The organism is Helicobacter anseris, assembly GCF_003364335.1.
GTDB classification, from domain to species: domain Bacteria; phylum Campylobacterota; class Campylobacteria; order Campylobacterales; family Helicobacteraceae; genus Helicobacter_H; species Helicobacter_H anseris.
The window spans coordinates 1-57,671 of the sequence record NZ_NXLX01000009.1; the positions used below are offsets into that span (position 1 = coordinate 1).

Below are 57,671 nucleotides of genomic sequence, written 5' to 3' on the forward strand. Positions count from 1 at the left end.
GTCTTTAAACGCCCGTTTCAATTTAGGAAACAGAATAATACAAATTTTATACTTAAAGTTTGCTTAAGAGATGAGAAAAAAATGAAAAATGTGGTGATTTGTAAAATAAGAGCTAATTTTAGCGTTGATAAAGCTCTGGATAAAATGTTTTCCATCTCTTATGAAACCAAAACCAACTTGATGGATTTTCTCTAATTTTATCTTCAATGATTTTAGCTTGCAATTGCGTAGTCTCCAATATGTCTTGTTGCATATCTGAAGTATGTGGGGTTTTGATAGCTGGATAAATACACAAAGTATATTTTGAATAATCTTCATTAAAATCTATAAGAATTGGCACCAAGTAAGCATCAAATCTTCTTGACAAGATTGCTGTAATAGAAGTTTGTGTAGCCTTTTTATTAAAAAAGCTAATCTCCACACCCTCACTTAATGATATATTTTGATCCACCAAAATACCAGTTCCAACAATATCTGTTGAATAAATTTTAAGCAATTGCTTAAAAGCCCCCTTCTTATCAATTAGCCTTACTCCAAAAGTTTCTCTGCGCTTTATAATCATCTTATTGATAAAATCAAAGTTTGTTAATCTTCCCAAAGAAAACATTTTATAGTTTTTATAATTCTCTAATTCTTGTTGCATTTGCAATGGTATTGCCGTTCCTAAAGATTCCCAATAACCATAATGAGCAGACACTAAAACTACACTTTTGTCTTCTCTCAATAGATCAAATAAATTTTCTTTGTCATGAAACTCAAATCGACTCAGATATTTTTTCTTGTTTAAATAAGGCACTCTAATGCTTTCAAGAATTACAAAAACAAAATTTTGATAACACCGCTCAATAATTTTATTTTTTTGCTCTGTAGTATAAGAATCTCTAAACACAAAATCTAAATTTGCCTTGGCATTAAAATATCTTCTTTTATCAAATCTTCTTAACAAAAATGCAACAGCTTTTATAATCCTAAAAAAAAGACCATGTGGTATCTTTGCCAAAAAGATTCCAATCATGACAATAAATCCCTCTAAAAATAAATGAAGTAGTTTCATAATATATCCTCTATGTATTTGCAAATTTGTTGTGGAGAAATTTTATTGATAGAAAAATCATTTTTATCATAAGTGGCTTTAGGATTTCCACTTAAGGCGATATTTTTATCTCCCAAAAGCTTAAAACGCTCTAGTGGCGTATTTCCATAAAGTGTAATTGATGGTTTCTGCATTGCCCAAGCAAGATGTGTAATCCCCGTATCTCCACCAACTACCAAATCTACAGAATCTATCAAAGCTTTAATGGTTTGCAAATCTAATTGTGAAATTATCTTAATTTCAATGCAATCCTTCAATCCATCAAAAATTTCTTGAGCTTTGGAAAAGTCTCTATGAACAAGCAATAAGATACTAATATCTCCATTACTAAGCCCTCTCCCCAACTGTATAAAATTTTTGGAACTATAAGTTTTGCTAGGCATTGAAGCTTCTAAAATAAATAAAATATTTTTTTTATCAGGAGATAAATATTGAAGAATCTTATGTTTATCTTGTGTATTATAAGTAAAAATTTGCTTTCTTTTTTTTAAGGCGAAAGATAAAAAATCATCAAAACTCATCGAAGGTTTTAAGGCTTCAAACAAAACCTTTGCATTGCGTCTAACAATTGAATCTTGATAGGGTATTTCCACTTTATGTGTGTAAAAAAAACTTGCAAATGGTTCTTTTATGGAATTTCTATCAAAACCTACATAATATCTACTTTTTAAAATCCTACCAATAATGGCTGATTTTATCAATCCTTGCATATCAATGACAGCATCATAAGACAAACATCTCAATTCCTGATACTCTTTTAATATTGCTTTTATATTAAAATTTTTTAAATGGCGTTTAAGAGGTAAAATTCTTAGCGTGACTCTATCTTGAGGTTTTAATATTGTAGCAAAACGCTCATCAACAAACCAATCAATCTCTATATCAGCAAACAACTCAGTCAAACAAGACACTAGACTTGCACTAACAATTATATCACCTAACGCAGAAAGCCTAATAATTGCAATCTTCATTATTCCCCAAAAACAATAGAAAGATCCTTAGGTCTTGCTAACCTTGAAATCTTTTCTAAAATAATAAAGTTATCAGAAATACCTGAAATCACTAGTCGTTTTTGTTGATACGAAAAATCTATAGAGTTATCATAAAAACTTCCCAAAATTTTAGCAATGCTTAATATGTAGCTCAAAATTTGTAAAGTATAAATATCAAAAGAATACATCTTATAATCTTGCAAATCAGAATCCTTGGGATTTTTTTTCTCAGAAAATGCAATCAAAAGAGAAATAAAAATTCTCTCATAATGAGAAAAACCATAACTTAAAGCATATTTAACAAGATAAGCACTATGCTTATTTTCATGATAAAAGTCTATACAAGAACCAATATGAACCATCAATCCGGCCATAAGAAGCAATCTCTTATCACTATCTTTTAATTTAAAATCAGAACTTAATAAATCAAAAAGTCTAAGTGTGATTTTTTTTAAATTTTTATTTTCTTGGTGAAAACTAAAAGTATCATGCAAATATTGCAAAGAGGGATTGATACCATTTGGTATTACATAATGATGCGAGCGTAACAAATCCACTAAAAAAGCCCCTTCTCTAATACCAACTCCGCAAGTTGTGATGTTTTTTGTCTTGAAGCGCTCAATTAACATCGATAAAATCAAAAAACCACCTTGAATATTATCCATTCTCTCTTCAGCAATACCCATCTCTTCAAGTTTTTCTTCTTTTGATTTTATTATTTTTGCCATTAAGTCTATATGTTTTTTAACATCAATTTCAAAACCATGTATCAAGTCAAAGGGGTAATTAGTTTGCTTCATTATAAGCTTTGCAAGTGCCCTAATAGTTCCACCTACGCCAAAAATATTAGAATGCACAAAAGAATCTGGCAAAGCATTAAAGGCATCTTGTATGAAATTTTTTGCTTCCTTTAAATCTAGCTTTTTGTCAAAAAAAAGCTCTTTTAATCTAATGGTTCCTAGATTCAAAGATACCATATCCTTAATTCTTCCATTTTCAATCAATGCGCATTCTGTGCTTCCCCCTCCAATATCCACCATAATACCATCACGACTATGAGACAAATTCGCGCAAGCAACTGCACCAAAAAACGCCTCTTTTTTACCATCAATAATTTTGATTTTTACTCCACATTCTTTATCTACTCTTTTGATAAAATCCTTGGAATTTGGCGCATCTCTCAAAGCACTCGTAGCAATGCAAAAGATTTTTCTGCTTTTATATGCTTGTGAAATTTTTTTAAATTCTCTTAGAGCACTAATAGCTCGTTGCATAGGTCTTTCTTGTAAAAAACCTCCAAGCTCATAGCACCCCTCTGAAATACGCACTCTAGATTTAAGTTCATAAAGCAAAGAAAAGCCAAAACGGCTAGTTTTTTTAAAAATAGCCATACGAACAGAGTTTGAACCAATGTCAATAACTGTTGTTATTTTGGCCATCACTCACCTTGGTTTATCTGTTCAAACTTATACTTTAACTCCTCAATACTTTCCACATTATCTGGATCTGGGATAATTGCATCAACAGGACAAACTGCAACACAGCTTGGTTCATCATAATAACCTACACATTCTGTGCAAAGATCAGGATCAATCATATAAATTGGATCACTTCCTTCAATCGCGCCATTTGGACATTCTTCTCTACAAGCATCGCAAGCAATACATTCTTCATTGATTAACAAAGACATTATCATCTCCTAAGAAAAATAAAATCTCTCTTTTATCAAAAAAAATATTAAAAAATACTTAAATTATGATTATTGATGACATTTCCCTATTAAATCAAAATGCCTTTTTAATTCTTCATCTTGTCTTATTTTATCCTTTGGAATTGAAGAAAAAATATTTTGAGCTTGGATACAATCTCCCATCTTATAATATCCCCAAGCTAAAGAATCAATATAAGCAATAGAGTTTGGGGCAATTTTTAAGGCATTTTTTATTAAAGCGATACCTTTTTGAATATTAAATCCATGTTCAACAAGTGTATAACCCAAAAAATTATAAAAAAAAGCATCTTCATTGTTTGGATTCTCTTTATTTACTTGACGCTGCATATCTCTATCATCAATAGCCTTGCTCAAATCAGCAATGATTTTATCTAATTCCTCTTTTTGAAAGCTACTTTTAGATTGATAAGCATAAATTGCACTCCAAGCCAAAAACTTTGCTTCATGATTTTCATCATAAATCCTTCTTGCCTGATAGGAAGCTTCTTTAAATTTATTTTGTGCAATATACAAATCAAGTAATAATTGTTTGTCAAATGGAAAACTTTTAGCAATCTCTTCTGCTTGTAAAAATTTTTTTTGATTTATCAAGACCTGTAAATAATACTTTGCATTTTCCATTGTTGGCTTTTCTTGATAGTGATTCTTAAAAATATCGAACGCTTTCTCATTTGCTCCAAATTGATTAAAAATTTCTATGGATTTTAAGCATAAATCTTCACTACACCAATTTTCTTTTAAAGCCTTTTGCAATGTATCCACAACAGATTCGTTTTGATTTTTTGAAAGATAGATTGCAAGAATCTTTTTTAGGGCTTCTTCATCTTTTGAAAAATCATAATACTTTTGCAAAAGTGCTAAAGCTTTATCAAACTGCTTTTGATTCAAATACAAAGTTCCTAAGATATTATCTACTAGGGGAGTATCTTCTTGTTGTTTGATATTTTCCAATAAAACAATAGCTTTTTGTATTTCGCCAGATTTTATATAGCTATCTGCGACAATTTTACTTGTCAATAAATCTTTGAAATCCTTTGTATCATTACGATAAATAAGAGCATATTGAAAAGCTGTGCTTAGATCACCGCCAGAAGCACTAGCAATAGCAATTTGTCTTGCAACTGCACTAGATTTAGTTTCATTATAAAGTTTCTGATAAATCTGCTTTGCATCACTATATTTGCCTTGTGCTAGAAAATCTCCCCCGATAGCAAACTGCAAATCCTCTTGCTGTGTTGCAAATGCATATAAAAACAATAAACTAAAACTACATATCTTTCTTATCAAGCTCTATCCCTGGACACATTTTTAATAATAATTCATAATCTTCGCTTGTAGTATCCCTAAAACCATCCCAGAATGGAAATGTTCTACATTGTTTGGGCCTAACATCATAAATGCTACATTTTTTTGTCTCTTTATCAAAAAATATACAAGCATATTCATTATTATAAGGTTTTTCGATTAAGGAAAATTTGTATCCGACCTTTTTAACATATTTTTGTGTAAATTCATTAAATGGGAGTTTTAAAAAAGCACTAATTTGCTCCATCTCAGTAATAGAGCAAAATATATAACCACTCTCACCAGTGCAACACTTCCCTCCACAAGTGTTGCACGCAGTAGCATTAAAGGTAAAATTAAAATTATTCAATTTTAGAAATTATAGAGCAATGTTACTACAGTTCTATTGAGTTTCATATCCCCAAAGAGCTGTGAGTATGTCAAATTTACACTAAACTCTTTTGTAAATTGATAAGTAACCTGAGGAGATACCTCAAACATTGTGGCATCTTTTGTTCTATTGCTCAATGGATTTTCCTTTGTACCAGTTTTACCAACAACAGCATATCCTCTATTATCAGCAGAATCTATCTTTGCACTACCTCTACTCATATAAGGCATTCTATTATTCCCTCCTACATATACCAAATCTAATCCAAATTTCCATTGATTGAGCTTATAGGTATGTGTAGTATAGGCTATCATAATATCAGTATTTTTTATACCTCCTGTGCCAGTCCAACCAAATCCTGCTTGACCTCCAGCCACTACAGAATTCCATAATTGTCCTCCAACACTAAAAGCACCTTTGCCATCTAGCATAGCACCATAACCCTCACCAAAACTTCCAGCATATCCAATATTCCCACTATAATCTGCAATTTCGTATGCTACTTGTAAATTATACAATCCTCTTGTTTTTGCATAATCCACTCCTGTGCCAAGAGCAGGAATACCCTTTGTAAAATAATCCTTAAGCTTTGCATCATCACCTGATCTAAAATTTGGATTATCATTCATAATTGTGCTTGCTACCTGACCTAAAAACTTCAATTTTCCATCTCCAATAGCAAGAGAATATCCAGCATCTGCAAAAAGCATCATATCAAAGAGCTTATCTCCGTAAGCATAATAAAGCGTAGCACTCAAATCTTTCAATCCCACAGCTTCAAAGTTACCTTTTGCTCCAAGGATTACAAGCTCATTACCAATACTAGAGCCACCATTTCCAGCACCAGTTTGTAGCATAATATTATCTGTTGCCCAAGAATCATAAGCAGAAGCATAAAATTCCATACCTGCCACACTTTTATTCGTAGCCATAATCCCAATACCTCTATCCCCCCATCCAGAAGTGTTGTTTAATGGAGTAATAATTTGCATAGCACCTACTCTTACCATAGTTTTTGCATCTTCAAATTTCTTTGTCATATATAAATTGCTGATATTAAAAAAATCAAGCGCACTAGTCCCCTTAAAAGCTCTACTTCCACCTATAGCATCATCAGAAGCATTACCATCTGGAGCAGCAGAACCCCTTGCAAAAAAGATACCACTTGTAAAACTAAAACCAGCTACTTCTCCTGAAGTAATATTTGGCCTAAAAAAGAGTTGGTATCCCTTACCAAAACCATCTTCACCTTCTGTAAAGATATATTTGCCTCTCGCATAACCATCTATTGTAGCGTTCTCAACAAAATCTTTCAAATTTCCAGCATTCAGACTCAAAATACCAGCACTTAACATTAACATTATTTTTTTCATAATTTCTCCTTTCTGTTTAATGAGTTCATACTTTATTTTGGTAGTAGGATTTTCACTCTTTTTTTATTAAAAAAAACTTAAAAACAAAAAAGTAAAGAAAAAATTTACAAAACGTTAATTATTGTAACAATCTATAAGTATTCTTCTTGTTTTTTAGATGAAAGGACACAAAAAACCCCTCTGTTTGCTTCTGAATAACAAAAGGGATATTTACTCTTAAATTCATTGGGGAATCTTTTAAGGCGTTGAAAAATGCCTGAATTGCGTGTAGGTCTTTTGACTTAGCCTGAACTTCAAAATCAATCTCGATAAAATTTCTCTCTACATTTTCTTTGCTTTTTTGATTGATGATAGCAACTTCATCAAAAAAGTTTAATAAAAAATCTTGAATTTTTTGACTTGTTACATCAACTTCTAATGTTTTTAAAAACTTATCATTTTTTTGTTTTAATAGCGAAAAACCACCTTGTGCCAAATTAAAGTTTTTTAAAACCGCATTATAAACAACCTTTTGCTTATTCTCCTCGATAATTGCTATCTTATAATCTCTTATATAAGGAATGATTAAGTAATTAAAAAAGAGTATTAAAAGCAGACAATAAAAAGAAAAAAATAAAAGGTTTTTGATAACAAGCTCAGGATCTAAATCCTCATACCACTTTCTCTTAAATTTTACTTTATCATCCATATTATTCAACCTCTTGAATATTTCTTATAAAAGACTGCTCTGTATGAGATTCTGATACAAATTCATAGCCCCCATTAGAAAGCATAAAAAAGCTAACTTTGCTTTCACCAAAAATAGCCTTTAGTGGATCTTGCAATAAATACCTAAATACTTCTTTAGATGGTGTATTTCCTTTAATCACGAGGGATTGATCCTTGATTTCTATAAGGCTTATAGTAATTTGATCAGGAATAAGGTTTAAGAGATTATCAATCGCATCTTTAACAAGCATATTATCCGTAATATCATCTTTGATTACAAGCAGTTCATATTCCAAACGCTTTTGATTGGATTGCACCTTTTGTATTTGCTGATAGTAAAAATCTTGTTTTTGAACCATATCTTTGCTATTTTTTGTGGATTGCTCTGTTTGAATCTTTAAGTTAATAGAGAAAGCTCCTATCAAAAATACACTCAAGAAAATATAAAACCACCATATTTTTACAATCTTGCTAAAAATGCGTTTAGGCTGGACGGCAGTAAAACTATATTTCATTATCTGCCTCTAAATTCTCTTTGAGTTAAAGACAGTAATTCTTCTTGTAAGAAAAATTGTTGTCTTGAAACTTCAAGCATTGTAATATCTTGGATACAAGCAACCATTTCAGAGGTCATATCAAAGCTATCTAAACACACTACCTCTTCGACAAATCCTTCATCATAAAATTCATTAGCATAAAATTCATTTAAAGAACTTTGAATGACATTTGCAATAACAGAAGCTTTTGCAATATCATCAACCGTTTGGCTTACATTTTTAATCTGCTCTATCTCCTGATCTTCCTCTTCTTCCTCTTGTATAAAGCCCAAATCTAAATTTTCAAATTCCTCTAAAGAATATTGATCTTTGTCTTGGGTGTTTTGATTCTCTAAAGTGCCTAGTGTGCTACTTCTACTTACTTGTTCTATCTCCCCTTCTATCATAAAATATCCACCAAAATACGCATTATTTTTATTGGCTACAAAAAGCGCAATATTGCTTTTTTCACACAGAACATATAATCGCAATTTATCATCTATTTTATTTTGTATAGAAAAAAACATCAAGACAAATGGGGAAAAAACATAATCTACACCACCAAAACGAGAAAAATACTTTTGCATCTCTAATATTTCAGTTTTTTTGATATATGCACACCAATCCTTAAATTTCAAAATTCTACATTCTGTTGGTTCAATACCTATTTTATGTAATTCATCAATTTTTTTTGTGTTAAAAATACCTTGATTATATGTCTTTGAAATAACGCCAATATAAGAAAAGGGGAAACGCCTTTTATAATTTTTAATAAACTTAATCATCTCAATGGGTAATTCATCATCAAGAATTCTAAATTCTCTATCAAACTCCTCTACAACCTTGCTTTCCTTTAGTCGCAAAACCTTGATATAGCAAATATTGCTATCAATGTTAATAGCCATAAAGACATTTGAAAAAAAGGGTCTGATAATCTTACTTAGCCCAAACATTTAAATCCTAGCAGTGTTATAAGTGTTTTTAGTGTAGATTCTATCATAAAGCTTGCATTTTTTCATAGATTTCTCTTTTTGCCTCATCAATACTCAAAGTCTTATCTAATAAAAAAGGTTCTGATAAAAAAAAGTCTATTCTGCTAAAAGGTTTTGGAATTTGAAACTTATCCCAAGTTTTAAGCTCCCAAAAACTATGATTATGAACGCGAAAAAAACTTAATGGAATCTGGGTTTTCTGACCCATAGCAACAACCCCATCTGCAATGCTATGATAAGGACCTCTTGGTCCATCAGGAGTAATCCCCATATCCCATCCTTCTTTTAAATTTTTAAAAGAATCTAGTAAAACCCTCATTCCCCCTCTATCTACTCCATTGTAATTTGTAGAACCTCTAACAGCCCTAAACTCAAAGCAAGCACAAATTCTAGAAATCAACTCGCCATGAAAATGCTTACTTGCAATAATAAAAATTTTTGGCTTTTTACGCAATTTTAGATACGCAAATGGCAACATCAAAAACTCGCCGTGCCAAAAGGTAGCAATACAATTTGTATGTTGCAATTCCTCTGAAATATAAAATCTTTTTTTACAACTCCAATAAATAAGCCACATAAAAAACCACATTAAACGCGGTAAAAAAAATAAGACAATCTGACGCTTAAGAGAAAATTTCATCAAACACTTTGACCAATCAAACTGCCACCATTTGTAGCAATAATCTTAACTCTTACCATACTCCCTAATGATAAAAACTCATTTTCTATTCTTACCAATCTACCATTATCACTTCTGCCTTCTGAAAACACTTCATTTTGGCTTTGCTTATGATTTTCTATCAAAACAATATGCTCCTTTCCAAGCTCTTTTTGAGAATCTTCTTTTAAAATTTCTTTATGGCGATTTTGTAAAATAGCTAATCTTTGTGAGGCAACATTTTGAGGAACCTCTAAATCTTTACTCCAAGTTGCAGATTCTGTATGAGGACGGGGAGAATATACAAAACTATAAAGTGTATCAAAACGCACTTGCTCTAATACATCTAAAGTATCTTGAAAATCAGAATCTTCTTCTGTTGGGAATCCCACGATGATATCTGTGCTAATCCCAACATTTGGAACAAGACTTTTTAATTTTTCAATACGATTTAAATACCATTCTTTCGTATAGCCCCTACGCATTGCCTTTAAGACTTTGCTAGATCCACTCTGTAATGGAATATGAATTGACTTACACACCTTTGGATTACTGGCAAATTCTTCTAAAAACTCATCATTCATATGCAAAGGATGAGGAGAGGTAAAACGAATACGCTCTAAACCATCAATCTTTGCCATTTGATTTAAAAGTTGTGTAAAATTTATTTCTGGATGAGGAGAGGTAAAACGCACGCCATAGTTATTTACATTTTGTCCTAATAGCATAATCTCTTTGACACCATTATCAACCAATTTTCTTGCTTCATTTAAAAGCAATTCTAAAGGAATAGATATCTCCTTACCTCTTGTGTGAGGGACAATACAATAAGCACACTTTTTATCACAACCAATTGAAATATTTAGCAGTGCTTTTACCCCTGTATTTCTGGCAATATCATACACATAAGCACTATCATCATAATCAATAGAAACTTCCACTGCCTTAGGCTTATGTATCACCTCTGTGATTTTTGAAACATTTCTTGCCCCTAATACAAAATCTACTTGGGGTGCTTTCTTGATAATCTGCTCTCCCATATGACTAGCGGTGCAACCACAAATTCCAATCTTAGCATTGGGTTTTTTCAATTTTGCAAATTGACCAATTTCAGAAAAAAGTTTTCTTTCTGGCTTCTCTCTCACGCTGCAAGTATTGATTAAAATCAAATCAGCTTCTTTTGGAGAATCTGTAAGCTCATACCCCTCTTTTTTTTGCAATTCAGATATCATATGCTCGCTATCGCGAGTATTCATCGCACAACCTAATGTTTCAATATAAAGTTTCATTATTCTAAAGCTTAAATGATATGCAATTCAAAAATAAATTCTTTTTCATCAAGTCCAAAAGAAATCTTATTAAGTTTTGCCGAACGCTTCTTATCTAAAAAAGCTTTCATAACCTTTTGCAAATCCTTTTCCTTATTTTCTCTATCAAGATAAAAAAACTTCTCACCAACAGCTTGTTCCATCATTTCATCTAAACTAATATTTTGAGGCTGAGAGTCTTTATTTGTCAATGCAAGCTTTAATTCCATAATTCCACTCCAATAAAATAAATTTATTAAACTAAAAACGCAATTATATCTTTAAACATTAAAAATTAGCAATGTTTAATGTTTTTGGTATAATTAGCACACTCCTAAATTTAACTTCGATGAAATGAAAAAATCAGATTTTTCAAAAGCAAGCATAAATACAGGTGTTAAAAACTAAATAAAAAAGGTAACTCTATAGCTATGGAAAAGATACTAGACATTATCGAAATTCTTTCTTATGAAAAAGGGATTCCCAATGATGTTGTATTAGACATCGTAAAAAATCTTATCATCAAAACTGCAAAACAAGAGATTGGTGAGGATATTGATTATAGTGTAGAAGAGAATCTTAAAGATAGATCCTTAAAACTTATCCATAATTTACAGATTTGCAATGATGATGATATTGCCCTAAAGCAAGGATTATGCAATTTCATCAGCCTTAGTGAGGCAAAAAAAATAGATTCCACACTTAGTGTAGGTGATTTAATAAAATCTGAGCTCACCTTAGAAAATATGAGTCGCAGTGCCGTCAATAGAATTTTTCAAGATTTAGAATTCCATCTACAACGCACCATTGAAGATCAGCTTTTTAAAGGCTTTAAAGAAAAAGTTGGAAAATTGGTAAGTGGGGTTGTTTTAGAAGTAGATTCTCAAGAGACTACTTTTATTGAAATCAATGATATCAGAGCCTTTTTACCAATCAAAAGTCGTATAAAAGGTGAAAAATTTAAAATAGGAGATAGCGTAAAAGCTATTTTAAAAAATGTAAAAATGGATAGAAATGGTATTCATATAGAGCTTTCCAGAACAACTCCAAAAATGCTTGAAGAGCTTTTAAAACTCGAAGTTCCTGAAATTAAAGATGGTGAGGTTAGTATTTTTAAAACAGCTAGAATACCAGGAGATAGGGCAAAGATTGCAGTATTTTCTTCAAATCCAAAAGTTGATCCCATTGGCTCTACTGTCGGCGTAAAGGGTGTAAGAATCAATGCTGTAGGCAAACAACTCTGTGGTGAAAATATTGATTGTATTGAATATTCTGAAGTGCCTGAAATATTCCTTACAAGAGCCCTAGCTCCGGCAAATATTATTAGTGTTCAAATTAAAAAAGAAACTTCAAAAGCCATTGTAAAAATTATGTCTGATCAAAAAAGCAAAGCGATTGGAAGAAATGGGGTTAATATTCGCCTTGCCTCGATGTTAACTGGTTATGAAATTGAAATTGAAGAAATAGATTCTATAGAATCTCAAGAAAATTCTAATGTATCAAAACTTGGGCTTGATGCATTAGAATCCTTATTTAAATCCTAATTAGCGTTTTAATCCATTCACTGTTTGCAACATTGCATCTGCAGTTTGAATGGATTTAGAGTTTGCCTCATATGCTCTCTGCCCTGTAATAAGATCTGTCATTTCTTCTACTAATCTTACATTACTGAGTTCTAAAAACCCTTGTCTGAGAGAACCCATTCCATTTGTTCCTGCAATACCTACTATAGCCTCTCCTGAAGCATTTGTATTGATATAAAGATTATCTCCTAAACTATGCAATCCAGCAGGATTGATAAAGTTTGCTAATTCAATCTGCCCCAATACATTGCTAGCACCTTGATTTCCTTGCACTACACTTACTGTTCCATCATTACCGATATTGATTTGTGTTGCATCTTGAGGCACTGTAATTTGAGGCAACAACAAATAACCTTCTGAGGTAACCACATTTCCATTATCATCTAATTTAAAATTTCCACTTCTAGTATATGCAATCGTCCCATCAGGCAATTGAATCTGAAAAAAACCTTTTCCAGTTATAGCAACATCAAGATTGTTTTCTGTTTCCTTTGGACTTCCTTGAGAAAACATTTTAGTAATAGCACCAGCTCTTACACCCAATCCTACCTCAATACCAGTTGGAGAAATCGTATTTTCACTAGTCGCTGTACCTGCGTATTGCATACTTTGATAGAATAAATCATTAAATTCTGCCCGCTGTTTTTTATAACCAGCAGTATTCACATTGGCAATATTGTTTGAAGTGGTATCTATTTGTAACTGCTGACCCAACATACCAGTAGTCGCAGAGTATAAAGAACGCATCATGCTCTATCCTTAGAATCTAAATTTTATTAGAACAAAGCAAAAATAATTCCAAAACTAACTAAAAATGAAAATTTGAGAATTTAGTTTTTCAACTTTTATAGGAATATCATAAAGTGTGCTTAATTTTTCTTGTGTCATAACAGTTTGCACATCTCCGCTATAGAGATTTTTTCCATCCTTGATCATATAGACTCTATCTGCGTATTTACACACTATATTTGGATCATGGATATTTATAAGCGCACAAAGTTTGTATTCTTTAATTTTTTTTATCAAAATATCAAAAAAAATCCTCTGATTCTTTAAATCAAGCCATGCCGTAGGTTCATCTAGAAGTAATACCTTGCTTTTTTGCAATAAAGCCCTAGCGAGCAAAACCATCTGTTTTTGTCCTCCGCTAAGGCTTTGTAAGGAATATTTCTCAAAATCCAAAATCCCCAAATCTTTTAAAATATCTCTGGCATGTTGCAACACCTGTTTATTTGGATTTTCATACCATTTAAATTCATTATTTGCACCAAAAGAAATAAAATCCAAAACATTATAATCAAATGCACACTCAAATTTTTGAGGCACAAAAGCAATGATTTTAGAACGCTCTAAAGAAGAGAGTGTTTGTATGTTGATGGTATTAAAAAATATTTCCCCCTTAAAAATATCCAATCCTCCTATAACAGATTCCATCAATGTGCTCTTTCCACTTCCATTTAAGGCGAGCATCGCGGTTAGTTCAGATGGATACAACTCTAAACTAATATCTTTTAATATTTCATTGCCAGATCTCTTAACACTTAGATTACAAATCTTAAGACTATTCATCTAGTATTTTCTCAAAAACAAAAAAGTTAAAAACAATGGGGCTCCAACAATTGCACTCAAAGCCCCAACAGGCAAATCATTACTACTAATATTTTTTGCCAAAAAATCCATAAACAACAAAACTATAGCTCCAAGCAACATACTTGTAGGAAGCAGGGTTCTCATATTAGATCCAACAAATACTCTAGCAAAATGTGGAACAATCAAACCTATCCAACCTATTGTCCCACTTACACTCACCACAATACCACAAATAAAACTAATAAGAACAATGCAACAAATTTTCAAAATATTGGGATTTACCCCTAAACTTAAAGCCTCCAAATCACTCAAAGCAAGAATATTGATTTTAAAACGCAATAAAAAAAGGGGAATAAAACCTATTAGTCCTGCAAAAAATACCAAAAATACATCATTCCATGTGGCCAAAGAGAGACTTCCTAATAACCATATAACAATTGCTTGAGCCTTGTCTGGAGCAACAAAATATTTTATTAAACCAGAAAAAGCACTTAAAAAAGAAGAAAAAATTACACCAATCAAGATGAGAGAAATTGAAGAATTTTTAGAAAACCGTGCAAAAAACAATATCAAAAAAGCTGAAATTATTGCACCAAGAAATGCAAAACCTCCAACCCAATAACCGCTAAAAAATCCTATGCACAATGCACAACCAAAAGCAGCTCCTGAAGAAATTCCTAGCAAAAAAGGATCTACTAACGGATTTCTAAAAATATTTTGCATTATAGCGCCACATCCAGATAAACTTGCACCAACAAGCAAGGCTAGCAAAACCCTAGGTAAGCGTATTTCATATAAAATCATTCCCTCTGCACTAAGTTTTGCTCCATTAAAAAAATGCAAGAATAAATTCTTTATTGCAGCAATATAAGAAAAACTAGAAGTATCAAAAAGCAAAATAACAAAACAACAGAAAAATAAAAAAATCCCTAAAAATTTTTGCATTAAGACATCAATTTTTCTAAGCTTTGCTGAGGAGAGTTCTGATTGTGTAATATTTTATGCACTTCATCTGCAATGGGGGTATAGATATTTTTTTCTCTCGCAATCTTAACAATTGCATCAGCTGTTTTTACCCCTTCTGCCACCTCTCCTAATTCTTGTAAGATTATCTCAATTTTTTTTCCCTGAGCAAGTCCAAGACCAACTCTATAATTTCTAGAAAGATTTGAGCTTGCACTCAAAAATAAATCACCCGCTCCAGATAACCCTAAAAAAGTCTGCATCTTTGCACCAAAAAATTCTCCAAAACGACTCATCTCAATCAAACCTCTTGAGAGAAGGGAGGCTCTTGCATTATTTCCCAACTCTAATCCATCACAGATTCCACTTGCAATGGCAATAACATTTTTATAAGCACCAGCAACCTCACCACCTATAATATCATCCTTAATATAAGCCTTGATGAAATTTGGAAAACAATCTGCAAACATCTTTGCCACACAATGATTTTGAGCATGTATAGCAAGTGCACAAGGGAGCGATTGCATCACCTCTTTTGCAAACGATGGCCCTGACAAAAAACATAAATTCTCTTGATTTAAAAAATCATAGGCAATGTCACTTACAAAGGCTCCGCTATTAGATTCTATTCCCTTGCATGCAAAAAGCATTCTAATATCTTTTTTTAACTGGTGATTCTCAAACCATTTTCTTAATGCTGAAGTTGTAATTGCATTCACAAATAAATCACTCTGTAACGAATCCTTAAAATCTACTTGTTTTATAGGATATTGCGTCTTTATTGTCTTAAGGAAATCTGTAAGATTTTGTCTAGAAACGATAAATACTTCACTCTTAAAACTTAATGCATAAGCCAATGCTCTACCCCAGGCACCGCCACCAAAAATAGTAATTTGCACTCTATTCCCCTTGAATCAAAAAGAAAATTTTTAAGTAATTTTAATATAAAAGCTTAAAAAATTACTCTTTTGGATTTTCTAAAAATTCTTTAAAAGCCTGTATTTCTTTCTCCTGATCTTGAATGATAGCTTTTGCAATTTGAATTATCTCTGGATTTTTACTCCATTCTAAAATCTGCCTAGAAGCAATAATTGCACCTTGATGATGTGGAATCATGGAGGCAATAAAATCCTTATTCACATCACCACTCTCTTTAACTTTTTGCATCGCTTCTTCCATTAGGTGCATATCTTGTTTAGCCTTTTTTGCAAATTGTTTATAATTTTTTGTCTTTGTCTTTTTTAAATCTTTCAAAACAAGTTTAAAATGTGTAATTTCTTTTTCTTGACTTTGTATAATCGCTGTTGCAAATTCAATAACCTTAGGATTCTGAGAATATTTTAACAATACCTTTGATGAAAGAATTGCACCTTGATGATGTGGAATCATATTTTCCAAAAAGTCAATTTCTGCATTACCACTCTCTATCCATTTCTCACACATCATCGGCAGATGCATCAAATCCATTACTTCTTTTGATGGATTATCCATCAATTGCTCCTTTACACTCAAATCACAATGCTTAATATGGTGATTGTGATGTGATATTTCTCCTGCGAAACAAAAACCAATTACCATTAAAAACAAGAAAAATTTTTTCATCTTTTACTCCTAAAAACAATAATTTTGTATTGTATTTAGTGCTTATAAATCATCAAATAATAATTTATTATTTTGCTACAATCACATATATTTTTTATAGTTAAGGAGGCAAGATGAATGAACTTGCACATCTTGCCATTATTATGGATGGGAATGGGCGCTGGGCACAAGCTCAAAATAAAGCAAGAATCGAGGGACATAAAGCTGGTGCTAAAATAGTTAGAGATATTACCATATGGTGTGCTAAAAATACTATTGAATATCTCACCTTATATGCATTTTCTACAGAAAATTGGAAGCGTCCAAAAGCAGAAGTTAATTTTCTAATGAAACTTTTATTAAAATATCTTAAATCAGAAAAAAAAACCTATCTTGACAATAATATACGCTTTAAAGCAATTGGGGATATATCCTTGTTTAACAATCCATTAAAAGAAATGATTTTGGATTTAGAGGAATGCACTAAGAACAATACCAATCTTACTCAAATTCTTGCACTAAATTACGGGAGCAGAGATGAAATACTTAGATGTTTTCAAAAAATATTTCATAAATATACAGCTGAAACAATTTTAGAAAAAATTATACAAGAAAATCTAGATACTGCTGGGATTCCTGATGTAGATTTGCTTATACGAACTGGGGGAGAGCAGAGAATCTCAAATTTTCTACTTTGGCAAATTAGCTATGCAGAATTACACTTTACTCAAACTTTTTGGCCTGATTTTAATACACAAGAACTTGAAAGTATTATTACAAACTTTAAACAAAGAAACCGTCGTTTTGGTGGATTATAATCCCTATCCCCCCCCCCCAAGAGAGCTGTTGGAATTTGAGAAAAATTTATAATCTCAATAAAATGTCATCTGAAACAAATATTTCTAACTAAACTTCATTTTCTGCAAGTTTTTTTAGGGCTTTTTGGCAATTATTGCATCACCTTTTGTGCCAAATAGAAGCTATTGATTTGTTTAAGTTTTTCATTAATTACCTCCAAAGTTTGCCAATAAGAATGCTTTATACTCTTTTAAATACCTATCTATTTGTGGATTCTTAACCACATCATTGCAAATAAAGGTGGGTAAAGCTTGCATTCCTAAAAATTGATGCGCTTTATGTAAGTGTAAATACACCCCATCCACCCCTACTCCTTCAAAAAAATCATCTTTATTTATAAAAGCCTCAATAGGGGCATTCCATGTAAGACTAAAAAGATATTTTTTGTTCTGCAACAATCCTCCCTTTCCATAATTTTTTGTAGGATGCAAATGACTTCTACCGTCATTTTGATAAAAAACACCATAACCTGCTGTAAATACTTCATCAATATATTTTTTCACAATCCAAGGCTCTCCCATCCACCAACCTGGCATTTGATAAATTATCACATCGCTTTTTAAAATCTTTTGTACTTCTTCTTGGATATCATATCCCTTGTCAATAAATGTTTGTTTTATTTCACAATCTAGTTGTTTTAGAGTTTCATATGCACACTCATGCAATGTCTGATTGAGCTTTCCTTGAGAATTTCCAAAAGATTTTGCACCATTTATGAGTAAAATATTTTTCATAATTTCATCCTTCTTTTTTAAAAACACTATAATAACTAAACGGTTATTTAAATACAATACAGAAAATAAAGTAAGATACTATACTAAAGGAAAGTTATATGAAAAATTTAAAATGTGATTTTAAAAATTGTGGTTTTAACTATACTTTGTCTCTCATATCTGGAAAATATAAAATGAACATTCTTTATTGTCTATATAAGGAAGAAATTATAAGATACAATAAACTTCATAAGATTTTATCGCCCATATCATTTAAAACCTTAACTAATACACTAAAAGAATTAGAAACTGATAAATTAATTTTACGCAAAGAATATTCACAAATTCCCCCAAAAGTAGAATATTCACTTTCTCCTAGAGGAAAAACTCTCATTCCCATTTTGAATGCTTTGTGTCATTGGGGAGAGGAAAATAAACTCTAATTTTCAAGAAATAAAAAACACTCTTGATAACCTGTAAAAATTAAAATAATCTTATTGCAAATTATCAAGATAATTCGACAAGGAATCAACAATTCACCTTCTTGCTTTTCCTGCGATAATAAATCTCAGAGCATTAAGTTTGATAAATCCTGCAGCGTCTTTTTGATTATAAACACTATCTTCTTCAAAAGTGCTATAAGCAGCATTAAATAAAGAATTTTTAGATTCTCTTCCTAAAATAGTAATATTACCCTTATACAGCTCTAATCTTACAATTCCCTCGACCCTCTCTTGTGTCTTATCAATTAAAGCCTGCAATGCTTCTCTCTCTAGGGAAAACCAATAACCATTGTAAATAAGACTTGCGTATTTTGGCATGATTTCATCTTTTAGGTGTGCAGCTTCTCTATCAAGGCATAAAGATTCTATGGCTCTATGTGCCTTAAGATAGATGCTACCTCCTGGAGTTTCATAGCACCCTCTAGATTTCATACCCACATAACGATTTTCAACAAGATCCAATCTTCCAATACCATGCTTACATCCCAACTCATTTAATTTTTCCCAAAAATTTGCTGGACTTAAAGATACTCCATTGATTGCAATTCCATCACCTTTTTTAAATTCAATAGTAATAATCTCAGGAGTATTTGGAGCATCTTTTGGAGAAATTGTCCATCGCCACATATCTTCCTCTGGAGCCACATTTGGATCCTCAAGCATTTGACCCTCATAAGAAATATGCAATAAGTTTGCGTCCATAGAATAAGGAGATTTATTTTTCTTTTTTTCTATCTCAATACCTGCTTCTTGGGCATATGCTAATAATTTTTCCCTGCTATTTAAATCCCATTCTCTCCAAGGAGCAATTACCTTAATATTTGGATTTAATGCATATGCTCCAAGCTCAAATCGCACCTGATCATTACCCTTGCCAGTTGCACCATGTGCAATTGCATCTGCACCAGTCATCTCTGCAATCTCTACAAGTCTTTTTGCAATAAGTGGTCGTGCAATACTTGTTCCTAAGAGATATTCACCCTCATAAATTGTATTTGCTCGAAACATTGGAAAAACAAAATCTTTTATAAACTCTTCTCTCAAATCCTCAATAAAAATATTTTCTGGTTTAATACCCAATTTTTCAGCTTTTTTTCGAGCTGGTTCTACTTCTTCACCTTGTCCGATATCTGCAGTAAAAGTTACAACTTCGCATTTATAAACATCACCTAACCATTTTAGAATAACACTTGTATCCAATCCTCCAGAATAAGCCAAAACCACCTTTTTTATCATTTTACAACCTTGTGTATTTTTTTAAATTTTGATTTTATCATAAGCTAAAAAAGTTGTGTTAGAATCTCAATAAAAATTACAATAAAAACACCATGAAACTTTTTGCTTTATTAAAAAATTATCATTTTACTATTTTTACAATAAGCCTTTATTTAGTAATGGTTTGTCACAATTTGTTTTGGCAAACCATTACAACCAATCCAAATGTTACCCCGCATCCATCCTATTTTCTCTTATTTATTATTGGTGCTTTTCTTACTTTTTTATATGCTTTAATACTAGAACTTATTACCTTTTCTCTTAATGCTCGTCTTATGCTAATAGTCATTACTCTAATAACCACCATAAGCTCTTATTATATGAATCATTTTCATATCAGCATAAATCCTATGATTATTGAAAGCCTTTTTAAAACAAATTTAAATGAAGCAAAAGATTTTATAAATCTTAGTATGATTTTTAAAATCTTGCTTCTACTGACTATCCCCTTAATTATGATATTTCTGATAGATACAAAAAACAAAAGTCTTTTTATCAAAACAAAATTTTTATTATTATTTTTTTATCTTCTGATTCTCATTGCAATATGGGTATGTCAGGGAAAAAATATCACATTCATTTTCAAATCCTATAAACCTACTATCGATATGCTAAATCCTATTGCACCTATAAGATCTACAATACGTTATTTTTCAAATATTATCAACACACCAAAAACTTATACTTTTGTTGGTGCTGATGCAAAAATTACTCCAAATGATAAACCTAAAATATTTGCCTTAATCATAGGAGAATCTGCACGAGCAAAGAATTTTGAGTTTAATAATTATCATAAACCTACCAATCCTTTTACAAAAAATCTTGATATTTTGAATTTTAAAGATTTTTATTCATGTGGTGTTATCACAGCTATCAGCATCCCTTGTATGCTTACAGATCTTACGCACCAAACCTACACCTCAAGAAATCTTAGTCTCTTTCGCAACAACCTTCTTGATATTGCTCAAAATACAGGTTATGATGTATGGTGGATTAGCAATAATGGTGGGGAATGCATGGGAAAAGTGTGCAGAAATATTAAAAATATCTCTTATTACAATCAGCAACATCTTGATACTGATATGCTACAAGAAATTAATACTATTATTAGTAATACAAAAAATAATACTTTTTTGATTATCAATTTGCATGGAAGCCATGGGGCAAAATATTTTGAACGCTATCCAAAAGATTTTGAGTTTTTCCATCCAGTATGCAAGGATGAAAATTTGCAAAATTGCACCCAAGAATCTTTGCAAAATGCTTATGATAATTCACTAAGATATACAGATTATTTTATCAGTCAAGTGATTTCTTTTCTTAAAGAATCCTCATTAGATTCTGGACTTTGGTATGTGAGCGATCATGGGGAAAGCTTGGGGGAATATGGGCAATTTATGCATGGTGGTCTGCCATACAACCTTGCTCCAAAAGATCAAAAACATATTCCCTCTTATATTTGGCTCAATAAGGAGTTGAAAACTCAATTTTATGACAAGATTCAAAAACAAACGCACACACATTTAACTCATGATACTATTTTTCATACAATCTTGCATTTCTTAAATATTGAGACAAAAGATTACAACAAGCAACTTGACATCATTGAGATGAAAAAATAATTTTTATGATAAAATCTAAACTTTTTATTTTACTAAGCATGAGGTAACTTATACAATGGACACACAACAAGAGTTTCACAGAATTATGAAAGATCGTCATCTTATGATGATTGCATTTGGTGGCGTTATAGGGACAGGGTTATTTGTAGCTACTGGTGAAAATCTTCATAATGCTGGGGCTCTTGGCACACTATTATCCTATTGCATTGGGGCAATTATTGTTTATACTGTTATGCTTAGCCTTGGGGAACTTAGCTCTAATTTTCCAAACACTTCAAGCTTTGGTGATTATGCACACCGCTTTATTAGTCCTAGCACAGGATATGTAGTTACTTGGCTTTATTGGCTTACTTGGGTAGCGGCACTTGGTGGAGAATTCACAGCCGTTGGACTTTTAATGCAAAAGTGGTTTCCTAGTGTAGATGTTTGGATTTGGGCAAGTATTTTTGGAATTATTATTTTTGCTCTAAATATTTGGACAGTAAAAATTTTTGCCGAAGGAGAGTTCTTATTTTCTTTTATCAAAGTGGCTGCAGTAATTGTTTTTCTTATTCTTGGTGGTGGAGTTATTTTATTTAATCTTTTTGACTTAGGCGTTAGCAAAACATTTGAAAATTATTATCAAGATGGTTGGTTTCCAAATGGTGCATCTGCAATTTTAATGACAATCTTAGCGGTTAATTTTGCATTCTCTGGAACAGAGGTTATTGGAGTAGCAGTAGGAGAAACAAAAAATCCTCAAATTGCAATGCCTAGAGCCATAAATGCAACGCTTTGGCGATTGGTTGTCTTTTTTATAGGCACTGTTTTTATTATTGCCACCCTTTTGCCACATAATGATGCAAGAATGGCAACAAGCCCATTTGTAGCGGTTTTAGAAAAAATTGGTATCCCCTATGCTGGAGATATTATGAATTTTGTGATTATTGTTGCTATTTTTTCTGTAAGCAATTCTGGATTATATGCATCTTCAAGAATGCTTTGGAGTCTAGGAAATCAGAAAAAACTTCCTGCTTTTTTTGGAAAAGTCAATAAAAGGGGCATACCTATCAATGCAGTTATCTTTTCTATGATTGGATCACTAAGTGCGCTTAGCTCTCTAGTATTTGCTCCTGAAATAGTTTTTGCTACCCTCATTGGCGTTTCTGGTTTTACCTCAATTCTTACTTGGATGTCTGTAAGTCTTGCTCAATATAATTTTAGAAAAACATGCACAAAAGAAATGCTACAGAAACTACCATATAAAACACCTTTTATGCCATTTACTCCTCTTATTGCACTTTTTTTATGTAGCGCCTCTATCATTGGATGCTGTTTTGATACAACACAACAAATTGCTATTATTTCCACTATCATTTTTATAGCAATCTGTTATGCGGTTTATTTCTTACAAAATAAATATCAAACAAAGAAAAGTTCAGAAGGATAATTTTTTCCCTGCTTGCGCAAATCAATATATGCACGTATTCTTGGAAATTCACTTTTTTGTAAATTTGAAAGCCTTTGCTCTACTTGAGCAACCATCTCCAAGTCACATAAAACATACAGAAAGCTTAACTCTGCCTTATCATCTAGGAGTGTTAGATTCTCAAAAAATTTCAACCATCCATCAGGACCATAAAACCCCTTTAATCCTTTAGCAAGTTCAACATAATCCAAAGAGTCAAAATTTGCCTTTTTAGTAGCTTGTATCATACTTTTATCATCTAACATGGTTTGAAGTTTTTTGCAAGATTCTACAGCAGCAAAAACCATTGATTTATCTAAAAAAAGGCTAGTTTCTAAAATTCTTACAATTTCTTTAAAATTACACTTATCTAAAATACTAAAAAAAACTCTACTTCTAGTCTCTTGACTAAAATCACCATCCACTAAAACACTAAACCCAAACTTATAATCTTTTTTAACTCTATTTACAACATTCTGGACATAAAAAATATTATCTGTAGCAAGTTGATATTTCTTCAAATCTTGTTCATAACCTAATTCTACTTGGTTAAAAACCTCAAACATTTGATCAAGCTTGTTAATTCCACTATTTTGACTAGGAATCTTTGGAATCAAAGAAAATCTTCTTAAGATTCTTGAGAGCATCAAGAAAGAATTATTTTTATAGACGGCTGGGGTGTAATTATTTTTACAAGCCTGCTCTAAAATCTGTGTAGTTAATTTTTGTAAATCTTTTTGCTGATGAAAAAAACTAATCCTTCCAATTAACCAATCTATCACAAAAAACAAGAACCCCAAAACAAAAAGCATCCCAACAAAAATACCCAACAAAACAACAAAAGGCAAAACAAATTGTTTTCCATCTTGTGTAGAAAGGGATAGTGAAAAATCTTCTGGCAGAATACTATATGCCCCCAAACCTATAAGTAAGCTTATAATAGCAATTACAATAACATAGTATTTTAACTTCATTTATTCTCCTTGTTTCTTTTCTCTCTTTCATAAATTTCACGACATTTTATACAAAATTTCGCATGAGGTTTTATTTTTAATCGCTCAATATCAATCATTTCATCACACATTTCACAAATTCCATAAACATTATCTGTGATTTTTTTTAATGCTTTTATAATCTCTTTAACTTCTTTATCATTTTTTTGAATCAGTAAAGAATTTAGGTTGTTTTGCAAATTTGCAGAAACAATATCAGTCGTATCATTTAATCCCATTTTGCACAACTCATCAATGCTACTATTATTTACATCAATACAAACCAAAATCTCTTCAAGTCTATTTTCTAATATCTTTTTTAATTTACTTTTTTCATTCTTTTCTATCATTTGAATAACTCCTTATTTATGATAGGGATGATGATTTAAAATGCTTAATCCTCTATAAAATTGTTCGCATAAAATTATCTTTGCAACTTTATGTGCAAAAGTTAAAGGACTTAAACTCAAAGTTTTGCCTTGACTTAAAAAATCCTCATCAAAACCATAAGCCCCTCCGATAAAAAAATTCACCACATTCTCTTGTAAAATCTTAGAAAAACCAAAACTATCCACCATTTTTCCATCAGGATGCAAAATTACATTCCTACCCTGTTTTAAATAACTAGACAATGCTCTAGTATAAGAAGCTCTAGCTTCTTTTTGGGATTTCTTTTGTGCTTGCAAAATATCTGCATTGAATATATTAAAAATTCTTAGCTCTGCACCAAATTGCCTGCAAAGTTTTTGATAATGCACAACAAGCTCTTCTTCCTGTTGATTTTTAGCTATACAATATAGGTTGATTCTCATTACATGGCACCAGCATACCTATAATATCACTTAATGTCTTTTTAATATCCTTACGAGCAACTACCATATCAATCAATCCATGTTCTAGCAAAAATTCTGCTGTTTGGAATCCTTCTGGCAAATCAGCACCAATTGTTTGTTTTATCACCCTTGCTCCAGCAAAACCTATCATTGCACCAGGCTCTGCAATTATCAAATCTCCTAAAAATGCAAATGAAGCGCTTACTCCACCAAAAGTAGGATCCGTAAGCAAAGAAATAAAAGGCAATCTAGCTTCAGATAACTTATTGAGAGCTGCTGAGGTTTTTGCCATTTGCATTAAAGAAAAAGTAGATTCTTGCATTCTTGCACCACCACTTGTTGAAACAATGATTAAGGCTTGTTTATTTTGTATAGCTCTATCAATAGCCCTTACAATCTTTTCCCCCTCAACAGATCCTAAACTACCGCCCATAAATGCAAAATCAAACACCACAAGTTGCACCAAAACATTATTTATTCTTGCCTGCCCTGCTATAACAGAACTAGGTCTTCCTGTCTTACTTTGATGTTTTTGAATTCTTTGCTTATAACTCTCCTTATCTACAAAATGCAAAGGATCAACTGGTGCTAAGTCTTTATCAAATTCTAAAAAACTATCTGCATCACACAAAATATCAATGCGATCTTGTGCTGAGATTCTAAAGTGATAGCCACATTTAGGACAAACAAACATTTGAGAATGAACCTCTTTGTAATACATCAAAGCACCACAACCATCACACTTCATCCAATACGCAGAGGCATCTTTTGATACTTTTTTTTCATCTTTTCTAAGATTCTTTAAGAAATCTGTAAAACCCATTTATTTTCCTTACTACTTTTTCAAGTTTTTAAATCATATCAAATCTTTGCTTAGTTTATATTAAAGCAATGTTTTACATCATCACAGAGTTTTTATAAAATTAAAGTTTTAGTGTTATAATTTTTTAAAAATATCCTTGGAGACCTCATTTGCAAGGCTATATCATACACATTACTCCACAAAAAAATGAAGATATCATCCTATCAATTCTAACGCCTCAAAAAATAAAAAAACTCTATCGTTTTTATGGAGCTAGACATAGCATTTTGCAACTTGGTAAAAAAATTGATTTTGAAGTTGAAAATAATGGAATCTTTATGCCAAAGCTCCGCAATATTACTGCATTGAACTTCTCTTGGGAAAGAGATTTGCAAAGACTACAAATTTGGCAACGTTATATCCAATTGTTATTTAAACATTTTGAAGGTATTGAAGCAATAGATAATTTTTATTTCAGTATGCTTGAAACTGGCTCTGCAAAACTCACTCTTCAAAACCCATACAGAGTTATCCTAGAAATGTATGCTTCTTTATTAAAATATGAGGGCAGAATCCCTTCCTTTGATATGTGCTTTCTATGTGCTCATCCATTGCAAGAACAAATTGCCCTTACAAGATCTTTTCTCCCAACCCATACAAATTGCATACCTTCTACCAATAGTTTTCTTATAAAGAACATACAATACTTTTTGACCCAATGCTCTACAATTTATTTGGAAGATAAAGAAATACATCATTTATGGCAAATATTACTTCAAGGAATTTAAAATGAACCCAAATACCCTACTTGCATCCCATATCATTAAAACTCTAGCAACTAAGCAACTTAAAATATGCACAGTAGAAAGTTTTACCGGAGGATTGATAAGCTATCATCTTAGCTCTATTGCCAATGCCTCACAAGTTTTTTTAGGAGGCATAGTGAGTTACAGCAATGAGGCAAAAAGCAATCTCTTATCTATTCCTATGCAAACTATAATAAACTATAATCCGGCTAGCATAGAGGTTTTAGAATCTATGCTAGAAGGTGGTATAAGAAATTTTCATAGCGATCTTGTCATAGCTAGCACTGGGATAGCTGGCCCTAGTGGCGCTATGAAAAACAAACCTCTTGGCACTATCTATCTTGGCATATTGCACAAAAATGGGAAGAAAAAACTCTTAAACTTACGCTTAAAAGGGAATCGCAATTTAATACAAAATCAAGCTGTTATGATAATTTTTAAAAATACTCTAGATTTTTTAAAATCTTTTTAAAAACATCTTGACATTTTTTCTCAAAAAAAATATAATTTCGCTTCCTAGTTGAAGAAAATCACTTTGTATAAATAGTCTTCTGTTTTTTAGAGACCCGTTAGCTCAGCTGGTAGAGCAATTCCCTTTTAAGGAATGGGCCGTTGGTTCGAATCCAACACGGGTCACCATTTTGGTAAAAGTGGCCCCTTCATCTAGCGGTTAGGATACCACCCTTTCACGGTGGCTACAGGGGTTCGAGTCCCCTAGGGGTCACCACTTTTACTTTTAAGCCTTCATTATTTCTAGGTCGCTTAGCTCAGTTGGTAGAGCGCTACCCTTACAAGGTAGATGTCACAAGTTCGAGTCTTGTAGCGACCACCACTCTTATGGAGCGGTAGTTCAGCTGGTTAGAATACCTGCCTGTCACGCAGGGGGTCGCGGGTTCGAGCCCCGTCCGCTCCGCCATCAAGATAAAATCAATCTCATCTATAAAATGACCCCTTCATCTAGTGGCCAAGGATACTGCCCTTTCTAGGTAGTCACGGAAGTTCAAATCTTTCAGGGGTCGCCATCAATATCAATCATTTATAATAATATATGGAACACCGGTAACACCAGCTTGTATAATTATCTCACTCAAACTCTCTATGGTTTTAGTATCTATTTTTTCATTTACTACAAAGCCAGAATCAAATACACTTTTTAAAAAATCTATCTTTTCATTTTGATTTTTCAATCTTGTAATATCTTTATAAACTTTTGCAGCCTTTTGTAAAGAATCTGCACCTAGTAACCCGCAAAAAAGTATTTTTACTTCCTTATAATCTTTTAACATTTCCTCTATCTTAAGTATCTCTTGCTTGCAATATCTACAATTTGCATCAAGAACAAGATACACACTTGCTTTTTTTGCATCTCCATTCAATGTAATCCACATATTAGCATTAACTTTTTGCATAAGTAGCATATCTGTATGTTTTTTATTATGCTCCATTGCTTTTTTATAAACACTTCTCATAATATCTTGATAAGTTTGATTTGAAAGAATCAAAGGTTCAGAAATACCCATTACATTATGCCCATCATTTGTCACAAAAACTGGTATTTGTATCCCATTGATTTGTTCTATTATCGCAATTCCTAAACCACTATTTAACTTCTCAACTAAAATTACCTTTACATCTATATCTTCATCCTTAAAAGTTTTTATAATATTTTCTTTTATATCATAGGCCTGCAAAATACAAAACATCATACAAAATAGTATTTTTTTCATTTTTTATCCCTTAATAAATCTTGAGTTTGCATAACTTGCACAATTTCTTTAAAAATTGGTGCTGCTGTCTGGCTTCCATAATAATCTTCTTTACCATGAGAGCCAAAAGCTACTACACCTATGACATAACTCTTATTTCCAGATTTTACAAAACCAAAAAATGAACCATTATAAATCCCATCAGCATATCCTCCTCCTTTTTTAACTATTCTTGCAGTTCCAGTCTTTCCACCAACAATAAGTCCATCAACTTTTGCTTTTTTTCCAGTTCCCTCATCAACGATTTTTATCAAAATCTCTTGTATTTTCCTTGAACTCAATGCAGAAATAGCACGTTTTTTCTCAAACTCAGGAATTTCTACATTACCATTTGAATCAACCATCTTTTTTACTAAATGTGGAACAACAAGATAACCGCCATTGCAAAAAGCTCCATAAGCCCTTAAAAGTTGCATAAAAGTAACGCTTAACCCATAACCATAAGAAGCACTTGCTTTATAAATTTCTCCTGAAAGCTTCTTTGGATTTGGTATGACTCCACTTTTTTCATAAGGCAAATCAATTCCTGTTGGCTCTGAAATACCAAAACTCTTTAATCCATCAAAAAACTCTTGACCACTTAATTTTTTAGTAAGTTTTACCATTCCAACATTGCTAGAACGTATTAAAACATCTTGAATTACAGAATTTTTCGCAGGAAATGTATCATCCTTGATTGTATATTTGCCAAGTTGATAATATCCCTTATTTAAGTCGATTGGTTCTAATGGATTAATAAGCTTTTTTTCAAATAAAATAGAAAAAACTATTGGCTTAATCGTGCTTCCTGGTTCAAAAGATTTTTCAACAATGCTAGCATTTAAAGCACTATTAGATACAATATTTTTAGGATCAAAACGATTTGAACTAGCAATAGCCAAAATAGAACCATCACTAGGATCCATAATTCCAGCAACAATTTCTTGTGCATTATGTTTTGCGTTAAATTCATCAAGCAATGCTTCTATTTTTTTTTGTAATCTCAAATTTACAGTCAAATAAATATCTGAGCCATCTTTTCTTTCTTGCATTAAAGTTTTTTTATCATAAATAATATTAAAGCCTATATCTCTTTTTCCTCCAAATAAACCATCTTGTTTAGGCTCTAAGGCTAAATCATAATATTTCTCAAGTCCCTTGATTCCACTTGGTTTTGTCAAAGCACCACTTTCTCTTTTTTGCACATAACCTAAAACCGGTTCTAAAGAATCATTATAAGAATAAACTCTACTGACACCACTCACCTCAACACTTAATCCCATTTTTTGAAAAAATCTACCACTAGAATCAATATACTCTCTAAAAACATTAAGAAGAAGTAATTTTGTATTAAGCTGTTTAATATTTTTTGCAACATCTGAAGTGAGATTGTAAGATAAGACAATATATCCTTTCTTTTTTATCTTTTCTTCAATCTCTTGAATGTCCGTACCACTATAAATTGCAAAAAGTCTAATAAATAAATTCTTTTTATCTGGGTGAATAGAATTGGTATTCACTGCTACTTTATAGAGTTTTTTACTAGATGCTAAAGTAAAATCATCGTTACTAAAAATATCCCCTCTCACTGCGATATCTGACTTAATTGTAGAGAGTGAAATACTTTTATTTGTATTAAAAAATACCTTATACACAATAACAAAAGCAAATATAGAAATCAGTATTGAAAGAAAAAAAAGGGTAATAAATATCCTAGGTGTTCGAAAATTCTTAAAATCTTTATGAACTTCCATAGGATTAAACTAAATCTGAGTTCTTAGTATCTCTTTATATGCACTAATAGCCTTATTTCTAACTTCCAACATCAATTTCATACTAGTTTCTGCCTTTCCAATCGCAATTGCAGCTTGATGCAAATCCTTTACCTGACCTGTTGCCATATCAGCCAAAGCCTTATCAGAGGTTTCTTGCGCTTGGTTTAATTCATCAATAGACTTCTTTAATAATTTTGAGAATTCACCACTCTCAGCACCCCTAAGGTTACCAGCGGAAGAATTCTGAGCCACTGAAGTTAATTTTAAAGAATTATTTGTTTTTAAAGTTTCCATTTTACTCTCATATCAAAAAATTAAGCTTGCAACATCATAATTGCATTATTAGCCATATTTTTGGCACTTTGAAAAGCTGCAACATTGGCTTGATATGCTCTAGTTGCTTCTACTAAATCGGCCATTTCTACAACAGGATTAACATTTGGATACGCAACATATCCTTGTGCATTAGCATCAGGATGACTAGGGTCATACTTCATCAAAGGCTCTCTATCATCCCGAACAACCTTATCTACATAAACGCTCATTATAGCAGGTTTTGGCAATTTAGCAAAATCTCCTTCATCTAAGGGATCCTCGTATTCTGCAAGATTATTATTATTTGCTAATTGCTTATTCAAAGCCTCATTAAAATCAAAAGCACGGAATACTACCTCTTGTCTTCTATATGGTCCACCCTCTGCTGTTCTTGTAGTATTTGCATTTGCAATATTGCTTGAAATAATATTCGTGCGGAATCTTTGTGCAGATAAACCATATCCACTAATATCAAAACTTGATAAAAAAGCCATCTCTTAATCCTTTTATAAATTTCTTCCAGAATCTACGGCATAGGCAAAAATCCCCTTATGCTTTTTTAATGCACTAGTCAATGCTTGATACATCACACTATTTTTGCCCATCTCACTAGTCTCCACATCCAAATCAACACTATTCCCATCATTTCTTGCCAAATGACCATCTCTGAAAAAGAATGTTGCCTGATTTAAATCTGATGCCCTACCTTGCAGATGCTTTTTTGATGTCTGTGCCATTTGCAATTCTAAAGATTCTTTATGGTTAAAAACTTTATCTTTTTCTTGTGCTAAAAAACTTTCAAAATCAATATCTTTTGGTCTATAAAAAGGTGTATCCACATTTGCAATATTGCTTGCAATTAAATCTTGTCGCAATGAACGATAATCCAATGCTTTATAAACCAAAGGATAGGCTTGTGAGGTTTCAAACATCATATTCAAAGCAAGGCTCCTTAATTAAAATAACATTTATTTACAAGCAATTCTTATTCCAAAAAAATAATAATTTACCCTATTTAGAAAATCATAATCTTTTTGGTAAAATCCCTAATCCCAAAATATTTTTAGTTTCTCAAGGTTTTTTATGCCAGATATCAAACTCTTTATTTATACCACTATGCTTATTACTGTTGGCACAATCATGAGCTACTCCCTCTCAACCTACCCTACTATACTCTATCATTATGATTCTTTACATTTTTTCTCAAGAGAATTTGGAGTAGCCTTTGCTGGTATTTTAATCATGTGGAGTATTTCTTATTTTGATATGGATAAAGTGCTAAAAAAAATAGGCATTTTTTTTCTTTTATTATTCTCTATTATCATTATTGCTTTCACTTTTCTACCAGAAAGCATTGCCCCAACTATTAGTGGTGCTAGAAGATGGTTAAAGATTCCAATATCCCCTATTGCAATAGCTCCTGTTGAATTTTTTAAAATTGGTTTTATATGGTTTTTATCTTGGAGTCTCACAAGAAAATATGCAGAAAAAGAAACTAGCAAAAGCTTTAAATTTGTTGAGGAACTCTTTTTAATGCTTCCTTATGCGGTTTTATTTATAATTATTCTCATATTTGTTGCATTTATACAAAATGACTTGGGACAAACAGTATTATTAGGTGTAATTATGGCCAGTATGATACTCTTATCTGGTGGTAGTTTTAGAGTTATTGCATTTTCTGGTATTTTAGCAGTAATTGGCATTGCTTTTAGTATCTTTTTAAGACCTCATAGAATCAATAGAATCAAAACTTGGTGGTCTGGCATACAAGACCCCATCCTTGCATTATTGCCAAAAGATGTAGCAAACTTTATTAAGACTGAAAACCTACCAGAACCCTATCAGATACTAAATGCTACACAAGCTATACAAAATGGTGGTTTTACAGGGCAGGGCATTGGTGAGGGGGTAGTAAAACTTGGATTTTTAAGTGATGTGCATACAGATATGGTGCTTGCAGGAATCTCCGAAGAAACCGGACTAATAGGTCTTGGTATTTGCTTTTTTTTATTTTTTCTTATTGTTTTTAGAATCTTTAAAATTGCCAATAGAATGCAAGAAACTCCTCATTTTTTATTCTGCATGGGCGTTGGGCTAATGATTTCTTTTTCACTTATTATCAATGCTCTAGGAATTGCAGCTATCATACCCCTTAAAGGTATAGCCGTGCCTTTTTTAACTTATGGTGGTAGCTCTCTTTTGGCTAATTGTATTGCAATAGGACTAGTTTTAGCCCTATCTAAAAAAGCAAAAAATCTTTATTGAATGCTCTTTATTGGAGCCTCATAATTTGGCTCATTTGTAATCTCTTCACAAATTTCTTGATAAATAATTTGGCCTTGTGGATTTACTACAATCACACCTCTTGTTAATAATCCAGCTAGAGCACCATCAGAAATCATAACTCCATATTTATTTGCAAACTCTCTATTTCTAAAATCACTTAAAACTTCTAATTTTTCTATACCCTCTGTAGAACAGAATCTTCCTTGTGCAAAAGGTAAATCCATAGAAATTACAAAAACCTTTGCATTAGGAATTTCAGCAGCTTTTTTATTAAAAGTTCGTGTTTGAGTTGCACAAACTCCAGTGTCAAGACTTGGGAGGAAATTGATGATTTGATAAAAGCCTTGAGAACCACCAACTTTCACCTCTGATAAATCCTTATTTACCAAAACAACTTCAGGAGCCATATCTCCAACATTTTTTACATTACCAATTGTTACTTCTTGTCCTTGAAATTTTACTTTCATATTTTTTCCTTTTTTAATTATTTTAATGAAAAACGCATTTTAATACATTTTCTCAAACAGTATCAAAATCTCTTAATATCTTATTTTGATAGAGCCTTAACAATGAGATAAAAAATGCTGTAATAGCAGGACCAATCACAATACCCCAAAAACCAAAAGAAGAGAATCCTGCAAAAATTGCAAAAAAGATAATAATTTCATTTAATTTTAAAGGTTTTTTTAAAATTTTTTTATTTACAAACCCGATAATAAACGGTTTTATTACATTGTCAATAATAAACCCTATGACAACAACAGAATAAATAATAATTAAAAACATTTGATTTAAATGATTGAGATAAAACTCATAGCCTGCAATAGGAATCCATACCAATGCACCTCCAACCAAAGGAATCAAAGAAGAAATTCCATACAAGATGCCTAGCAATAAAGCATTATTATAATCACAATAAAACATTAAAATACCAAAAGCAAAACCTTGTAATACAACATTGATAAGAGAAGTAAATAATACTATCTTTAACACTCCACTTACTTCCTGAAATATTTTATGGGTCTGTGAAAGCTTCAATGGCATAGCTTTCAAAAAATGCAAATAAACTTCTTTTCCATAATAAAATAGGAAAAATAAGAACAATACAATAAAGCAAATATCTATAAAAAATCTCAAACTCTCTTTGCCAATATATGAACCTACTTTTAAACCTAAATCAACAAGATATTGGGTAGATATATTATCTCCCAACATATCAGCATAAGGTTTCAAAAAAGAAAATTGTTCCAAAAATCTCAAAATACCTTCTTTGCTTAGTGCAAGATAAGCAATCACTTGATTTATATGCAAATCTGTAAAAAATACCACAATTTGCACTAGCAAAAAAGCAAAAGGCAACACCAAAAATAACAGCAAAAAAAGAATGCTAAGAGTTGTGGTTAAAAAGTTTATTTTTATAAACCTATCTAATCTTATTTTAATGTCAAATGTAGCAATACAAATAAGACTTGCTATCAATAAATCCATTAAAAAATTTTTATACAAATAAAGCATACTACCAATAAGTAGCACGAAGATAATAAAGAAAATAAAATAGTTTTTATACATTGCATTCTCCAAAAAACTGATTCTATGCTAAAAGCAAAAAAATATCAATAATGGAGTTTTTTTTTTATAATTATAAAAAAGAGGATGAGTGATGATTTTTGAAAAATATTCTGGTAGTGGAAATGATTTTCTTATTACGCATATTTGCACACAAAAAAATTATGCAAAACTTGCTCAAAAGTTATGCAATAGGAATCTTGGAATTGGTGCTGATGGTCTTATTATTTTAAAACCCCACCCTAAATATGCATATCAATGGCTATTTTTTAACTCCGATGGTTCACAGGCCAAAATGTGTGGAAATGCTAGTAGGTGCGTTGGGTACTATGCCTTTAAACATTCACTAGCGCCAAGAAAACACACTTTTCTTGCGACAGATAAACCCATAGAAGTTGAAATAAAAGATTCTAAAAAAGTTCGAAGTAATCTTGGAAATTTTAGTGCCATAGAATGCCTAGATATACAAACATCTTATGATATCAAAGCATTTAAAATTGATACAGGAGTGCCACACATCGTAATTTTTACAAAAAATCAAGAAATGCTTCCCAAACAAAAAACCTTAGAATTAAAAACACTAAGAGAACAGCACAATGCAAATATAAATATTGCCTATATAAAAAATGATGATTTAATTTATGTAAATACCTATGAGAGAGGAGTAGAAGATATAACTCTTGCATGTGGCACAGGAATGGCAGCTGTAAGCATCATAGCACATACAATTTTCAAAACTAGCAAAAATCCCAAGTGTATCCCGCCAAGCAATGAAGTTCTGTCGTTTTTTATTAAAGATGAAGAAATAAGTTTTGAAGGGAATGTTGTCTTTATAGCCACATGTATTATTTAAAATTTATAGGCATAAGATAAAAATATATGCACTAATTTCATATCCTTTCTGATATCTTTTAAATCAAAAGGATATTTAAATCCTAGTCTTATTACATTACTTTCATCAAGATTGCTTTGCAAACCAAAATTCAACAATAGCAATGCCATGTTATTCACTTCACCATCATCTACTATTGCTCGTTCTTCTCTACAATACCCAAAACCAAACCCAACATAGGGTCCGAATCTCATTTTTTGACTTACTTGTAACTCTAAAGCCATATCCACGTTTAATGAAACTTGCATTGTAATATTTGTATTTAATCCACTAGGTTTAATACCCATTAAAGACTCTAGATACGCCATAAGGGAAGCTTCTCTTATGGGCTTATATTCATATCCTCCCAATAAATACCAACTTGGAATCAAAGTGTGCGTATCTACAAAATTATCACTTAATCCAATACCAGCACCAACAAATATATTATTGCGATCATAAGCACCCAAATAGGTGCAATAAAGCAATAATAAAACTTTAAAAAAATTATTATTTTTCAACTTTCTTTTTCTTTTCTTTCTTTTTGGATTGATATAACCTTTTTATCTTATCATCAATTGGAGCAATAAGTGTATATAAGATTGGCACAATCAATAAACTTAAAAACATAGAAAGCAACAAGCCTCCTATCATTGAAACACCTATCGGAGCTTTCATTGCATATCCACTACCTGTGGCAATTGCTAATGGCAGCATACCAAATACCATTGCAATTGTTGTCATTAAGATAGGTCTAAGTCTAGATTCTCCTGCATATAAGATTGCCTCATAAACACTTGCTCCAAACTGTTTTCTCCTTTCATTGGCAACATCAATCAATAATGTAGCATTTTTTCCAACAATCCCTATCAATAAAATCAACCCCATAAAAGAAAAAATACTAAAGGGCTGATTTACTATTTTAAGTGCAAAAAAAGCACCTGCGAAAGATAAAGGCATAGTTATCATAATAATAATAGGCTCCAATAAAGATTCATATAATGCCGCAAGGATAAGATAAATCAAAATAAAAGCTGTAATAACAGCAACACCAAAAGATACTACAGATTCAGCCATATTATTTGACTGCCCACTTAATGCATAACTTGCTCCTGGCTCAAGCCATTGGGATAATGCTGTAGGATTTGTTGTAGTTTGAATAATATCTTGCAAAGAAATACCAGAATCTTGAATAGGTGCTGCATAAACCGTCACGCTTCTTTGTCGACTATAGCGGCTAATAAGCGAAGGAGCACTAGATTCCTCAATTTCAATCAATCCATCCAAAAACATCAATTGCCCACTAGCATTTTTTATCTGTAATTTTTTAATATCCTCAACAGAAACTCGCTGATTATTTGGAACACGCATAGTAATCTTATACTCTTTGCCATTTTCTTTAAAATATGCCGCTTGCGTAGAACCAGAAAATGCCGCACTAATAACACTTCCTATCGCACTTGCACTAATTCCATATTTATCTGCATACTGGCGCAAAATGGTAATTTTATATTCTGGCTGAATATCAGATGTGCTAGTATGATAATTACCCACCTTTCCTTTTAATTCTGCCCCTTCTAATAATAATTGTTTTAATTTTGCAACACTTTTATCAACCAATGCTTGCGTTGGTGCAAAAACCACAATCTGAAAAGGAGTATTATCCCCACCACCAATTGTCGGAACCTCTGCAGTAAAAAGATTCATTCCCTTTGAAGCAGGTGAAGCCTTTAATTCATTTTGCACTTCTTTCATTAGATCAAATTGCGTCTGATTCCTTTCTTTTATAGGCTTTAATGCCACATAAATCCTTGATTTAAAAATACTTTGAGCTGAACCATAACCAACTTCTGCGGTTGTATATTCTACATTAGGATTTTTAGCAACAATCTCTCTTAGAGCCTCTGTTTTTTGTTTCATATCATAAATACTAATGCCAGGTTTAGTTTCAATCCAAACATAAAATTCTGATTTATCCTCTTGTAGCATAAATTCTCCGCCCAAAGACTTTGCAAGATGTAAAGAAAAGCCAAAGACCAAAATAATCAAAACAATAAATACCACTCTTTGTTTTAATACAAAATTTAAAGTTTTCGCATAGATATTTTGCATTTTTTCAAAAAATGGCTCACTCCAATAATAGAATCTTGATTGTTTTGGACTAACAATCAATGAGCTTACCATCGGAATAATGGTAATAACCACGACATAAGAAATGATAACTGCTAAAGCAACAGTTACCCCAAAACTTGCAAAGAATCTTCCCATAATTCCTGACATGTTACCAATAGGGATAAAAACTGAAAGCAACATCGCAGAGATTGCTATGATAGCAAATGCTATTTCTTTTACCCCTTCATATGCAGCTTTTTTCTTACTCATCCCCTGTTCTAATTTCTTATGAATATTTTCAATTACAACAATTGCATCATCAATAATAATACCAATAGCAAGTGTAAGTGCCATCATTGTTAACATATTCAAGGAATAACCCATTGCCTGAATGAGTGCAAAAGTTCCCAAAATAGATACAGGCAAGCTTATAGCAGCAACCAAAGTAATTGTAACACTACGCAAAAATAAAAATACGATTAAAACGGCTAAAACACCGCCTAAAATTAAATCAAACTCCACATCTTTTATTGAGCTACGAATATATGTTGTTGTATCTAAAAAAGGTTGTATATCATACCCTTCACTTACAGCTTTGATATCAGCAAGGGCACGATATACACCATTGGCAATTTCAATATCATTAGCACCAGAAACTTTTTGCACCTGAAAAATAACCCCTGGAGAATTATTATAGGTGGCATAAGTACTTTCTTCCTCAAGCCCATCTTCTATTACTGCAATATCACTTAATTTTATATTACTCCCAACTCTAATATTCCCTATATCTTCGATACTATGCCCATTTGCATCCACTGTAATAGTAAAATCCTTGGTAGCATTTTCTAATCTACCTCCATTGACCTCAAGATTTTCTTGTCCAAGTAAATTAAAAATACCACTATAAGTAAGATTATATTTATTCATCAAAACAGGATCCACATAAACGCGTATTTGCCTTTCCCTATAACCACTGATTTGAATCCCACCCACTCCAGAAATCTTTTGTAACATCGGCTTAACTACAAGATCTGCATGCTTCATAAGCTCTGAACTAGTTTTTGTTTTGCTACTCATAAACAATGAAATAATAGCTTGACCATTAGTATCAAACTTCTTTAAAGAAGGTTGTTGTATATTTGCATCATCAAACTTGATAGAAGAAACCTTACCGATCATATCTGTCATAGCTTCTTGTATTGGCTTTTCAAGTTGAAACTCTACGATTACTAAACTCACATTTCTTGCACTATTTGAAGTTACACTCTTTACCCCATCAATCCCCATAACAGCTTCTTCAACTTTATCTGTTACTTTACTTTCTATGATTTCTGCACTTGCTCCCGGATAAGTTGTAGAAACAACGATAATTGGAAAATCTACATTTGGAAATAATGAAACTGGTATTTTTTTTAATCCCAAAATACCAAAAAAAACTACCGCTAAAGCGAACATCAAAGTTGTAATTGGTCGTTTAATAGCAAATTTATACATTATTTAGTCCTTATAAAACCATCACCAAAAATTCCAGGAGTCATATTATTGCTTGCTTTTGCCTCAGCACTTACCTTACGAGTATTCTCATCAATAGTAGGATAAATTTTTGTAATCACGGCTTGCTCTTTTTTACTACCACCATCAATAGAATAATAAAAAATATCTCCAACTCTTACATCATTAAGATATTTAGAATCAAATTCGATTAAAAATTTTTTTTCATGACTGACTAATCTAAAAAGTTTTGTGCTATTTTGCCCGACACCATCACCCAACTCGATATTTTTTTCTGCAATCACGCCATCAAAAGGCGCAATCAATGTAGTCTTATCCAACAAAGCACGATAATATTTATAATCTGCCTCTAACTTTTTATAATTAGAATAGTATTGCTCAAGGGTATTTTTATCAATTGCAGCACCAGTTTTATTGTAGCGATTATATTGATTTTGCGCGAAAATATATTGTTGCTTCACAGATAGTGCCTGAGCTATTTTGTCTTGATTTGACAATTTTAATAAAACCTCTCCTTTTTTTACCACACTTCCAACATCTACTTTAATTTGCTCAATTGTTCCAGAACTATCCAGTGTTAGATTTGCATCTTGAACTGCTTTTATATTAAAAATTGCATAAATATCTGCAGTGAAACTAAAACTATAACTGCAAAATACTAAAGTTATTATTCTTAAAATACTCATTTTATTGCTCCTTTATAAAATCTTTAATTTTTTGACCACTATAAAAAATATAATTTGCTTTTTGCAATTCGTAGTTATTTAAACTCTGATTAAATGTAGATTCTGCATCAAATTTAGTACTTAATGCCTGCAAATAATCGGTGAAATTTATAAGATTGGCATCATATTTTTTCTTTATATTAAGATAAGCAATATTTGCTGATTTTAGATTATCTCTTGCTGATTGCATTTTCTTCTTTGCTATTTCTAAGGTTTTTCTATAAAGCTCTTCATCCTTTTTTTGCTCCATTTTTTTATAGGTAAGAAGTTTTTCATTTGCAAGCTGACCAGCCTTTAAGTATTGCTTTTGAAAAGAAATGCCCACATCATCAATAAGTTTTAAAGTAACAGTAACACTTATGACATTTTGCATATCTGGGTAGAGAGCAGAAAATGCTGGATTACTTGTTGCAAAAGCAGGTTTTTGAATATTATAAGTAAAAGTATTGTTCAAATCCACAGTAGGAAAATAATGCAATTGTTTATTTTGAAATATTTGTGCATTGATTTGTTGTCTTAATGCAATTAAATCCTCTCTATCTTGAAGTTTAAATTCTGGAAAAGAAACCTTTTCATACTCCAATGCATCGACTTTTAAATTCGTAAGATACTCTAGCATAAGTTTATTTTGCTCTACAGACATTTGAGCGTCCGCGATTTGATATTCACTCAATGAAGCTTGAGCTTTTAAAGATTCTAAATTATCAATCGGTGTTAGCCCCTGCTTATAAAGTTTCTCTACCCTAATTACATCAGATTTTATTTGTTCAAGCTTTTTTTGAAGCGAAATCAATTTTGAAATATTGTCAAAGTAACCATAATATTGTTGCAAAACCTGCAAGTAAATACTCTGCCTTGTATATTCCTCATCAGATAAATTTGACAAATAGGTAGCATTTTTTTCACGCACTGTGTTTAAGTTTGAAAAACCATTAAAAAGATTTAAAGCAAACTTTGCATTTGCTGCTTGTGTATTATATTGAGAATTTGATTGCGTATCTCTATAGTTATTTTGAAAAGAATAACTAAGATCCAAAGAAGGCAAAAAAGCTCCTTTAGCCACTAAAACCCCCTTCTTTGCTTGTAAGGCACTCAACGCTTTTGCCTGTATAGAATAATTTAAATCCGCAGCCTTTAGTAAATCTTTCAATCTATATTTATTTTGAGCATTTTTTTGCATTGCTTGAATATCAGCCATAATGCTTAAATTCTCCGTAGATACTTCCTGCGCACAACAAAAAGTAGCAATACAAACAACACAAATAAAAGCCTTAAATTTATCCTTAAAAAATTGCATCATTGTTCCAAGCCTTATTTAGAATCTTGCTTTATGTTAAAATATTTTAGAAATAGGTGCCATTTTACCTAAAAATATGTAAATAGTTGTCTATACAACAATAAATTATTTAATTTTGTGTTTTAAAAAATCAAAAATGATTCGATATAATAATTTCAGGGGCGAGGAATCCAAAAATTTTAAAGGATAAAATAATGAACAAAAAAATACTAGGATTGGCTCTAGCGGGATTAAGTGTAGCTAGTATTGCTCAAGCAAGATTCTTTATGGGTCTTGAGGGTGGATATTCTACAACAAACATTAAAGAGACTGCTATGAAAGAAGGTAAGGCTGGTTTTTATGCTTCTGCTTATGGTCCTGGATTGATTACTGATGCTTTTAAAAATGGTGCTCGTGGTTATAATGCTGCATTAACCCTTGGAACAGAAAGTTTTTTTGGTAATTATTTTGGTATTAGATCGGCAATTTTTGGTGGCTATACAAGCACTTCAAAAAAAATTAATGGATTAGCGAAAGAAGCCAATTTTATTGATGCTGGTTTAAACTTTGATTTATTGTTAAACTTCTTTAGCAATGGAAATTCTAGTTTTGGTATCTTTGGCGGTGCTGAAGCTGGTTATCACTATTGGTATAATAAGAAAGATTTTGGCAACCTACATAATCAGAATGAAGTTAGTAAACATTTATTAGATTTTTCTGGTAGATTTGGTATTTCCACTCTATTTGGAGGTCACCACAGAATCGAGTTGCTTGCAAAAGTTCCTTTTACTTCTATGGGATTTAGCTCTTCTTCGGAAGCAAAACTTGGTGGATTAGTGGTTCCACTAAATGTTAGTGTAGGTGCAAGCTATAAGTTTGTTTTCTAATAATTTTTAAAAAATGTGGAGAAGCTTCTCCACATTTAAAGACTTCTTTAACTTCTTCTTTTTATAAACATTGTTTTCAGACTATATTTTGATATATTTATACTTCAAAAACACAAAAATATTTAAGGAATTTTATCTATGAGAAAATTTTATCATGCTTTTATTCTTCTAGCTTGTATTTTTGCTCTACCGATGCAAGCAAGATTTTATCTTGGAGTTGAAGGTGGCTATACTGGCTCAAACCCTTATTATGATTTGGGCAATTCTGATGCTATATTTATTACCATACCCACAAGTCATATTTCTGGAGCTTTTGGAAAATCTTTTAATGGATTTAATGCATCTTTTAATCTTGGAACTGAGAATTTTTTCAATGACTATGTAGGCACGAGGCTTGACTTTTCTGTTGGATATACTTTTTTATCAAAAAAATTTGATAATCTCAAAGCACAAATGAATTTTATTACCTCTGGACTTTATCTTGATTTACTAACAAATCTATACAAAACAGAATTTTTTGAAATAGGATTATTTGGTGGAGCTGGGTTGGATATTTTTTACAATACAAAACAACTTACGGAGGATGATATGGAAGGACTTGATTCCGATGCCATTTCCGAACAAACCATATTAGACGCTCAACAATTCTATAGCAATGCTGCACTTACAAGCAGAATCTTAGCCAATGTTGCAGGAAGGGTTGGCATAACCACACTTATCGCAAAAAATCATCGTATAGAAATACTCGCAAAATTACCAATTGGTTCAATAAATACCTTCCCTTTTATTGGTGGTGGATTAAATCTTGCAAATCTTTCTTTAAATCTTGGATATAGATTTGTTTTTTAAATCTTAAGGCTATAAGAGATGCTAAAACAAATATCTATTGGTTCCATTGGTGGAACTATATCAATGACTACAAGTCATAAGAATCAAGGTATTACCCCATCTCTTGAAGCTCAAGATTTTATACAATCTATTCCCCAAATTGCCTCCATTGCAAAAATAAGAGCCTCTGCTCTTTTTGCAATAGCAAGCGGGCATATCTGCTTTTCACATCTATTGCAAGTTTATGAATGGGCAAAAAATGAGATCGAAAATGGCTCGCAAGCCATCATTATTACACAAGGGACAGATACCCTTGAAGAAAGCTCTTTCTTTCTTAGTCTTTTGTGGGATGAAACTGCTCCTTTGATTCTTACTGGTGCAATGAAAAGTCCTAGCGCACTTGGAGCAGATGGAATTGCAAACCTTTATTCTTCAATCCTTGTAGCACTGCATCATAAAGCACAAGGAGTAATGGTTGTTATGAACAATACCATACACAACCCCTTATGGCTACAAAAAACTCATAGTCTTGCACTTGAAACTTTTAGTTCTTTTCATCAAGAATTTGGTATTATATTAGAAGATGAGGTTGAATTTTTCAAAATTCCCAAAGTGCTAAAAACCTATAAAATAAAAAATCTAACTAAAAAAGTCTTTGCATATGAGCACAAGCTTGATGATGAAAAAGAAATATTAGAATGGGCAGGAGAACACTACGATGGGATTATCATTGGGGGATATGGTGCTGGACATACCAACCTCAATACCTTGCCCATTATTGAAACACTTGCTACAAAAATCCCTACGATAATGTGTGCAAGAACCCATCAAGGACCAAGTGCAATAAAAACTTATGGATATAGTGGCGGAGAAATTGATTTGCAAAAAAAAGGTGTAATTATGAGTAGATGGCTTCAAATCAAAAAAGCTAGAATTCTTCTTTATGTCCTACTTAATGCTGGTTTTTCAAAAGAAGAATTTATTTATTATAGAGATCTTATAACACAAAAATAATCTTTTATAATTTCAAAACTTTTTGTTAGAATCAAGAAAATTTTAAATACTATATTTCTTAAGGAAAATTCATGGACTATAAAGAAACTCTTTCTCTACCTTCAACAAACTTTGCTATGCGTGGGAATCTACCAAATCTAGAACCCAAACGCTATGCGGAATGGAAAAGCAAAGATGTTTATCAACAAATGCTCAAAAATAGACAAGCTTCTCAAAAAAGTTTTTTTATCCATGATGGTCCTCCTTATGCAAATGGACATTTACATATTGGTCATGCTCTTAATAAAATCCTAAAAGATATTATCACCAAATACCACTACTTTAAGGGTGAAAAAATATATTACACTCCTGGTTGGGATTGTCATGGATTACCAATCGAACAGCAGGTGGAAAAAAATCTAGGCAGAGAAAAAAAGTCAAAACTAAGCGTGGTAGAAATCAGAAAATTATGCAGAGAACATGCTCAAAAATTTGTTGATATTCAAAGCAAAGAATTTCAACAATTAGGAATCATAGGGGACTTTGAGAATCCTTATAAAACTATGGATTTTAAATTTGAAGGTGATATCTACAAAACCCTCTGTCAAGTTGTAAAAAACGGTCTTTTGGCAGAAAGAAATAAACCTATATACTGGAGTTGGGCGTGCCAAACTGCTCTTGCAGATGCTGAAGTAGAATATCAAGATAAACAATCAGATTCTATTTTTGTAGCCTTTAAACTTGCAGATACAGCTCTGCAAAAATTACAAATTGACAATGCCTCATTAGTTATTTGGACTACTACACCTTGGACTCTTCCAGCAAATGTTGCTATTGCATTAAATCCAAATGCAATTTATGTATTAACGCAAAATGGTTTTATTGTAGCCAAAGAATTGCATCAAAAACTACTAGATGCAAATATTGTTGATGCAAGCATTGTCAAAGAGATTAAAGCAAAAGAATTAGAAAATCTTGATGCTATCAATCCATTAAATTCAAGAAATTCTCGTATTATCTTAGGAGATCATGTAAGCTTAGATGATGGAACAGGTGCTGTGCATACAGCTCCAGGACATGGGGAAGAGGACTATTATGTTAGCTTAAAATATAATCTGGAAATCTTAATGCCCGTAGATGATAGAGGGTGTTATGATGAACAAATTATCCACAAAAATCTTTTACCAAGAGAATTTCTAGGACAGCATATTTTTAAAGCCCAAAAAGAAATTCTTTCTTTACTAGGCGATGCCTTATTAAAACATACAATAATTACACATTCCTATCCGCACTGCTGGAGATCCCACGAACCTGTAATCTATCGTGCCACGACACAATGGTTTATTTTAATGGACAAGCCATTCAAAAATAATAAGACATTACGACAATTAGCACTTGAGGCGATTGATTCAACAACATTCTATCCACAAATTGGACGCAATCGTCTTGCATCAATGATAGAAAATAGACCTGATTGGTGTATTTCAAGACAAAGAGATTGGGGGGTGCCAATAGCCTTTTTTAAAGATAAAAAAACTGGTGAAAATATTTTTGATGAAAATGTTCTTGATTTTCTTCAAAAAAGATTTGAAAAAGAGGGTTGTGACATTTGGTGGAGCGATAGTATAGAAGACCTTCTCCCACAAGAATGGAAAGCAAAAGCCAAGGATCTAGAAAAGGGCATGCATATTCTTGATGTATGGTTTGAGAGTGGAAGCACTTGGCAAGCGGTATTACAAAATCCTTTAAATAACCCCAAATACAACGCAGGGAGTTACCCCGCAGATATGTATCTTGAAGGTAGCGATCAACACAGAGGGTGGTTTCAAAGCTCCTTACTTTTAAGTTGTGCTATCAATGGATATGCTCCTTTTAAAAGCGTATTAACTCATGGCTTTACCGTAGATGAAAAAGGCGAGAAAATGAGCAAAAGCAAGGGAAATGTGATTGCTCCTGAAACAATTTTAAAAGATCAAGGTAGTGAAATTTTACGCCTTTGGGTTGCTATGAATGATTATCATAGTGACTTGCGCATTTCAAATAATATCATCAAGCAAGTAGGAGAACAATACAAAAAAATCCGCAATACCCTCAGATTCTTACTTGCCAATATCAATGATTTAAAAGAACTTTGTGATTTTAAAGATTTCAATACCATTGACTTATGGATTCTAAAAACTACAAAAAAAGTTTTTGAGCAAGTAGAAAATCATTTTAACCAATATGATTTTGTTAAAGGTATGCAAATACTTATGCACTATATTAGTAATGAGCTTAGCGGTATCTATATGGATTTGTGCAAAGATAGTCTTTATTGTGATAAACCTTCTAGCAAAGATTCTAAAGCTTCAAAAACTGCTATGTTTGTTATAGCTAAAAATCTCTCACACCTCCTAGCACCAATCTTGACTTATACTATTGATGAAGTCATAGAATTTGCTCCAGAGCTATTTAAACAAAATATCAATAATGTTTTTGACTTGCAAAAAATTGACTTAACACAACTGGATGATTTTACCTTAGAAATAGATTTTGAAGATCTTTTAGATCTAAGATCAAAATTTGGTGAAATTATTGATAATCTTAAAAAAGAAAAAGTTATCAAATCAAGCCTTGAAGTTGTGATATATACTCAAGATTTAGCTTTTAACCTACTTGATAAATGGCTGATTGTAAGTGAAATATTAAAAGAAAAACCTAGTGACTATCTCATAAAATTTAATGTTAATAATAAAGAATATTTTTTAAGCAAGGCTACAAAATGCAAGTGTCCTCGTTGTTGGAGATATCTCTCACAAACAGAAGAGGCATTGTGCAAAAGATGTGAGGATGCCCTAAAGGGCTAATCCCTCATTATCTTGCCAAAAGAGTTATTAAAGCAAAAATAATCACACTATCTAATGCTTGATAGCTCCACTCAACACCAACAGCATATAAGCTTCTTTTTGCAAAGTAGAGATTTTGAATATGCACACTAGAGATTAAGAAAATGAAAATAAAACAAAAAATTCCATATTGAAATAAATCATTAGCATTCTTAAAAATATACCACGCACATAGCGTTTTTATAAAACTTATTGTAATGTTAATCAACAATAAAAATAAAAGTTTGTTTTTAGAATCTTGATGATTTTTTATAATCTCTCTATCAATACCTCTCATCCAAATATTCCCAAAAAGCTTTGGAGAAAACCACAATCCTCCCAAGAAGAATGAAATTAAAGTAATCAACAATATTTCTAACATAATATTCCTTTATTTTTCTAAAAAATGGATCATGAAATCTTACAATTTTTTACATAGATATTCCCAAATATCTCTCATTGGCTAAAAGACACTTCCACCAGTTATAGGAATATTCACACCATTGAGGTAATTACTTTCTTGACTAAGCAACATCATAATAATAGGTAAAACATCCTTTGTTGTAGCATTTCTCTTTAATGGATGATTTAATGCATTTAATTCAACAATTCTTGAATCTATGTTTTCTAAAAATTTTGTCTCTATCATTGAAGGGGAAATTGCATTGATTTGAATATCAAATGCTTTATATTCACTCACCAAAGACTTCATAAGTCCTAATAATGCGTATTTCATGCTTACATAAGCACTCATTCCCATTGGAGGCTCTCCACAGACAGAACTTGAGAGCATAAAAACAATCTTTTTTTGCCTCTCTTTGTCTTTTTTAAGCAATGGTAAAAAAGTCTTTAAGAGCAAAAAAGTTGATTTCAATCCGATACTAAAATTTTGCTCAAAATCCTCCCATTGCATATCCTGAAATCTAGTAACTGCAACTTTTGCAGATGCTAAAAATACTATTTTATTTGGAATGCCTATTTCAAGAACTCTTTGAATAAATTTTTCTATAGCACCTTGATTATTTAAATCACATTGCAAAGGCACTATATTAGCACCTTCTTGTATAACCCCTTGATTAAAATGTGCTAAAACCAAAGAATCTTTTTGCAATTCTTCAATTAACCCCACTCCTATATCAGAACTTGCCCCTATAATCAATACAATATTCCGATGCATTACTGTAACACCCCTACCTTTATTTTTGCTTTTGAAACTCTAATATATCCCCCCCCCCCAGATTCTTTAAAAATATTGGCCTGTATTTCAATCTGTCTATATGCCTCATTGATATAATCAATCTTACCCTCAACCAACAATTTATCTCCTACAAAAACAGGTTTTAAAAAAGATACATCTACTCCGTGTAACAAACTATATTTTCCAGGCAAATAAACCCCAATCAATTTTGAGTAGAAACTCGTCGTCAATAATCCATAAGCCACCAAATTCTCAAATCCACAACCCTTTGCATATTCCAAATTAGTATGCAAAGGATTTGTATCTTCTGAAACTTGCAAAAATAAATCCATATGCCTTTGTTCCAAGGTAACTTCAAAACTTTCCTTTTGCCCAATGCTTAAATCTTGAAATTTATAGGATTTCATATCAAATCTTGGTAGATACTAAATCTATCATATCCCCAACATTTTTCAAATCTTGCAATTCTCCTAAAGCAAATTTAACTTTGAAGTATTTCTCTATCGCACTTACCAAGCTAATATGCATCAAAGAATCCCATTCCTGAATATCACTTGCTGTTGTTTCTCTACAAATGACTAATTCTTGCATGTCAAAAACATCTCTAAAAATCTCTTGTATTTTTTCTTGTATTACACCTTTATCCACAATTCACTCCTATCAATAAATTTTTATTTTTATATTCTACAATATCCAATTCCCAAATACTCCCATTTTCATCCTCTTCAATAAGTTTAAAACCAAAGTCACCATAAAGCCGTGCAACCATGTTATTTTTTGCACTTTTTATATAATATCCTATAATCTTTCTTGCTTCTTTTGTTTTTGCGATTCTAATAAACTCATCCAACATGGCATATTCCATATTTCTCTTTAACACTCTACAACTCATCAACCACAAATCAATATGACACACATCTTTTTCTAATCTTCCAATACTAATAGCAATTAGTCCATTATCCCCATATTTATCTATCAATTTTCCATAAAGTGTAATATATTCATCACTCTTACTTATTTGTTCTATACTTGCTAAATCATAACGCTTAGTAGTGCAATTAAATTGGTTTGTCTTGTTAATTAACTGTGTGATACGATCTAAATAGATAGCTGAAAAAGGAAGAATCTCTGCTTTCATTTGTAGAGATTTTAAAAAATCCGAATAATCTTTAAAGCTACTTTGTTCCATTTGTCTCTTTGAATTTTGAAGATAATAAGCACTTCTCTCTAAATCATCAGATGAAATTCCAATGGTTTCAAAATAATAATTTCTATCAATATGAGCTATAAAATCAATAACATCACTTCCAACATTAGGAACAGCCACTTGAGGAAGTGTCAAAGATACCACTTCTCTTTCACTTGGATTATCATCAATGAAAACTAAACTATCTTCCCCTATATTTAAATTTTTAGCAATTGTTTGAATATTTTGATTTTTCAATTCCCAATTTGCAATAAAACAAGCAAAATCATCATACTTTAAAACGCTTCTTGGATGAGAAAATCCTTCTTTTGCATTATTAAATTCATTTTTAGAGCAGACTGATAGGATAATGCCTCGTTGCTTTAGCTCTAACACATATTGTTGAAACGCACTATAACTTTCACCTAGAGCCGTCTCATCTCCTATAGCAATTCCACCAATACCATCATCACCAATTACACCACCCCAACAGGTATTATCCAAATCAAGCACCAATGCCTTTTTGCTTTTACCAAAAATTGCACCAATAAGGTGTGAAAGACTAAAAGATAATTCAACAATACCTTCCATACTCATTGCATATTTTGCCTGATAAAAAAGCTTTTTATCAAACCATTTTTCAATACCAATCATCGCGCTTAAATAATTTATATCATGCAAAAATATATTTGATGATGATTGCATTAACTGAGAAATTTTATAGTTTAACTCTCTAATAAAAAATACTCTTCCTTGTAATCCATCAAGATTGCCTAGTAATCTAGTGTTTGGCAACTCAAAATTATTTTGTATGATACAACAATTAAATCGCTCCAAAGACTTCCAAATCTCTTTAATTTTAGATATTTCATCATCTAAAGATTTTTGCATATTTTGTAAATTTAAAATAGGTAATTTTAAATTTACAAAACTTGTGTGGATATAAATCAAATCTGGCTTAAAATCATTAAGTTCTTCATTTCCAAAAACTGCGTCTTCATAATACTTATTAAATTCTGATTCATAAAATGTAGGAAGAATTCCTAAATCTAGTAAAAAAATTTCTAATATGTCTTTAATTTCTGCAGTTGTAGAGCCACCTAGAATTGCTATTCTTTTTTTTAAAAAATTAAGATCTTTGTTTAATAATTCTCTTTTTAAACTTCGCTTTTTTCTTAAAATAAAATCATAATCCAAAGGAAAACTAAATTGCATTTTTCACCACCAATACAAATAGGATACTCACTTCTTCATCTCTTCTAATTCTTTTGCTAAATACTGCCCAGTGTAACTTCCTGTTATCTTATAATCTCTTGCGATTTTTTCTACACTACCACAATCCACCAATTTACCACCCTTACTACCACCCTCAGGGCCAATATCAATAATATAATCAGCATTCTTAATCATATCAAGATTATGTTCAATCACAATAACTGAATTACCTAAATCCACTAACGAATGCAAAACTTTAGTAAGTCTATCCACATCTGCAAAATGAAGTCCTGTAGTAGGCTCATCTAATACATAGAGTGTTTTACCAGTATCTTTACGACTTAGTTCCTTGCTAAGCTTGATTCTTTGTGCCTCACCACCACTTAAAGTAACTGCGTTTTGTCCCAGGGTGATATATCCAAGTCCTACATCTTGAAGTGTTTTTAGTTTTGAAGCAATCTTTGGAATCTTTGCAAAAAATTCCAAAGCCTCATCAACACTCATTGCCAAGACATCAGCTATGGATTTACCCTTATATTTAATCTCCAAGGTTTGCTCATTATATTTTGCACCATTACAAACATCACACTTTACCATTACATCAGGTAAAAAATGCATCTCTATTTTTATCTCTCCTTCTCCTTGACACTTTTCACATCTACCTCCCTTTACATTAAAACTAAATCTACCAATACCATACCCTAAAATTTTTGCTTCCTTAACTTCACTAAAAAGCTGCCTAATATCATCCATCACCCCTGTATAAGTCGCAGGATTACTTCTTGGAGTTCTACCAATAGGAGTTTGATCAAGATAAATCACCTTATCCAAAAACTCCAATCCCTCTATCTCTACTCCATCACATTTTTTTATCTTACGCGCATGATTTAAAAGTTCTTGAGCTACAGGCAATAGAGTTTGTAATATCAAAGAGCTTTTTCCGCTCCCACTAACACCAGTAACACAAACAAAATTTGAAAGGGGAATCTTTACATCAAGATTCTTAATATTATTGATACAAACATTTTTTATCTCCAAAAAATGCTCTTTTTTTCTTTGATGCGGATAATTTATTTCTTTTTTACGATTGATATATTGTGCAGTTTGTGTTTGAGATTTGAGCATCGATTGCACATCTCCACTAAACACAATTTCTCCGCCATTCTTACCAGCACCAGGACCAATATCTACTATAAAATCTGCATTTTTTATTGTTTCGCGATCATGCTCTACTACAATAACACTATTACCTTTTTGTTGCAAACTTCTTAATGTCTTTATAAGCTTTAAGGTATCCCTCTCATGCAAACCAATACTTGGCTCATCAAGCACATACATCACCCCTGTTAATCCACTACCTATTTGACTTGCAATACGAATCCTTTGACTTTCTCCACCACTAATAGTTCGCGCATCTCTACCTAAACTCAAATATCCCAATCCTACATCATAAAGAAAAAACAATCTTTCTTTAATTTCTTTAAAAATACTAGTGGCAATAAATTGCTGTTGTGCATTCAAATAACTAAAATTATTTTCATCTATAAAAAAATGATATGCTTCTTCTATTGACATATCAATAATATCACCAATTCCTTTTCCACCAACTCTTACGGATAAAGATTGTGGCTTTAAACGATGCCCCTTACAAGAAGAGCAAGATTTTTCACTCATATAATCATTTAAATCTTTTTCATCTTTAAACATATCATAAGCAATTTGCAAGATTCCCTTCCAAGGACGCTTTAGCATTGAGTTTTTCCACATAAACTCAACATCAACTCCACTACCATATAACAATGATTTTTGATCTTGCTCACTCAATTGCTCAAAACTTTTATTCATATCAATCTTGTTTGCTTTGCAAAAACCAGAAAATAATTCTGCATAATAATTTCTATTAAAGCCAAAAATAACTTTGATTCCACCCTTATTAAGTGGAAGAGATTTATCTAATATTTTCTTGATATCAATACTATATTTACTACCCAATCCACCACAATCCTCACACGCGCCCTTAGGAGAATTAAAAGAAAAACTTAAAGGCTCTAATGTCTCAAAACTCACCTTACAATCAAAACAAGCAAGATGCTCACTATAATGAATAATTTTACTTTCATCTCCTAAAATTTCAATCTCTACTTCTCCAAAAGATTCCTTTAGGGCTTTTTCAATGCCTTGAGCTATACGCGTTTTATTTTCTTCATTTAAAACTACACGATCAATCACTGCTTTTATTGTGTGTTTTTTTGTCTTGGATAATTCTATATCCTCATCAAGTCGTGTCAATACACCATTGATATAAGCTCTCACATATCCCTTTTGACGCAATGCTTCAAGCTTATCTGCAAAACTTCCTTTTTTTTCTTTTACTAGTGGAGCTAATATCATAAGTTTAGAATCTAAAGGTAGCTTTAAAACTTCATTGATAATATCTGTTTGACTCATCTGTGAGATTGGCTTACCGCATAAATGGCAATGTTGATTCCCTACTCTAGCATACAACAATCTCAAATAATCATAAATTTCTGTAATGGTGCCAACTGTAGATCTTGGATTTTTAGAAGTTGTCTTTTGATCAATTGCTATTGCTGGAGTAAGCCCTTCAATCTTATCAACATTAGGTTTTCCTACTTTATCCAAAAACTGCCTAGCATAGCTTGATAAAGATTCAATATAGCGTCTTTGACCTTCTGCATACAAAGTATCAAATGCTAAAGTACTCTTCCCACTACCGCTTAATCCCGTAAAAACTATGAGCTTATTTTTTGGAATTTCAATATCAATATTTTTTAGATTATTTTCTTTTGCACCAAAAATTTTTATCATATCAAGCATAAAAAAACCTTATTTGATGGATATTACTATAATTTGTAGAAAAAGTGTTTGTGAAGGATTTCATCCTTACTTTTATTGCAAGGATGAACATATTTTTTAATCATTTCTATTATTGAAGATTCCAATAAGCTGCAAAATACTTACAAAAATATTTAAGAAATCAAGATAAAGACTAACTGCAGCATCTACAGGGCTATCATATAAACCTCTTACCATATTTTGCGTATCATACGCTACAAACAAACTAAATAAAATTGCACAAGCACCAGCAATTAGCACTTGCATCATAGGAGAACCTAGAAAAATATTAACAAGTGAACAAACTACTACAACAATCAATGCAATAAAGAGCATTTTACCCATATTTGCAAGATCTTTTGTCGTTTTGAGCGCATAAATACTCATCACACCAAAAATAATAGTTGTCATACCAAGAGCTTGCCAAACAGCACTTAAACCACTTGTTGCAATCACAGATCCCAATAAAGGAACTAGAGTAACACCGCTAAGCGTAGTAAATACAAAGAGTAAGGCAACATTCAATCCAGGCTTTCCTTTTGAAAACATTAAACCAAAGAATGCAACAATCTCAGCAATAAAAAACACCCACTTATTTTGCATTACTATTCCAAAATTCATTAAACCTAATAATGCACCAAGAGTTGCAAACAATAAGCTACCTGCAAAAAACTTATAAGTAGTTTTTACAAAACTTACCAATGAGCTTTCGCTTTCAAAAACTCTTTCTTGAGAATATGCTCTTGTTTGTTGTCTATCGTATAAACCCATGATTTTGCTCCTAATTTTCAAAATTTGGTTTTGAGCTGAAATACTACAAAAAATGTGTTAATAAACTATTAAACCTCTTTTGTGTGAGCTATAATTATGGCAAAATTTAATAGCTGGCTACAACGATGAAAAAAATTAAAATTGCTATCAATGGTTTTGGAAGACTTGGCAGAAGTATTGCAAGAGTGATTAGTTTGCGAGATGATATGCAACTAATTGCCATCAACGATCCAAGCTCTTGGGATATTCTCTCTTATCTCCTAGAGCACGATAGCACTCATAAAGCCTTCCCAAAAAAAATTGTTTTTGAAAATCAAAAACTCTCTATAGAAAATCAAGAAATATACACATTCAACGAAAGCAATCCTGATAAGTTGGATTTTAGCGATGCGGATGTCGTAATAGAATCTTCTGGAAAATTTCTTTTAGAAAACCAGCTTACACACCATCTACAAAAAGGAGTAAAGAAAGTCATTCTTTCTGCACCAAGTCTAGATTCTATGCCAACATTTGTTTTAGGGGTAAATCACACAAAATACAACAATGAACCTATAATCTCTAATGGTTCTTGCACCACAAACTGCCTTGCACCCATTTGCCACATATTAAATGAACATTTTGGGATACTATCAGGAAACATCATCACAATCCATAGCTACACCAATGATCAAAATCTTTTAGATAGTGCTCATAGAAGCGATAAAAGAAGATCTAGAGCCGCTGCTACTAATATCATCCCCACAACAACAGGTGCTGCAAAAAATTTACACAGGGTGCTACCAAACTTAAAAGATAAACTTCATGGACATAGCATCAGAGTGCCTGTTTGCAATGTTTCAATGCTAGATTTAAATATCAATCTCAACAAATCTCCATCAATTGATGAAATCCATATGCTTTTTGAAAATTATAAAAATACAAGCTTGAAAGGAATCTTGGATATCGATGAAAAATTTGGTGTAAGCACTGATTTTATGGGAAATCCTCATAGTTGCATTATTGCAAAAGATTTAAGCTTTAATATAGATAACTTTTTAAAAGTTATGGCATGGTATGACAATGAATGGGGATATTCTAATAGAATCGTTGAACTTGCAAAATACATCATGTCCTAAGGTTATAGTTTATGGATATTAAATTTTTAGACCTCTCAGCACTCAACGCACCTTATTTTGAACGCTTCTGTGAAATAATGCAAAAAATCTTACAATCAAGTGCATTTATAGGTGGAGAATACTGCAATACTTTTGAGCAAAATTTTGCAAAATATCTCAATGTAGCAGGCTGTGTAGGAGTTGCAAATGGAACAGATGCACTAGAAATTGCCATCAAATCCCTAAACCTTCCTAAAGGCAGTCAGATTATCGTCCCTGCAAATACTTTTAAAGCCTCTTGTGAAGCAATTTTAAATACGGGTCATAAAGCAGTAATTGTTGATTGTGATGAAAACTACAATATCAAACCAAGCACATTACTAAATGCAATTACACCCTTTACTTCTGCAATTATTGTAGTGCATTTATATGGTCGTATCTGCGATATCACCAAAATTGCACAAATTGCACAAGAACATCATCTAGCACTTATAGAGGATTGCTCACAGGCTCATGGCGCAAGAATCAAAATCAACAACACCATATCTTTTGCAGGGACTATTGGAGATATCGGAACCTTTAGTTTTTATCCAAGCAAAAATTTAGGAGCAATCGGAGATGCAGGTTGCATTGTAAGCAACAATATAACCCTACTATCTCGTGCTAGAAATATTGCAAATCACGCAAATCATTCTCAAGAAAAAATCTCTTTTATTGGAAGAAACTCACGCTTGGATAATCTACAAGCTGCATTCTTAAACCTCAAACTTCAAGACTTAGATTCTCACAATGCACACCGCCAACATATTGCCACACTCTATCAAAAACATTTAAAAGATATACCACAAATCCTATTGCCAGAAATCCCTATGCATTCATACCAATGTGTATGGCACCTTTATGTCATAAGACTGCATAAAGAATTAGAAAATAAACGCCATCTCTTAAAAGAATTCCTTGCTAAAAATGGCATAGAAACCCATATTCACTATCCGCAAAACCTAGCAAAAATTAAAGAAATTAAATTTCATATACACACCATCATTCATTCTCTACCAAATGCCACAAATTGGGATGAAAATATCCTCTCCTTGCCAATGGGAATTCATATTCAAGAAGAACAAGTGATTTTTATTGCTCAAAAAATCAAAGAGTTTTGTCAAAATTATATTTCAAACTCAAATGAGTAATCATCTCATTTTACAAACTCACATAAAGGATTTTTCAATGAAACTTAAAATTTTTCTTTTCTCTTGCATTTCAGCACTTATGCTTTCAGGTTGTGGTGTTTTAAATTTTGAAGAATCAAAAGCACAAAGCCAAAAATGCCAAACCCCGTATGTCTTAATCAAAACCCCAAATATCCATGTTCAAGAAAATGATTTACAAATCAAAGAAGAGGAAGTGTTAGATACTCTAAAAACACTGATGGAAGATGCATGTATTGCAATTAGCCAAAATGATGATGCTTATGATCTTGATATTACCTATTCAAGTAGCCTTAGTGCTCAAAGCAAAGAAAATATCACCTCTGTTGCTCAAGAAAACATAGCAAAGGTAAAAATCACCCTTACCCTTAAAAAAGATCGCTCCTCTAGAATCTTCAATAGCGAACAAGCACTGCAAATCAATGGAAAGAAAATTTTAGGTATTGGACAAAATGCGCAAATCACAGATAAAGACAAACAAAAGCTTTTGCAAGAGGCAATCAAGCGTGCATATTTACAAGCCATAAATAGTATGAGATGATTTATTCTCATTTTTATCTAAAAATGAAAAAATATTTACATTTTTTCTTTATAGTTTGAATTGCAAAATTTAATAAGGAGCAAAAATGCTATCACAAGAAACAATCAAACTACTCAACCAACAAGTCAATAAAGAAATGTATGCAGCAAACCTCTATCTTAGTATGAGTTCTTGGTGCTATGAACACAGCTTTGATGGTGCTGGAAAGTTTTTATTTAATCACGCAGGAGAAGAAAGCGATCATGCAAAAAAACTTATTACTTATCTTAATGAAACAGATTCTAAAGTAGAGCTTACTTCCATTCCTGCACCAAAGACAGATTTTAAGAATCTCTTAGAGGTGTTTGAAGAAACTTTTAAGCATGAGCAAGAAATCACAAAATCCATCAATAATCTTGTTGATTTTGTATTCTCAAATAAAGATTTTTCAACATTCAATTTCTTACAATGGTATGTTTCAGAACAACATGAAGAAGAAGCTCTCTTTAGAGGCATTCTAGATAAAATACGCCTTATTGGGAATGAGGGCAATGGTCTTTATCTTGCTGATGAATACATCAAAAGCATTGCTCTATCAAGAAGCAAATAACTTTAACAATACTTTAAAAAAACTTATAGTAGAATCTCAGCCAAAAAAGGGATTCTACTATGCTACTTATCAATGGCACTATTTGCGATTACTCTGGTATAAAAAAAGCTGACATACGAATCAAAGATGATAAAATCACTCATATAAACACTACTCTCTCCCAAGAAGAAAATGAAATTGTAATTGATTGTAAAGATAAATTTATCTTTCCTGCCTTAATTGATCTAGGGATTTATCCAAAAAACAAAACCCTATCTAGCCAAACCTTACAAACACTTTCAAAAAAGTGCTTTGGTGGGGGTGTGGGAAGCATTTTACTTTATGCAGATTGTAATCCAAAAACAAACACAGAATCCATCATAGAACTTGCCAATCTTATCAATCACACATTACCCCAAAATATTTTCTCAAGCATATATCCCTTTGATTCTAATAATAAAATTTCTAATATTGCTTCTTTGAAAAATCTTGGAGGCAGTGCCATTCATATTCATAGCCAACTTTTAGAAGGTCAGAATCTCCTCACACTCACACATTATGCAAATATGCTAGATATACCATTTATTAGCATTCCTTATGATACAGAACTTGCACAAGGAGTAATTGATGAGGGAATCTTGGCTA

60 protein-coding genes and 5 tRNA genes (1 of these 65 running past the window's edge) are annotated in these 57,671 nt (G+C 31.9%); 23 read left to right on the top strand and 42 right to left on the bottom strand.

Annotated elements, in window-relative coordinates; all coding sequences use genetic code 11:
* Positions 1 to 118: 118 nt before the first annotated feature.
* The 13 genes from CQA57_RS04430 to CQA57_RS04490 all read right to left on the bottom strand — a co-directional run bounded on the left by CQA57_RS04430 (position 119) and on the right by CQA57_RS04490 (position 11,296).
* Positions 119 to 1,054 (bottom strand): lipid A biosynthesis lauroyl acyltransferase, encoded by a 936-nt coding sequence (locus CQA57_RS04430; RefSeq protein WP_115579028.1) that lies wholly within the window; start codon positions 1,052 to 1,054, stop codon positions 119 to 121.
* Complete coding sequence (gene waaC, locus CQA57_RS04435; RefSeq protein WP_115579029.1) at positions 1,051 to 2,064, bottom strand: lipopolysaccharide heptosyltransferase I; 1,014 nt, start codon at positions 2,062 to 2,064, stop codon at positions 1,051 to 1,053. The genes CQA57_RS04430 and waaC overlap by 4 nt, the downstream gene beginning before the upstream one ends.
* A complete protein-coding gene (locus tag CQA57_RS04440; protein ID WP_115579030.1) occupies positions 2,064 to 3,524 on the bottom strand; it encodes a Ppx/GppA phosphatase family protein in 1,461 nt (486 codons plus the stop codon). Before CQA57_RS04440 ends, waaC begins: the two co-directional genes overlap by 1 nt.
* Complete coding sequence (locus CQA57_RS04445; protein ID WP_115579031.1) at positions 3,524 to 3,775, bottom strand: YfhL family 4Fe-4S dicluster ferredoxin; 252 nt, start codon at positions 3,773 to 3,775, stop codon at positions 3,524 to 3,526. The genes CQA57_RS04440 and CQA57_RS04445 overlap by 1 nt, the downstream gene beginning before the upstream one ends.
* Positions 3,776 to 3,844: 69 nt before the next feature.
* Positions 3,845 to 5,104: a tetratricopeptide repeat protein gene (locus CQA57_RS04450; RefSeq protein WP_115579032.1), complete on the bottom strand. Its 1,260-nt coding sequence runs from the start codon at positions 5,102 to 5,104 to the stop codon at positions 3,845 to 3,847.
* Entirely contained in the window at positions 5,085 to 5,471 is a 387-nt protein-coding gene (locus CQA57_RS04455; protein ID WP_115579033.1) for a YkgJ family cysteine cluster protein, read from the bottom strand. The genes CQA57_RS04450 and CQA57_RS04455 overlap by 20 nt, the downstream gene beginning before the upstream one ends.
* A 2-nt stretch (positions 5,472 to 5,473) precedes the next feature.
* Positions 5,474 to 6,865 (bottom strand): major outer membrane protein, encoded by a 1,392-nt coding sequence (locus CQA57_RS04460; protein WP_115579034.1) that lies wholly within the window; start codon positions 6,863 to 6,865, stop codon positions 5,474 to 5,476.
* A 118-nt stretch (positions 6,866 to 6,983) separates the two neighbouring features.
* The gene (locus CQA57_RS04465; RefSeq protein ID WP_115579035.1) at positions 6,984 to 7,553 is read right to left on the bottom strand and encodes a hypothetical protein; all 570 of its coding nucleotides are present in this window, start codon (positions 7,551 to 7,553) and stop codon (positions 6,984 to 6,986) included.
* A 1-nt stretch (position 7,554) separates the two neighbouring features.
* Positions 7,555 to 8,088, bottom strand: coding sequence for a hypothetical protein (locus CQA57_RS04470; protein ID WP_115579036.1), 534 nt, complete (start codon positions 8,086 to 8,088; stop codon positions 7,555 to 7,557).
* On the bottom strand, positions 8,088 to 9,062 hold the full coding sequence (locus tag CQA57_RS04475; RefSeq protein WP_115579037.1) for a hypothetical protein: 975 nt from the start codon (positions 9,060 to 9,062) through the stop codon (positions 8,088 to 8,090). Before CQA57_RS04475 ends, CQA57_RS04470 begins: the two co-directional genes overlap by 1 nt.
* Positions 9,063 to 9,105: 43 nt before the next feature.
* Positions 9,106 to 9,741: a lysophospholipid acyltransferase family protein gene (locus tag CQA57_RS04480; protein ID WP_115579038.1), complete on the bottom strand. Its 636-nt coding sequence runs from the start codon at positions 9,739 to 9,741 to the stop codon at positions 9,106 to 9,108.
* Complete coding sequence (gene miaB, locus CQA57_RS04485; protein ID WP_115579039.1) at positions 9,741 to 11,048, bottom strand: tRNA (N6-isopentenyl adenosine(37)-C2)-methylthiotransferase MiaB; 1,308 nt, start codon at positions 11,046 to 11,048, stop codon at positions 9,741 to 9,743. Before miaB ends, CQA57_RS04480 begins: the two co-directional genes overlap by 1 nt.
* Before the next feature lie 11 nt (positions 11,049 to 11,059).
* Entirely contained in the window at positions 11,060 to 11,296 is a 237-nt protein-coding gene (locus tag CQA57_RS04490; protein ID WP_115579040.1) for an HP0268 family nuclease, read from the bottom strand.
* A 201-nt stretch (positions 11,297 to 11,497) separates the two neighbouring features.
* Here CQA57_RS04490 and nusA point away from each other — a divergent pair, with 201 nt between their 5' ends.
* Positions 11,498 to 12,610, top strand: a complete 1,113-nt coding sequence (nusA, locus tag CQA57_RS04495; protein WP_115579041.1) for a transcription termination factor NusA — start codon at positions 11,498 to 11,500, stop codon at positions 12,608 to 12,610.
* On the opposite strand, the gene flgG is transcribed toward nusA, so the two are convergent.
* The 5 genes from flgG to CQA57_RS04520 all read right to left on the bottom strand — a co-directional run bounded on the left by flgG (position 12,611) and on the right by CQA57_RS04520 (position 16,804).
* Entirely contained in the window at positions 12,611 to 13,399 is a 789-nt protein-coding gene (gene flgG / locus CQA57_RS04500; protein ID WP_115579042.1) for a flagellar basal-body rod protein FlgG, read from the bottom strand.
* Positions 13,400 to 13,453: 54 nt separating this feature from the next.
* Complete coding sequence (locus tag CQA57_RS04505; protein WP_115579043.1) at positions 13,454 to 14,218, bottom strand: ABC transporter ATP-binding protein; 765 nt, start codon at positions 14,216 to 14,218, stop codon at positions 13,454 to 13,456.
* Positions 14,219 to 15,184, bottom strand: coding sequence for a FecCD family ABC transporter permease (locus CQA57_RS04510; protein ID WP_115579044.1), 966 nt, complete (start codon positions 15,182 to 15,184; stop codon positions 14,219 to 14,221).
* Positions 15,184 to 16,101: an NAD(P)H-dependent glycerol-3-phosphate dehydrogenase gene (locus CQA57_RS04515; protein WP_115579045.1), complete on the bottom strand. Its 918-nt coding sequence runs from the start codon at positions 16,099 to 16,101 to the stop codon at positions 15,184 to 15,186. Before CQA57_RS04515 ends, CQA57_RS04510 begins: the two co-directional genes overlap by 1 nt.
* A gap of 61 nt (positions 16,102 to 16,162) precedes the next feature.
* Positions 16,163 to 16,804: a DUF305 domain-containing protein gene (locus tag CQA57_RS04520; protein ID WP_115579046.1), complete on the bottom strand. Its 642-nt coding sequence runs from the start codon at positions 16,802 to 16,804 to the stop codon at positions 16,163 to 16,165.
* A gap of 113 nt (positions 16,805 to 16,917) precedes the next feature.
* Between CQA57_RS04520 and CQA57_RS04525 the strand changes: the two genes are divergently transcribed.
* Positions 16,918 to 17,601 (top strand): di-trans,poly-cis-decaprenylcistransferase, encoded by a 684-nt coding sequence (locus CQA57_RS04525; RefSeq protein ID WP_115579047.1) that lies wholly within the window; start codon positions 16,918 to 16,920, stop codon positions 17,599 to 17,601.
* Positions 17,602 to 17,787: 186 nt separating this feature from the next.
* On the opposite strand, the gene CQA57_RS04530 is transcribed toward CQA57_RS04525, so the two are convergent.
* Complete coding sequence (locus tag CQA57_RS04530) at positions 17,788 to 18,375, bottom strand: NAD(P)H-dependent oxidoreductase (protein ID WP_115579048.1); 588 nt, start codon at positions 18,373 to 18,375, stop codon at positions 17,788 to 17,790.
* A gap of 98 nt (positions 18,376 to 18,473) precedes the next feature.
* Here CQA57_RS04530 and rrpA point away from each other — a divergent pair, with 98 nt between their 5' ends.
* The gene (gene rrpA / locus CQA57_RS04535) at positions 18,474 to 18,797 is read left to right on the top strand and encodes a MarR family transcription factor RrpA (RefSeq protein ID WP_115579049.1); all 324 of its coding nucleotides are present in this window, start codon (positions 18,474 to 18,476) and stop codon (positions 18,795 to 18,797) included.
* A 93-nt stretch (positions 18,798 to 18,890) separates the two neighbouring features.
* On the opposite strand, the gene CQA57_RS04540 is transcribed toward rrpA, so the two are convergent.
* Positions 18,891 to 20,093 (bottom strand): argininosuccinate synthase, encoded by a 1,203-nt coding sequence (locus CQA57_RS04540; protein WP_115579050.1) that lies wholly within the window; start codon positions 20,091 to 20,093, stop codon positions 18,891 to 18,893.
* Positions 20,094 to 20,266: 173 nt separating this feature from the next.
* Between CQA57_RS04540 and CQA57_RS04545 the strand changes: the two genes are divergently transcribed.
* A complete protein-coding gene (locus tag CQA57_RS04545; RefSeq protein ID WP_170126822.1) occupies positions 20,267 to 21,754 on the top strand; it encodes a phosphoethanolamine transferase in 1,488 nt (495 codons plus the stop codon).
* Positions 21,755 to 21,809: 55 nt separating this feature from the next.
* Positions 21,810 to 23,183, top strand: coding sequence for an amino acid permease (locus tag CQA57_RS04550; RefSeq protein WP_115579052.1), 1,374 nt, complete (start codon positions 21,810 to 21,812; stop codon positions 23,181 to 23,183).
* On the opposite strand, the gene CQA57_RS04555 is transcribed toward CQA57_RS04550, so the two are convergent.
* From CQA57_RS04555 to accD, 4 genes are read right to left on the bottom strand one after another with little or no spacing between them, the layout of a single operon-like run.
* Positions 23,156 to 24,175 carry a hypothetical protein gene (locus tag CQA57_RS04555; RefSeq protein ID WP_115579053.1) on the bottom strand — a complete coding sequence of 340 codons (1,020 nt, stop codon included), beginning with the start codon at positions 24,173 to 24,175 and terminating at the stop codon, positions 23,156 to 23,158. The two genes, CQA57_RS04550 and CQA57_RS04555, sit on opposite strands and share 28 nt — an antisense overlap.
* Positions 24,172 to 24,543 (bottom strand): RNA polymerase-binding protein DksA, encoded by a 372-nt coding sequence (gene dksA, locus CQA57_RS04560; protein ID WP_115579054.1) that lies wholly within the window; start codon positions 24,541 to 24,543, stop codon positions 24,172 to 24,174. The genes CQA57_RS04555 and dksA overlap by 4 nt, the downstream gene beginning before the upstream one ends.
* A 12-nt stretch (positions 24,544 to 24,555) precedes the next feature.
* A complete protein-coding gene (gene rlmH / locus CQA57_RS04565; RefSeq protein ID WP_115579055.1) occupies positions 24,556 to 25,005 on the bottom strand; it encodes a 23S rRNA (pseudouridine(1915)-N(3))-methyltransferase RlmH in 450 nt (149 codons plus the stop codon).
* Complete coding sequence (accD, locus tag CQA57_RS04570) at positions 24,977 to 25,849, bottom strand: acetyl-CoA carboxylase, carboxyltransferase subunit beta (RefSeq protein WP_115579056.1); 873 nt, start codon at positions 25,847 to 25,849, stop codon at positions 24,977 to 24,979. The genes rlmH and accD overlap by 29 nt, the downstream gene beginning before the upstream one ends.
* A gap of 149 nt (positions 25,850 to 25,998) precedes the next feature.
* Between accD and recO the strand changes: the two genes are divergently transcribed.
* The 7 genes from recO (at position 25,999) to CQA57_RS08150 (ending at position 27,656) form a co-directional block, all read left to right on the top strand.
* Positions 25,999 to 26,616: a recombination protein RecO gene (recO, locus tag CQA57_RS04575; RefSeq protein ID WP_115579057.1), complete on the top strand. Its 618-nt coding sequence runs from the start codon at positions 25,999 to 26,001 to the stop codon at positions 26,614 to 26,616.
* Between the two features lies 1 nt (position 26,617).
* Entirely contained in the window at positions 26,618 to 27,106 is a 489-nt protein-coding gene (locus tag CQA57_RS04580) for a CinA family protein (protein WP_115579058.1), read from the top strand.
* Between the two features lie 91 nt (positions 27,107 to 27,197).
* A tRNA-Lys gene (locus CQA57_RS04585) sits at positions 27,198 to 27,273 on the top strand.
* A gap of 13 nt (positions 27,274 to 27,286) precedes the next feature.
* A tRNA-Glu gene (locus CQA57_RS04590) sits at positions 27,287 to 27,361 on the top strand.
* Between the two features lie 29 nt (positions 27,362 to 27,390).
* Positions 27,391 to 27,466 (top strand) — tRNA-Val (locus CQA57_RS04595).
* A gap of 7 nt (positions 27,467 to 27,473) precedes the next feature.
* A tRNA-Asp gene (locus CQA57_RS04600) sits at positions 27,474 to 27,550 on the top strand.
* Between the two features lie 30 nt (positions 27,551 to 27,580).
* A tRNA-Glu gene (locus CQA57_RS08150) sits at positions 27,581 to 27,656 on the top strand.
* Between the two features lie 6 nt (positions 27,657 to 27,662).
* Here CQA57_RS08150 and CQA57_RS04605 read toward each other — a convergent pair.
* From CQA57_RS04605 to flgB, 5 genes are all read right to left on the bottom strand, one after another.
* Complete coding sequence (locus CQA57_RS04605) at positions 27,663 to 28,361, bottom strand: hypothetical protein (RefSeq protein WP_115579059.1); 699 nt, start codon at positions 28,359 to 28,361, stop codon at positions 27,663 to 27,665.
* Entirely contained in the window at positions 28,358 to 30,034 is a 1,677-nt protein-coding gene (locus CQA57_RS04610; RefSeq protein WP_245941858.1) for a peptidoglycan D,D-transpeptidase FtsI family protein, read from the bottom strand. Before CQA57_RS04610 ends, CQA57_RS04605 begins: the two co-directional genes overlap by 4 nt.
* Positions 30,035 to 30,142: 108 nt before the next feature.
* The gene (gene fliE, locus CQA57_RS04615) at positions 30,143 to 30,448 is read right to left on the bottom strand and encodes a flagellar hook-basal body complex protein FliE (RefSeq protein WP_115579061.1); all 306 of its coding nucleotides are present in this window, start codon (positions 30,446 to 30,448) and stop codon (positions 30,143 to 30,145) included.
* 20 nt (positions 30,449 to 30,468) lie between these two features.
* A complete protein-coding gene (gene flgC, locus CQA57_RS04620; protein ID WP_115579062.1) occupies positions 30,469 to 30,963 on the bottom strand; it encodes a flagellar basal body rod protein FlgC in 495 nt (164 codons plus the stop codon).
* A 12-nt stretch (positions 30,964 to 30,975) separates the two neighbouring features.
* Positions 30,976 to 31,404 carry a flagellar basal body rod protein FlgB gene (gene flgB / locus CQA57_RS04625; RefSeq protein WP_115579088.1) on the bottom strand — a complete coding sequence of 143 codons (429 nt, stop codon included), beginning with the start codon at positions 31,402 to 31,404 and terminating at the stop codon, positions 30,976 to 30,978.
* A gap of 148 nt (positions 31,405 to 31,552) precedes the next feature.
* Here flgB and CQA57_RS04630 point away from each other — a divergent pair, with 148 nt between their 5' ends.
* The gene (locus tag CQA57_RS04630) at positions 31,553 to 32,734 is read left to right on the top strand and encodes an FtsW/RodA/SpoVE family cell cycle protein (protein WP_115579063.1); all 1,182 of its coding nucleotides are present in this window, start codon (positions 31,553 to 31,555) and stop codon (positions 32,732 to 32,734) included.
* Here the strand turns inward: CQA57_RS04630 and tpx are convergent.
* Together tpx and CQA57_RS04640 are read right to left on the bottom strand one after the other, a co-directional pair.
* Positions 32,728 to 33,222, bottom strand: a complete 495-nt coding sequence (gene tpx / locus CQA57_RS04635) for a thiol peroxidase (protein WP_115579064.1) — start codon at positions 33,220 to 33,222, stop codon at positions 32,728 to 32,730. The genes CQA57_RS04630 and tpx overlap by 7 nt on opposite strands.
* A 52-nt stretch (positions 33,223 to 33,274) precedes the next feature.
* Positions 33,275 to 34,324 (bottom strand): AI-2E family transporter, encoded by a 1,050-nt coding sequence (locus CQA57_RS04640; protein ID WP_115579065.1) that lies wholly within the window; start codon positions 34,322 to 34,324, stop codon positions 33,275 to 33,277.
* A 91-nt stretch (positions 34,325 to 34,415) separates the two neighbouring features.
* On the opposite strand from CQA57_RS04640, the gene dapF reads away from it, so the two are divergent.
* Positions 34,416 to 35,174, top strand: coding sequence for a diaminopimelate epimerase (dapF, locus tag CQA57_RS04645; protein ID WP_115579066.1), 759 nt, complete (start codon positions 34,416 to 34,418; stop codon positions 35,172 to 35,174).
* On the opposite strand, the gene CQA57_RS04650 is transcribed toward dapF, so the two are convergent.
* From CQA57_RS04650 to CQA57_RS04665, 4 genes are read right to left on the bottom strand one after another with little or no spacing between them, the layout of a single operon-like run.
* Entirely contained in the window at positions 35,171 to 35,713 is a 543-nt protein-coding gene (locus CQA57_RS04650) for a hypothetical protein (protein ID WP_115579067.1), read from the bottom strand. The genes dapF and CQA57_RS04650 overlap by 4 nt on opposite strands.
* Positions 35,703 to 38,798, bottom strand: a complete 3,096-nt coding sequence (locus CQA57_RS04655; protein WP_115579068.1) for an efflux RND transporter permease subunit — start codon at positions 38,796 to 38,798, stop codon at positions 35,703 to 35,705. The genes CQA57_RS04650 and CQA57_RS04655 overlap by 11 nt, the downstream gene beginning before the upstream one ends.
* The gene (locus CQA57_RS04660; RefSeq protein ID WP_115579069.1) at positions 38,798 to 39,502 is read right to left on the bottom strand and encodes an efflux RND transporter periplasmic adaptor subunit; all 705 of its coding nucleotides are present in this window, start codon (positions 39,500 to 39,502) and stop codon (positions 38,798 to 38,800) included. Before CQA57_RS04660 ends, CQA57_RS04655 begins: the two co-directional genes overlap by 1 nt.
* A gap of 1 nt (position 39,503) precedes the next feature.
* On the bottom strand, positions 39,504 to 40,841 hold the full coding sequence (locus CQA57_RS04665) for a TolC family protein (RefSeq protein ID WP_245941859.1): 1,338 nt from the start codon (positions 40,839 to 40,841) through the stop codon (positions 39,504 to 39,506).
* Between the two features lie 191 nt (positions 40,842 to 41,032).
* Here CQA57_RS04665 and CQA57_RS04670 point away from each other — a divergent pair, with 191 nt between their 5' ends.
* From CQA57_RS04670 to ileS, 4 genes are all read left to right on the top strand, one after another.
* A complete protein-coding gene (locus tag CQA57_RS04670; protein ID WP_115579070.1) occupies positions 41,033 to 41,704 on the top strand; it encodes an outer membrane beta-barrel protein in 672 nt (223 codons plus the stop codon).
* Positions 41,705 to 41,842: 138 nt separating this feature from the next.
* Positions 41,843 to 42,553 carry an outer membrane beta-barrel protein gene (locus CQA57_RS04675; RefSeq protein WP_115579071.1) on the top strand — a complete coding sequence of 237 codons (711 nt, stop codon included), beginning with the start codon at positions 41,843 to 41,845 and terminating at the stop codon, positions 42,551 to 42,553.
* Positions 42,554 to 42,571: 18 nt separating this feature from the next.
* A complete protein-coding gene (locus CQA57_RS04680) occupies positions 42,572 to 43,546 on the top strand; it encodes an asparaginase domain-containing protein (RefSeq protein ID WP_115579072.1) in 975 nt (324 codons plus the stop codon).
* 71 nt (positions 43,547 to 43,617) lie between these two features.
* Complete coding sequence (ileS, locus tag CQA57_RS04685; RefSeq protein WP_115579073.1) at positions 43,618 to 46,371, top strand: isoleucine--tRNA ligase; 2,754 nt, start codon at positions 43,618 to 43,620, stop codon at positions 46,369 to 46,371.
* Between the two features lie 7 nt (positions 46,372 to 46,378).
* On the opposite strand, the gene CQA57_RS04690 is transcribed toward ileS, so the two are convergent.
* The 7 genes from CQA57_RS04690 to CQA57_RS04720 form a co-directional block, all read right to left on the bottom strand.
* Positions 46,379 to 46,771, bottom strand: coding sequence for a DUF1761 domain-containing protein (locus CQA57_RS04690; protein WP_115579074.1), 393 nt, complete (start codon positions 46,769 to 46,771; stop codon positions 46,379 to 46,381).
* A gap of 81 nt (positions 46,772 to 46,852) precedes the next feature.
* The gene (locus tag CQA57_RS04695) at positions 46,853 to 47,566 is read right to left on the bottom strand and encodes an SDR family NAD(P)-dependent oxidoreductase (protein ID WP_115579075.1); all 714 of its coding nucleotides are present in this window, start codon (positions 47,564 to 47,566) and stop codon (positions 46,853 to 46,855) included.
* Entirely contained in the window at positions 47,566 to 47,994 is a 429-nt protein-coding gene (locus CQA57_RS04700) for a MaoC/PaaZ C-terminal domain-containing protein (protein WP_115579076.1), read from the bottom strand. Before CQA57_RS04700 ends, CQA57_RS04695 begins: the two co-directional genes overlap by 1 nt.
* Position 47,995: 1 nt before the next feature.
* Positions 47,996 to 48,235, bottom strand: coding sequence for an acyl carrier protein (locus CQA57_RS04705; protein WP_115579077.1), 240 nt, complete (start codon positions 48,233 to 48,235; stop codon positions 47,996 to 47,998).
* A complete protein-coding gene (locus CQA57_RS04710) occupies positions 48,228 to 49,988 on the bottom strand; it encodes an HAD-IIIC family phosphatase (protein ID WP_115579078.1) in 1,761 nt (586 codons plus the stop codon). The genes CQA57_RS04705 and CQA57_RS04710 overlap by 8 nt, the downstream gene beginning before the upstream one ends.
* A gap of 27 nt (positions 49,989 to 50,015) precedes the next feature.
* Positions 50,016 to 52,826, bottom strand: a complete 2,811-nt coding sequence (uvrA, locus tag CQA57_RS04715) for an excinuclease ABC subunit UvrA (protein ID WP_115579079.1) — start codon at positions 52,824 to 52,826, stop codon at positions 50,016 to 50,018.
* 96 nt (positions 52,827 to 52,922) lie between these two features.
* Positions 52,923 to 53,615 carry a Bax inhibitor-1/YccA family protein gene (locus tag CQA57_RS04720; RefSeq protein WP_115579080.1) on the bottom strand — a complete coding sequence of 231 codons (693 nt, stop codon included), beginning with the start codon at positions 53,613 to 53,615 and terminating at the stop codon, positions 52,923 to 52,925.
* Positions 53,616 to 53,740: 125 nt separating this feature from the next.
* Between CQA57_RS04720 and gap the strand changes: the two genes are divergently transcribed.
* The 5 genes from gap to CQA57_RS04745 all read left to right on the top strand — a co-directional run.
* Positions 53,741 to 54,730 (top strand): type I glyceraldehyde-3-phosphate dehydrogenase, encoded by a 990-nt coding sequence (gene gap, locus CQA57_RS04725; RefSeq protein ID WP_115579081.1) that lies wholly within the window; start codon positions 53,741 to 53,743, stop codon positions 54,728 to 54,730.
* A gap of 11 nt (positions 54,731 to 54,741) precedes the next feature.
* Entirely contained in the window at positions 54,742 to 55,899 is a 1,158-nt protein-coding gene (locus tag CQA57_RS04730; protein ID WP_115579082.1) for a DegT/DnrJ/EryC1/StrS family aminotransferase, read from the top strand.
* 37 nt (positions 55,900 to 55,936) lie between these two features.
* Positions 55,937 to 56,458, top strand: coding sequence for a hypothetical protein (locus tag CQA57_RS04735; RefSeq protein ID WP_115579083.1), 522 nt, complete (start codon positions 55,937 to 55,939; stop codon positions 56,456 to 56,458).
* A gap of 85 nt (positions 56,459 to 56,543) precedes the next feature.
* A complete protein-coding gene (locus tag CQA57_RS04740; RefSeq protein ID WP_115579084.1) occupies positions 56,544 to 57,047 on the top strand; it encodes a ferritin in 504 nt (167 codons plus the stop codon).
* 59 nt (positions 57,048 to 57,106) lie between these two features.
* Positions 57,107 to 57,671: the 5' portion of an amidohydrolase family protein gene (locus CQA57_RS04745; protein ID WP_115579085.1), read on the top strand. 647 nt of this gene lie beyond the right edge of the window; only the first 565 of its 1,212 coding nucleotides appear in the window; it begins with the start codon at positions 57,107 to 57,109; the stop codon falls past the right edge of the window.

Coding starts and splice junctions, on each gene's coding strand:
- CQA57_RS04510 (WP_115579044.1), bottom strand. CDS start 15,184: ATGCAAAAATTTTTAGGGATTTTTTTATTTTTCTGTTGTTTTGTTATT.
- gap (WP_115579081.1), top strand. CDS start 53,741: ATGAAAAAAATTAAAATTGCTATCAATGGTTTTGGAAGACTTGGCAGA.
- CQA57_RS04700 (WP_115579076.1), bottom strand. CDS start 47,994: ATGAAATCCTATAAATTTCAAGATTTAAGCATTGGGCAAAAGGAAAGT.
- CQA57_RS04555 (WP_115579053.1), bottom strand. CDS start 24,175: ATGAAGTTAAAATACTATGTTATTGTAATTGCTATTATAAGCTTACTT.
- CQA57_RS04670 (WP_115579070.1), top strand. CDS start 41,033: ATGAACAAAAAAATACTAGGATTGGCTCTAGCGGGATTAAGTGTAGCT.
- waaC (WP_115579029.1), bottom strand. CDS start 2,064: ATGAAGATTGCAATTATTAGGCTTTCTGCGTTAGGTGATATAATTGTT.
- CQA57_RS04735 (WP_115579083.1), top strand. CDS start 55,937: ATGAAACTTAAAATTTTTCTTTTCTCTTGCATTTCAGCACTTATGCTT.
- uvrA (WP_115579079.1), bottom strand. CDS start 52,826: ATGCTTGATATGATAAAAATTTTTGGTGCAAAAGAAAATAATCTAAAA.
- rrpA (WP_115579049.1), top strand. CDS start 18,474: ATGAAAAATTTAAAATGTGATTTTAAAAATTGTGGTTTTAACTATACT.
- CQA57_RS04740 (WP_115579084.1), top strand. CDS start 56,544: ATGCTATCACAAGAAACAATCAAACTACTCAACCAACAAGTCAATAAA.
- CQA57_RS04720 (WP_115579080.1), bottom strand. CDS start 53,615: ATGGGTTTATACGATAGACAACAAACAAGAGCATATTCTCAAGAAAGA.
- CQA57_RS04465 (WP_115579035.1), bottom strand. CDS start 7,553: ATGGATGATAAAGTAAAATTTAAGAGAAAGTGGTATGAGGATTTAGAT.
- accD (WP_115579056.1), bottom strand. CDS start 25,849: ATGGGTTTTACAGATTTCTTAAAGAATCTTAGAAAAGATGAAAAAAAA.
- dksA (WP_115579054.1), bottom strand. CDS start 24,543: ATGATAGAAAAGAATGAAAAAAGTAAATTAAAAAAGATATTAGAAAAT.
- ileS (WP_115579073.1), top strand. CDS start 43,618: ATGGACTATAAAGAAACTCTTTCTCTACCTTCAACAAACTTTGCTATG.
- CQA57_RS04690 (WP_115579074.1), bottom strand. CDS start 46,771: ATGTTAGAAATATTGTTGATTACTTTAATTTCATTCTTCTTGGGAGGA.
- CQA57_RS04675 (WP_115579071.1), top strand. CDS start 41,843: ATGAGAAAATTTTATCATGCTTTTATTCTTCTAGCTTGTATTTTTGCT.
- CQA57_RS04710 (WP_115579078.1), bottom strand. CDS start 49,988: ATGCAATTTAGTTTTCCTTTGGATTATGATTTTATTTTAAGAAAAAAG.
- rlmH (WP_115579055.1), bottom strand. CDS start 25,005: ATGAGAATCAACCTATATTGTATAGCTAAAAATCAACAGGAAGAAGAG.
- CQA57_RS04540 (WP_115579050.1), bottom strand. CDS start 20,093: ATGATAAAAAAGGTGGTTTTGGCTTATTCTGGAGGATTGGATACAAGT.
- flgB (WP_115579088.1), bottom strand. CDS start 31,404: ATGATGTTTGAAACCTCACAAGCCTATCCTTTGGTTTATAAAGCATTG.
- CQA57_RS04470 (WP_115579036.1), bottom strand. CDS start 8,088: ATGAAATATAGTTTTACTGCCGTCCAGCCTAAACGCATTTTTAGCAAG.
- CQA57_RS04730 (WP_115579082.1), top strand. CDS start 54,742: ATGGATATTAAATTTTTAGACCTCTCAGCACTCAACGCACCTTATTTT.
- CQA57_RS04525 (WP_115579047.1), top strand. CDS start 16,918: ATGAATGAACTTGCACATCTTGCCATTATTATGGATGGGAATGGGCGC.
- CQA57_RS04580 (WP_115579058.1), top strand. CDS start 26,618: ATGAACCCAAATACCCTACTTGCATCCCATATCATTAAAACTCTAGCA.
- miaB (WP_115579039.1), bottom strand. CDS start 11,048: ATGAAACTTTATATTGAAACATTAGGTTGTGCGATGAATACTCGCGAT.
- tpx (WP_115579064.1), bottom strand. CDS start 33,222: ATGAAAGTAAAATTTCAAGGACAAGAAGTAACAATTGGTAATGTAAAA.
- CQA57_RS04430 (WP_115579028.1), bottom strand. CDS start 1,054: ATGAAACTACTTCATTTATTTTTAGAGGGATTTATTGTCATGATTGGA.
- CQA57_RS04665 (WP_245941859.1), bottom strand. CDS start 40,841: ATGATGCAATTTTTTAAGGATAAATTTAAGGCTTTTATTTGTGTTGTT.
- flgC (WP_115579062.1), bottom strand. CDS start 30,963: ATGGCTTTTTTATCAAGTTTTGATATTAGTGGATATGGTTTATCTGCA.
- CQA57_RS04490 (WP_115579040.1), bottom strand. CDS start 11,296: ATGGAATTAAAGCTTGCATTGACAAATAAAGACTCTCAGCCTCAAAAT.
- CQA57_RS04440 (WP_115579030.1), bottom strand. CDS start 3,524: ATGGCCAAAATAACAACAGTTATTGACATTGGTTCAAACTCTGTTCGT.
- CQA57_RS04660 (WP_115579069.1), bottom strand. CDS start 39,502: ATGAGTATTTTAAGAATAATAACTTTAGTATTTTGCAGTTATAGTTTT.
- CQA57_RS04445 (WP_115579031.1), bottom strand. CDS start 3,775: ATGTCTTTGTTAATCAATGAAGAATGTATTGCTTGCGATGCTTGTAGA.
- CQA57_RS04505 (WP_115579043.1), bottom strand. CDS start 14,218: ATGAATAGTCTTAAGATTTGTAATCTAAGTGTTAAGAGATCTGGCAAT.
- fliE (WP_115579061.1), bottom strand. CDS start 30,448: ATGGAAACTTTAAAAACAAATAATTCTTTAAAATTAACTTCAGTGGCT.
- CQA57_RS04680 (WP_115579072.1), top strand. CDS start 42,572: ATGCTAAAACAAATATCTATTGGTTCCATTGGTGGAACTATATCAATG.
- CQA57_RS04475 (WP_115579037.1), bottom strand. CDS start 9,062: ATGTTTGGGCTAAGTAAGATTATCAGACCCTTTTTTTCAAATGTCTTT.
- CQA57_RS04460 (WP_115579034.1), bottom strand. CDS start 6,865: ATGAAAAAAATAATGTTAATGTTAAGTGCTGGTATTTTGAGTCTGAAT.
- CQA57_RS04695 (WP_115579075.1), bottom strand. CDS start 47,566: ATGCATCGGAATATTGTATTGATTATAGGGGCAAGTTCTGATATAGGA.
- CQA57_RS04520 (WP_115579046.1), bottom strand. CDS start 16,804: ATGAAAAAATTTTTCTTGTTTTTAATGGTAATTGGTTTTTGTTTCGCA.
- CQA57_RS04630 (WP_115579063.1), top strand. CDS start 31,553: ATGCCAGATATCAAACTCTTTATTTATACCACTATGCTTATTACTGTT.
- dapF (WP_115579066.1), top strand. CDS start 34,416: ATGATTTTTGAAAAATATTCTGGTAGTGGAAATGATTTTCTTATTACG.
- CQA57_RS04550 (WP_115579052.1), top strand. CDS start 21,810: ATGGACACACAACAAGAGTTTCACAGAATTATGAAAGATCGTCATCTT.
- CQA57_RS04605 (WP_115579059.1), bottom strand. CDS start 28,361: ATGAAAAAAATACTATTTTGTATGATGTTTTGTATTTTGCAGGCCTAT.
- CQA57_RS04655 (WP_115579068.1), bottom strand. CDS start 38,798: ATGTATAAATTTGCTATTAAACGACCAATTACAACTTTGATGTTCGCT.
- CQA57_RS04480 (WP_115579038.1), bottom strand. CDS start 9,741: ATGAAATTTTCTCTTAAGCGTCAGATTGTCTTATTTTTTTTACCGCGT.
- CQA57_RS04640 (WP_115579065.1), bottom strand. CDS start 34,324: ATGTATAAAAACTATTTTATTTTCTTTATTATCTTCGTGCTACTTATT.
- CQA57_RS04530 (WP_115579048.1), bottom strand. CDS start 18,375: ATGAAAAATATTTTACTCATAAATGGTGCAAAATCTTTTGGAAATTCT.
- flgG (WP_115579042.1), bottom strand. CDS start 13,399: ATGATGCGTTCTTTATACTCTGCGACTACTGGTATGTTGGGTCAGCAG.
- nusA (WP_115579041.1), top strand. CDS start 11,498: ATGGAAAAGATACTAGACATTATCGAAATTCTTTCTTATGAAAAAGGG.